Consider the following 57,232-nt stretch of genomic DNA (forward strand, 5'->3'; position numbering starts at 1 on the left):
GCAACCATGACAACGTGCTCGATGCCAGCGACGACCGCTGGAGCGAGTTCCGTGTCTGGCGCGATGCCAACCAGAATGGTGTCGTCGATGACGGTGAGCTGCAGACCATGTCGGAGGCTGGAATCAAGCTGGTCAACCTTCTGTCGACGACGGATGGCAGTCAGTCCTTCTCCGACGGGTCGGCAATCACCGGCACGAGCTCGTATCAGACGAGCGATGGCACGTCGCACTATCTGGTGGGAGACGCCACGCTCGCCTATCAGCCGGCGATCCCGAAGCAGAATGCAGCATAACCATTGCAAGTAGGAAGGCTGTTTTTTGTAGATCCGGCCTTCCTATTCATCATCGGGATCAGCTGTGTCCTCAGTCAGCGGCTTTACGCTATCGAGCGGCTGGTGGGGATGGCATGTAAAGCGCGACCGCAAAGCGGTTCGAAGGGGGCGTATGAAGAACAGGATTGTTTGCCTGATGGCCATCGCTTTGGCGGCATTGGTTAATGGAAGCGCGCGTGCTGATACTGACGTGTGCCAACCAGTCAAGGCCGCCATCGGAAAGTTGAACGCAGCGCAACAATTTCAACAACGAGGCATCGTCACTTATATCGACAGCGGCAAGTCCTATTCCCTGGACTACCTTGTGTCTGGCAACAAGGAATATTCGCGGAAGGAGGACGGAGCTTGGAAGATCGACACGCGACAGCCGGTTGCCCTCGTCGTCGGTAATGAAGCGGCAGTTTACGAGTGCCGTCGCATCGGGACTGATCGGCTCGGGAATGCGTCTGCGGTAATCTACACGTATAAGCGTCTTACACCCGATCATAGGGTTCGAAACGTCAAGGCCTGGATTGCTGAAGATACCGGGGAGCCCTTGCAGACGGAAATGACTATCGAGACAGAACCGGGCCGCAAAGCCAGTTTCATGTTCAACTATGATCAAAATGCATCGCTACCAATGGTTGGCGATCAATGATTTGGACCTGCCTTACATTGGCAAAGGGCAATAAAGTGCCCATTGAGGCTTCCTCTTCGGTGGGATCGTAGCCTGATGGACCAAGCGACCATCGCAAACGCGGAGCAGCCCCCGACTACATCATCGCCATCAGCAGATGATGTGATACGCCCCGACAGCGGCCTTGCTGCGATTGCAGCGATTGCCGGTTATTTCCGCATCGCCTCCAATCCGGATGTTCTGGCACGTGACCTGGCTCTGTCGAAGCCTGCGGGACGCAGTGACCTTTTGCGGGCTGCCAAGCTCGTGGGGCTGAAGGCAAAGCATCTGGAGATCCAGTCGGACGCGCGGCTTGCGACCTTGCCGACGCCGGCGATCGCCTGTTTGAGCGATGGCCGCTTTGCCGTCTTCGGCGGAGCAGCAGCGGACAATGCCTGGCGCATCATCGATCCGACGGATTTCTCCAGCCGCAATCTCGGGGCGCATGAGCTGCTCGCCGAGACGGCCGGACACTTCATCCTCTTGCAGCGGCGTCTGGCCGGTCCCGGAGCTTCGCGCGGCAATTTCGGCTTCCGCTGGTTCCTGCCGTCGATCTGGCGCTATCGCCATGCCTTCGGTCATGTCCTGCTTGCCTCGCTCATCGTCCAGATTTTTGCATTGGTGACGCCGCTGTTCTTCCAGGTCGTGGTCGACAAGGTGCTTGCCCATCGCAGCTATTCGACCCTAATCGTACTTGTTGTCGGTCTGGCGGCCGTCGGCCTGTTCGATGTGGTGCTGCAATATCTTCGAACCTATGCGCTGTCGCATACCACCAACCGCATCGATGTCGAGCTCGGGCGACGGCTGTTCCGGCATATGCTGAACCTGCCGCTTTCCTATTTCGAGACGCGGGCGACAGGCCAGACGATTGCCCGCGTGCGCGAGTTGGAGACCATCCGTAATTTCCTGACGGGGCAGGGGCTGTTCTCCGGTCTCGATCTCATCTTCACCATCGTCTTCATCTTCGTGCTGTTTTCCTATTCAGCAAAGCTCGCCTGGATCGTCGTCGCCTCCATCCCGTTTTATCTGGCGATCGGCTTTCTGGTGCGGCCATTCCTGAAGGAAAAGATCGACGAGAAGTTCGAGCGCGGCGCCTATAGCCAGCAGCTGCTCGTCGAGACCGTGGTCGGCGTCCAGACCCTGAAGGCCTCAGCCGTCGAACCGGTTGTATCAGCTCAATGGGAGGAGCGCCTGGCAGGTTACGTGCAATCCTCCTTTGCCACGACCATGCTGGCCGCCAAGGGCCAGAACGCCATCCAGTATGTCAACAAGATCACCTCGGCAGCCCTGCTTCTCTTCGGTGCCCAGGCGGTCATCAATGGCGAGCTGACGGTCGGCGCGCTCGTCGCCTTCAACATGATCGCCGGCCAGGTCTCGCAGCCGATCCTGCGCCTGTCGCAGCTCTGGCAGGATTTCCAGCAGGTGCAGGTGTCCGTCGCCCGTCTTGCCGACATCCTCAACGCCCCGCCCGAGCCAAGGCCGGAAGTCTCCGTCAGCCTGCCGAAGCCAAGGGGCGCCATCACCTTCAGGCAAGTCAACTTCCGCTACACGGCCGATGGCCCGGAAGTGCTGCGCGATATCTCGTTTTCGGTTCGACCCGGTGAGGTGATCGGCATTGTCGGACCATCCGGATCGGGCAAGTCGACGCTGACGAAGCTGGTGCAGCGTTTCTATATCCCGACGCGCGGCCAGGTCTTCGTCGACGGGCAGGATATCGCCCAGGTCGATCCAGCCTGGCTGCGGTCCAATATCGGTGTCGTCCTGCAGGAGAACATGCTGTTCAACCGGACGATCCATGACAATATCTGCCTGGTCAATCCGTCGATGTCGCGGGCAGCGGCCATGCAGATGGCGCGGCTGTCGGGCGCCGACGAGTTCATCGCCAAGCTGCCGAAGGGCTATGACACGCTGATCGAGGAACGCGGCGCCAACCTTTCCGGTGGCCAGAGGCAGCGTCTGGCGATCGCGCGGGCGCTGGCCACCAATCCGCCGATGCTAATCCTCGACGAGGCGACAAGCGCCCTCGACTACGAGAGCGAGCGCATCATCCTTGGCAACATGCGCGAGATCGTCAAAGGCCGAACCGTCATCATCATCGCCCATCGGCTGGCGACCGTCCGCCATTGCGACCGCATCATCGGCATGAAGGATGGGCGCATCGTCGAAGAGGGCACGCATGACAGCCTGCTTGCACGTCCAAACGGTCTTTATGCCCATCTCTGGCAGTTGCAGACGGGGCTGAACCAGCCATGAACCAGGTCGTCCAGCCCCCCAAACGGCCAGCCAAACCACAACGGCGCAGCAGAACCGAGAACGAATTCCTGCCGGCGGCGCTGGAGATCCTAGAAAGCCCAGCCTCGCCTGTTCGTACCGCCTTCATCTGGTTCATCGCCATCCTCGTGGCGGCCACACTCCTTTGGAGCTATCTCGGCACCTTCGACATCGTCTCGACCGCGCAAGGCAAGATCCAGCCGACCGGCCGCGTCAAGGTCATCCAGTCGATCGAGGTCGGCAAGGTGAGGTCTATTCCCGTCACCAACGGTTCGCATGTGAAGGCGGGCGACATCGTCGTCCAGCTCGACGATACAGAGCTCAAGTCCGATGAAGAGGCGATTACCGTCAATCTGCAGGCCTATCGGGCCGAGATGGTCCGGCGCAGGGCCGTGCTTGCAACCGTGGAGCAGTGGCAAGAGCAGGGTATCTGGACGAGCGAGAAACAGATCCCGGATGCCCCGCTCGATCTTGCGTCCGATACGCCCGCTAGCATCCGCGAGCGCGAACAATCGATCTTCAGGGCCGATCTGTCGCAGCTTGCGGCCAGTTTGACCAATATCGTCGCACAGCGCACGCAGCAGCAGGCGACTGTCGCCAGGCTTCAGCAAACGATGACGGCGCAACAGCGGCTGGTCGATACGCTCAACGAGCGGGTTACCATCCGCGCGACACTGGTGGATCAGGATGCCGGCTCCAAGGCAGGGGTGATCGACGCCAAGGAGACCAGCCAGAAGGAAGAAGCGACGCTCGCCGAGGAAACCGGCCAGCTCGAAGAGGCCAAGGCATCCCTTTCGGTTACAACAAGCGATGGGGAAAAGACGCTGCATAGCTTCATCGCCGACAACGTCGAGAAGGCTGGCGAGGCGTCGCGACAGGCCGATGAGCTTGACCGTCAGCTGGTCAAGGCGCGTGAGCGACGGGAATCCATGACCATCGCCACGCCGATCGATGGCACCATCCAGTCGTCGTCGATCAATACCACCGGCCAGGTGGTCACGACCGGCGTCGAACTCATGCGCATCGTGCCGGACAATTCGACGCTTGAGGTGGAGGCCTATCTCCCGAACAGCGATATCGGCTTTGTGTCCGTCGGGCAGCCGGCCGTGGTCAAAATCGAGGCCTTTCCATTCACACGCTACGGCGTGATCCGCGGCCACGTTACAGCCGTTGCAAGGGACGCGATCCCGGAGCCGGATGCAAACCAGGTCGAAGGCGATCCGACGAAGCAACTGCAGGCGACCGTGCCGACGACGAATGTGCAGCGCGTCCAGAACCTCGTCTTTCCTGTCACGCTCAAGCTCGACGCCAGCACCATGAGTGTCGATGGCAATATCGTGCCGTTATCATCAGGCATGGCCGCAACCGCCGAGATCAAGACCGGCAAGCGACGGATACTCGAATATCTGTTCTCGCCGATTGTAGAGGTGACGTCGCAGGCGATGCAGGAACGGTAGTGGAGGAGCTATGCAATTAACTGGAATCTCGCGATTTGCGACGCACTTGGACCGCCCACGGATGTATTTCCTGATCTTTCTTGCGTGGCTGGTCATAGGAGTAGCCAGCGCGAAGGCAGGGACAATCGGAGCTGACAACCGGAGGGCCATCAATGACTATGCTGCATCGCATGGCATAACCCCTGACACTGCTCGAAAGAAGTTTGGCGCAAGCGGCAGGATCATGTGTCCCTTCAATGAGGCCAGTGCCTTCCTGCTCTATAAGCCGAATATCGTGGTCACGGCGCGGCATGCGCTCTATCCCAAAAATCGCAAAACATATGCGGCGTCGATGTCGATCACGAGATGCGCGTTCGAAGTGAGCGATGGCAAAGGATCCACATGGCACAAGGTTGATGTCGCGTCTTTCGTTCATCCGAGCAAAGGTCTTAAATCCTGGGACGACCCCTATGACTGGGTCGTGATGCGGCTTTCCGAATCCGTGACGGAGTTCGAACCATATCGCCTGCCTTCAAAACCTGTTTCCGTCGGCGATAAGATCATAAGTGCCTCCATCCGTCAGGCGCACTTTCTTCCTGACGATTGGAACGAGCGTGTTCTTGGCGACTGCCGTATCCGATCGGTCGAAAATATTGAGAAGATCGCCGCAAGTGGTCTTCGTACAGACTGTTCCTCTGACATAGGTGCATCTGGGAGCCCGATACTGAGAGAGAGTCCCGAGGGCTTAGAGGCAGTCGGCATCACCACCTCCGGGACAGGCTCGTGTCCGAAGTTCGACCGAGCACGGTGTTACAACTTTGCGGTTGGGCTTGAACCCGAGCTGATCGACGCGGTACATAGGCTTGCCGGCGACGCAAACCAACGCTGAGCGTACTTTCAGCGTAAGCCGCTTGAACCCCGCAATAACAATGATGTCCAATTTCTCTCAGCCGCTCCTCAGCAACGGACAAAGGCACCATCCCCATCAGGGAAAATTTGCATATTATCATTTAACATCAAATGCTTAGTTTCACAATAGAATTGACGTAATTATATAACGTGTTCGAATCCTTATTCGACTTGTTCTACCAAGGTAGCAGTGCAACCCATATGGATTTAAGTGCGACCGAGCGTGCCGAAGAGGCTGATCTAGAGGAGGAAACCGATCTATTGGACTTGGGATTTGCGTCGGCCAATGAGATCGTGACGCAGATTGCCAACGTGGCAGAGGGTGGCGTTAGCAAGGAGAACTCAAGCAATCCGAACGCTCTCGCGGATGCCCTAATTGCACTGCAAGGGGCACTGACAAATTCCATGTCTGAACTCGAGGAAGAGAACCGGATCGTTGTTTCGAGTTAGTGGAGACGGATTCTGCGTTCACTTCGCAATTTTCTTGGCTATAGCACGAGTCCGGTGGTAAGCTTTCCTACCAGAAAGCTGAAGAGGGCAATCATGTCTAACGTCTCAAAGGTCAGCATTGCCGTAACACCGCAGCAGGCTGAGCTTTTGCGCGATGCAGTCGAAAGCGGTGCTTATGCCAGCAGCAGCGAGATTGTGCGCGAAGCCATGCGTGACTGGTTTGCGAAGTGGGCTAGTCGGAAGAATGATATTCAGCATCTGCGCGAATTGTGGGCACAGGGTAAAGCTAGCGGCGTCCCAAAGACTGTCGATTTCGACGCAACCCGCGAAAGAGCTCGTCAGAAACTGAACGCCGCTCGCAATCATGGCGATTAAGCTCGTTTGGTCGCCTCAAGCCGAAGACGACGTTATTGGTATTTATGTCGAGATCGGTCTTCATCAACCACAAGCCGCTGAACGCTATTATGAACAGTTTAGGCGAAAAGTCGGCCTTTTGGTCGATCAACCACGGCTTGGTCAACGGCACCCTGAAATCGCGCCGACGGCGCGGATGTTGGTGGAAGCGCCATACGTCATTCTCTACGAGACGATTCCAGACACCGATCGGGGCCCAGTCGATACGATACAGATTGTCCGTGTTGTCGATGGCCGGCGCGATTTGCGTAACCTTCTGAAAAGCTGAAGATGGCCGTGGGGAAGCCCATCCCCGCCTCAAGCCTGGCGGCGAATTAATGTGCGTCACAAGTCAATGACGCATGGCCTGCTCGGATAAGAGCAGTTCTTGCACCGCAAGATCTACGATGTCCTGGAGCCTTTGCCAGCCATAAAGATTACGCTCCGCGACGCGCTCCTGAACCGCGGCGAGCATCCAGCCAGCCGCCGCGACGTCATCATCGCTCTTGCAGATGTTGAAGCGCTCGAGACAGGCTTCTATTCGGGGCCGGGCCGAGCCGCCACCAAGATTGATATCCGAAACAAACAAGCGCGCATCGCGGTAGGCGCTCGCTATGCGCTGCTTGTCGTGAGCGCCACTCTCGATGATCATCCTGATGGTAAAGGCTAGGGTTTCCAGCAGATCGGCGGTCTCATCCGGCACCATTTTCACAAGCTTCCCGCAGCAGCAGGTACATCTCGGTTTGGTCGAGACAATGTTGGCGCCATCTCTTCGCTTCCCGTGAATGGAGGCAAACCTTCATCCCGCAACAACGCCGATGTCGCATATCGCATGCCGTCCTTGCCACCATGCTTGGCGGCATACATCAGGCGGTCGACACTGCGCATCAGCTCATCCATGTGAGTATTCCCGACATCAGGCAGAACAGCGAGTGCTCCCATGCTGCAGGTCACCTCATGACCCGTGGTCGCTAAGGCTGCGCTCAGGCGCCCATGCAGCTTCTCGGCTGCTTGTCTGCCTTCATCCAATGAGGACAACTTCATCAGCAGAACAAATTCATCGCCGCCCATTCGCCCGAAGCAATCTTCGCGTCGCAAAGCCATCCTTCCTTCAACGCCAAAGCGCTTCAGCACCTTGTCTCCGGCCTCGTGTCCATGGCGATCATTGATGCGTTTGAAGCCGTCGAGGTCGAGGTAGACCAGCAACATTGGCCAGCCCTGCCGGCAGGCTATCTTTAGCATGGCTTGTGCTTCCTGCTCGAATGCCTGACGATTCAATATGCCGGTGACGCCATCGTGGCGCGCGACAAAACGCTGTTCCTCATAGCGTTCTCGGAAACGCCAGATAGTTATGACGATGATCGCAAACGATGCGGCATAGATGATCAGATTGCCGGCTATACAGTGGCTTGGAAGGAAGGGCCACCACGATCCCACACTCAGTTCGCATGATCACGGCGAATTTCACCAAGGTACTCGCCAGCTTCTGGGATTAGGTTTGAAGCATACGGTGATGCCCGGTCGCTAGTGTGAAAGCTTGGCCAAAAGCTCCTGCTTCTTTTTGATGGCGTCAGGAATGCTGCCGTATTGGAGCGACGCATTGCAGTCATCAAGGGCCTTTTGATTATCGCCGAGTTCCATATAGGCATAACAGCGATTATTGTAGGCGACTGCGACATCATCGTTGTTGGTAAGCTTGTCGTCGTAGAGATAGGGATATTTGTTGAGCACGCCGAGAGCGGCCTGATTATCCTTCCTGCCGAAATAGATCATCGATAGCTCGATGGCCGCCCCAGCTCGATGGCCGTTCTGGGAGGACGCGACTTCGACCAAATCGGGGATGGCATTTTCGTCGTCATGCAGTTCCTTGTAGGAAAGGCCCCGCCAGTAATAGGCGTTCACTCCGTTCTGCGGATCGGAGAGAATTTTCGAGCACTCCTTTACGGCCTCGGCATATTGGGTCATCAGGTGGTAGCCGTAGCAAAGATAGAGACGGCTGCCCGCATCCTCGTCGAGCGAGAGAGCTGCTTTCGCAGCCGCGGCCATATCGGCCGGGCGCTTGTTCTTGGAGTACATCTGCGTGAGGGTTTGATAAATCTGTGCCAGCGCCAGATCTTTCTCCTCGGGAGACGGGAAGCTCGCGGCATTCAGATGAGACAGCGCTTCCTTGTACTTGGTGATAGCATTGTCATAAAAGCCCTTGTAGAGCCAGGACTTCGCGACCAGTTGATCGATGATGTAGTTGTTTTCGACGCCCTTGTCTTCGATCAGGCGCGGATCGCTATGGTAGCTATTCGCTGCCATTTGAAGAACCTGTCCCGCATAGGATGCCCCGCCGGCCTGCTCGATCATGGCGCCGATCAGATAGGAAACCGCCTGGTTCGTCTCATAGCTGTTGGATACTCCGAATTCATCAAGAGCGCGGGAAATCTCCATTTCCAATCCCGGCCGTAGGTTCCGGTTCATGGCGGCCGTGAAGCAGGCGGTATATTCGGCGCCAAGCTTATGCGCGCAATCGATGTTCGCCACATCCAGGAGATAGACGTAGAGACTGAGCGGCAGCAGCTTCAAGGGCGAGCCGACGGGAGCGTTCGAATCGTAGCGGTTTACGAAAGCATACATCTGATCGACGCTACCGCCCCACTTCGGCTGTAGGGACGAGAGCGCAATATTATAGATTGGCATATAGTTGGGATAGACAGCGGCCGCTTGTTCAAGCGCCTTTTCCATCTGCACCGTCGCGCCAAAGCCACGGAGAAGTTCGACTTGCAAGGAGAGCCCGTAAGCGGACTGAGGATCCAGCGTCAGAGCAAACCGGACATCGGTAAGCCCCTTGCGAAGGAGGCTGACAAACGCCTCCTGGGCGGCCTTATCTGTTTCGGAATCGAAGCGGTGACCCGTCGATACCAGGCAAGATCCAGATAGTATTGCGCGCGAACCAAACGAGGAACCGGGCTCAACGGTGCATGATCGACCCAAGCGGACAAGTGGCGATCGAAATTGGGAGCAGAAAGATCGGCGATGTTCTTGATGAATTCCTTGAACGGATAAAGTGTCCAGATCTTTGCGCGGCTTGCCGGGGCGACTGGCTCCACGCCATGCAGATGCACGGCTTGGAGAACCTGGAATCAGGATAAGTCGCATTTACTGGCGGTGCTTTGGCTTGTGGCGTTCTCTATTCTTCTTGGCTTCCGTCTCCCGGTTCACTTGGCTTTCGTTCAACAACTCCTGCTGGGTCTGGCGCTGCCTTTCGATCTCCGGCGATTGGTTGATATCGGCCGGTATCGGCTTTGACGGGTTCTGTTCGATGGAGCGCTCGGCCCGGACCGCAGACGCCGCCTCGGATTGTGTGCGATAGGCATGATCATCACCACCACCGTCAAACGGCCGCTCATGCGTGGCGGTGCTTCGGTCGGCCTGGCGGATTTCACGCTCCGCTTCGGCTTCGGTCCGCTCACGCACCACCTGAAGGTTGACGGCAATCTCGGCGTCGCTGCGCGCCATTGGATTCTCTGTCTGAGAGGCGGCCGCCTTCTCCGTAATACTCGCTTCCCAGACATTGCGCTGCACCGGCCGCCGCTCGACCCGCTCCTGACCGGTCGCCTTATCGATGACCCGCACGTCCTTTTCCACGGTTTCTCGGCCGGTCACCGCGAGGCTGATGCCATCACCTCGCTGAACGCCAGCCTTGTCGAGCGCATCCGGCAGGCCAACGCCCCAAACGCGCATTTGCCCGCCGTCCTCACGCTTAAGATCGACATGCGGCGTCACCTCGTTCTTCGGGTCGTTATCGTAATGGGAGGTACCATGTTCAAGATATACGCCCGAAATCGCCGAACGGGTCTGCGAGGTGACGCGGCTTGTCTGGCCGTTCTCAATCGGCTGAGCCAGCGATCCATCGGTAAAGCCGGAGACTTTCCGTTCGCGCTCGTCTTCCTTGCGCCGGCGTTCCTCCACCTTCTTCTGCGCGACTAGCAGCTGCTCCTGGAGCTCCGGATTGGTGATCTTGAACCCGTGCTCGGCGGCAAGCTCCACGGCGATGGTCTTGTCTCGCGCGGTACCATTGACACTGATGGAACCCCATTTTTCCGCTGCCGCCCGCATCGCCGCAAGGGTCGATGCGCGTTTGCGATCGGCGGGCCTGATCTTCTCACCATCCATGATCGGAGCGGGGGTGGCCGGCTCTGCTTGCGTCGTGGCGTGTCCCTCGGTGGTGACCGGCGCCGGAGTAACAACATCTCGCTGAGGAGTGCCGGCTAACTCGGTCGGTTTCTCTTTCTGGGGAGCACCCGGTGCGAGACCGGCACTGGCATTGCGTTGCTGAGCTGCTCGCTCATTTGCAGCCATGAGCTTTTCCTGAAGCTCGGGGTTGGTGATTTTGAACCCATGCTCGGCAGCAAGCTCGATCGCGAGGCTCTTGTAGCTTTCGATGCCACTAATCGTCAGGCTACCCCATTTTTGCGAGGCAACCTGCATGGCAGCAAGCACCGCTTCGCGATCCTTCCACGTGTTGATTTCGACCTTGTCGCCGTGATCGGTGAAGGCAACGGCTCCTTTGCCATTTTCCTTATGGGTAACATAGCGAATGACAGCACCGCGCTCTTCCGCCACGAACTGGCGGAACTCATACTTGACAGGGGCGACAAAACGGTCGCCCTCGACCGCACCGCGCTTCTTCTCGATGTCTTCCTGGATGGCCAGCATGCGCTGTTGAGACTCACGAAGCTTGCCATGCAGCTCCTCGATTTGCGGCTGGCGATCCGATGGCAGATGTTTCTTGATGATCTCCATCTGCTCGTTCATGTCGGCGAACGAGGTCTTCATCACGTTGAGATTTGCCATATTACCCGTCTCCTTCGTAAATTGATCGACCAATTCCATCAGGCGCTTCTCGGCGGAAGTCGCCAAGGTTTGCGATTCCAGGCCCCGCGGCGCGTCATTGCGCTGCCCGGTTCGTGAATCCTGGTCGTAGTCGCTGCCTGCGCCCGTCCGCTCCATCAACCGTACCGCCGTCGCACTGCGTCGGCGGAATTCGAGCACTTTCGCGGTTTCCGCCTCGGTTCTCGGCCAAGGACGCACCGTGTCGGCAAGCTCGCGTGAGACGACGAAACGGTTGATTTCATCAGCATTGGAACCGGCTATGGCACCAGATTGTGAACGCGCCGGCGTAATCCGGTGCATGTCGGCTGGCCGGACATCGACGTAGCCGAGCGACCTGCCATGGCGCCGTGCCAATTCAATGGCCTCGGCGCGATCGCGCGTAAAAATCGGGGCCGATGATGACGGCGCTCCCGGCCGCTCCGCCCGATAGAGCCGTAACACACCTGGCTCCACTAGTACCTCACGAACGGCTTGCGATGACGCGACAAAGCTTGCGCTTTGCGCTGACATCGCGGCAACCTCACCCCATCCTTTTGCGGCAGCAACTGCTCGACGCTTTCCCTCTTCCCGCACAGGTACATGAACCGCACCCACCCTGACGGCCTCGACGTGCTGGCGTACTCGATCGGATGCGATCCCCTTTTCCACCCGGCGAATATCCTTCAGCTTATAGCTCGGAGGATTGGCCCTCTCGAAACGGCTGGTCGCCTCCATCGCAATGCCGCGCTCACGCGCCTTTAAAGCCAGCGTCTCGCGCCAGCGCTTAAAATCCTGAATGCCGGGCCGTAAACGCTTGCCCATATCCGATGTCAGCCGGACCACCGCATGAACATGGACATGCTTGCTGTCCTCATGCAACGCAAAGGCAAAAGCGTGACCGGCAAACTCTGTCTCGAGCGTCGCACGAGCGGCCGAAACGAACGCGGACTTGTCCGTGCCGGGCATGGCGCTGAGCACGATATGAGCAACGTCTCGTTGCTCCTGAGACCGCATATCCCGTTTCCACGAACGCGCTGCGGCAAGATTGGCTTCGTGTCCGCGAAGCATTCTTCCATCGGACAGATGTGCTTCATCTCTCCCTCCGGACGTCAGCCGCGACAGATACCGCGCGGCCCCCTCCACGCCGTGGGCAAAGCCGCGCTCCTCCATGTCAACCGGTTGACCAAAAGCTTCGTTCAGCCGGCGCTCCAGTCCGCCCAAAGAGCCAGGAGTATCGAAGACACGATACGACCTGCCGCGTTTGCCGGCTCCCGAAACCTCGCGCCGGCTACTCGCCGCCGTCATCACGATGTCGATGCGCTGACGCCCGGCCGCATCCCGGGTGATCGTCCATGCATAGCGATGTCCCGAAAGCCTCTCTTTGAGTGCCGCATCCACGGCATCCGTCTCGACGAAAGATTCTGGCGTCAGCCTGAGCATGACGACGTCCTTCGACGGCGCACGATGCCTGGACGCGTCAGCCCATTCACTCGCCAACGCCTGAACGGCGTCGGCGCCGCTGACCTCGCTATAATCCTCCCGTTCCAGCGTTACCTGTCCCTGCCTGCTTTGATAGGACAGAAGTGCTTCCGTGCGCGAAGAGCCGCTGGCATAGCTGACGAGCTTGACCATTGCGCCCTGCGATCCCCGCGCTAATCCCTCGCGCATGTCGGCAGCTGATCGAGGCGGTGCAGGCGCTGGCGCCGAAGACGCCGGCGTTGATTGCTGTGAGTGCGCCAGTCTCGCAGACCGCGGCGGTCCCGCAGACCACGTTGGTCCAACAGACGTGCCCGGACTCCCACGACGACGCCTGCGCCGTCTCTCCTCGTCTTCCATTCCGAGCCCTGGTGTCATGCCTAAAGGACGTGATGAAGCAGATGCACCGCTATAGCTCGCAAGCGCATCCATGTCTGATTGCTGCAGCGCTCGCCGGCGTCGCTTCATCCGTTCCAGCAGATCGTCGAGCCCGAGCTCGTCAAGGAAACTGGCTTCGATCACGCATCAGTTCCTCTGACGACGTCAGCTCCACTGGCGATGCCACTAACGTCCGCATCATCCTCGATCGCCCGCACCATGTCTTCCCGAGCGCGACCGCAGAGCGTCCGGTAAAGTTCCTCCTGGATCGACAGCACCTGTGCCATCCGCGCAAGACCCTGCTTCAGCGCCGCATCCGACGGCAGTTTGCCGCGATGCAGGGCCTTGACGGCCTGGTTGAGGTTCACGCCGATTGCTCGCGTCTGGTAAGCGAGCTCGAGAATGGCATCACGGGTCTCGTGGTCATGGGTCGGCCCAAAACCGCAGGCGGCCCGCACCATACGTCGCGCTCCCTCGCTCAAGGTGACGCCACGGCCGGAACAGAAGGCCGAAAATCCCGCAAGCTCCGTCTCGGTGAGACGCACATGCAGCGTTCCAGTCCGTGAACTCCGTGCCTTTGCGACCCTTGTCATGACGGCAATCCCCAAGCTCAACACCAATCCATCACCCAATGCGGGAAGGAACAGCCTCATATATGCTCCGGTCTCGATCGAGAGACTGCCGGGGCAACCCAGCGCAAAGCGCAAGCTTTGTCGCCAGACGAACGCCGCTATTGTGGCGTGGCAGATTTGTATCACAAATCGTATATCCCTGCCATCCATTTAACTTCACTTTTTTCAATATTTCTATTTAAAATCAACACACTACGCGCACTGTACGAAGCTTGCAAACTGCGCGTAGTGCATGCGCTCCACACACCATTTGAACCCTGCGAACGACGCTCTCTCTGCGCACTCAGGCCACCACGCGAACCCCATGCACTTCGAACACTCCGGATGCTTCACGCACTTCGAGGAGCGCGCAAGCTGCATGGAGCGACGATGCTGCTGGTAGTCGCTGGAGCTCATGAAGTGCGGGAGCTTGTCAATTGATCACATATATAGCAAAATCACATGGAGGCATATGCAACGCTGTAATAGGAGCCCACCCCAGCATGACCATCCTGACATTCGCAAACTCCAAGGGCGGCGTTGGCAAGTCCACCCTTTGTGCACTCGTTGCTTCAGAACTCGCGTCGGCATCTTCCAACATCCATATCATCGATGCAGACAGGCAGCTTTCATGCTTCCAATGGGTGAACCGTTGCCGCCAGGCCGGCACTCTTCCCAAGAGCATCTCCGCCACCAGGGCCGCAACGCAACAGGAGCTCGTCGAAGCTATTTCGCGAACAGGGGAGGGCATAACATTGATCGATGTTCAAGGGTCGATGAACGAGCTCCTCACTGCCGCTGTCGTCGCGAGCGACATCACCATCGTCCCGGCCAAAGCGAACGTCATGGAAATGTTCGAGACCGTCAAACTGTTCGAGTGGGCGCGGAACCTCAAACGGGCTCCACTTCGGCTGGTCCTCAACCGCGTCGAGGGCATCGATCTCAATACGAAGGCATTTCAGGACGCCATTGAACTCATCCGCGCCCATAAGCTGGCGGCCCTACCGACCTTCATAAGGGCGCGCAAAGTCTACGAACAGTTCTGCCTCAACTCTGGCACGTTGGAGATCCTGTCGCAGGATCCATCAAAAGCCGACCAGGTAAAGAAAGCACGCGCAAACATCGTGCAGCTGCTGAACGACATCACAGAGGCAATAGAGGCCGATGAACTGCCGGCAGCCGAGTCCCAAAGGGTTCGCCGATGACCGACTTCAGAGAACTCGGCCGCCGCAAGCGCAGTGCCAAAGACCTTTCCGATCTTCTCGCCGATACGACAGATCAGACCAAGCTCTACGAAGAGATGTTCGCACCACCGAGAGACGAAGGGCCGAGCACACCGGCGCCGGGGCATCCCTTTAAGATGGCGGGCGACGCTGAGGGCCCGGGCGAGGACAGCAGCGCATTAATCAACCTCCCCGATCAGGATTGTGATCGAGCGGAAACCACGCGGTTTCAGGTGAACGTCGGCCGCGACGTCATCCGGGCGATCAAGGTGGCAGCCGCCGAGGACGGTTTGCGAGTGTCACGAGTGGTGGACAAGGCGCTCCGCGCCTATCTGGATCAGAGGCCGAAATCGTAACCGTCAAGGAAGCGCTCAAGGATGGATCCGCCCCTCGTCCGCACGCACGCGAGGGATGGGATCGGACGAAAGCGGCGGAGCCGAAAAGCTTGAAGTGCATGGCCGCAAGGTCGACGGTATCCTGCCAAGCTCGACTAAGCTCGGAACGAGGGTCACGGAGCAGGTTTCCCACTTGGCTCCGCAAAACCCTTCGGCGCTACCTTGCGGGCGCGGGTTTGCTCCGCCAGCTCCGTTCGCCCCGACAAATGTCGAAGCTCACTACGGCCGCGGACGCGCCGCCCGGCGGTGCTGCGGCTGGAAAACCTTCAGTCCACGTGAGTTTAAAAGGTTATTCGATATTGAGAGGTTGATACAGCCCGCAGTGCTCCATCGTCGCCTCCGGGAATCTAGCAGCTGTCATCTGTTTAAATGGCTCTCGCCCCGGGGATATCCGCGCGCATAGCATGGGATATACCGAACGCAGCTTGGCGCGATGCGGTTGAACTATCTCACTGCATCAACCCCGACAATCTCGCGTCGGAAGAGCAAATGCAACTCATCAACGGATAGGCAGAGCGCCGATCAGAAACGCCGAAGGGCGTTTGCTGTAGGCTTTCGCAAACCGCACAGCCCCCGCAACGACTTTTCGGTGGGGGGAGCGCACTCGTTAGCTGACTAACAATCAGATAAGCATATTTATGGAACTTCCGTATCGTACGATGCATCTGATAAATGACGTCAGTTTATCGATGGACCGCGAGGTCCCCAGTCAGGAACTGGGCAAGACCGAGACCAAAGGACCAGTCTTCGTCGGTATTCTCAACCATCGATATCATTACGTCCGAAGACTTGATATCGCACCGTTCGAAAAGGACCTGGCAAAGTCCCTCATAGAACTCGATCTTTTCGGTCTGTGACCGTGGCCGAGTGACAACCTCGACCATAGTGAACTTGTCCGTCCTCGGAATATCCAGCCCGGTGTCGAGAGCACGGAAGTGTGTCGGCTCGTACTCCGTCAGGATCTGATAGAGATCTCTCTCCGGCACCTTGAACGCCGTCACCATCGCTTGGTGTATGCTATCGAGAAGCTGCTCGATTTCTGCACTTGTACGTCCCTTGAGGACGTGAATTTTCATCAGGGGCATTTCTTGTCTCCCAGCGCGCCCTTTACGCGTCGCGCTTCATGATCCACTCGATCTCCGGAGCCGGAACAAACCGCCATTTTCTCAGCGGTCCCGCCATCACGTTGAGGTAATACATTTCGAACCCATAGGGAGCGCCGCACGGATGATGTCCCCGAGGGACGAGAACAACATCACCGTCGGCGACAGCCATCGTCTCATCGAGCTGACCGTCATCGGTGTAGACGCGCTGGATACCGAACCCCTCGGCGGGGTTCATACGATGGTAATAGGTCTCTTCCAGATAGGTAATTCGCGGGAAATCATCCTCGTCGTGCCGATGCGAGGGATAGCTCGACCAATGGCCAGCAGGAGTGAAAACCTCCGTCACGAGCAGCGAGTCGCAGTAGTCCTCGTTCTCCATGGCGATGTTATTCACGTATCGGATGTTGGTGCCTTTTCCGCGCTCCGAGAGTGATATCCCGTCGGGACCAATACGACGAGCAGCGTGCCTCCCGATCCCTGGCGCCGAGCAGACAGCCACCACGCAATCGGTCGCGGCTGTAGCTTCCCATGAACTCGCGTTCGGAACGTAGAGGCAATGCGGTGGCGTCTTTTCGAAGACGCTCAGGCGCTCGCCAAGTACACCCCATTCCTTGTCTGCGGCAACGAAAGATGCCTTGCCCTCGACCATGACCAGGATGACTTCACGATCGCCTGTCTCCTCAGATATCCGCTCTCCCGCGCGGAGGCAGTAGAGCGAGAACCCGACGTAGCGCCACCCGGCCGACTGCGGCGTGATCTCATGCACTTTTCCGTGCTGGCCAAACGGCTTCCTTTGAAGGTGCGACATTCGATATCCCTCAATTTACCAACGACTGCAGACGACGATTGCGGTCATACTCCGCCCTCGCATCGTTGAGCTTTTCGGAAGTCCCGACTTCTGGAACAGCCACGTCCCACCAGAAGCCGCCACCGCCCTCGCCCGGACCCGGCCTGGCATCGGTATCGATAACAATGACGGTGGGTCGGTTACGTCCCCTCGCCGCGATGATCTGTTCTTCGAGATCGGAAATTCCCTTTGCCTTGACGGCATGAACGCCCATCGCGGACGCGTGTGCGACGAAATCGATTTCGGGCTGCTCCTCGACGTTGCAGTCCTTATACATGTTGTTGAACTCCTCGCCGCCGCAAGCAATCTGGAGACGGTTGATGCAGCCGTAACCGCGGTTGTCGGTCAGCACGATCGTGAACGGAATGTGCCTCATCGCGGCCGTTGCCAGTTCCGAGTTCATCATCATGTAGCTTCCGTCGCCTACGAAGCACACCACTTCGCGGTCAGGAAGAGCAAGCTTTATTCCCATTGCGCCAGCGAGCTCGTAGCCCATGCAGGAGTAGCCGTATTCCATGTGATACCCACCCTGCGCTGGCTGCCAGAGGAGTTTCAAGGCGCCCGGCATGGTCCCTGCGGCACACATGGCGATCGTGCGCTCCGTCGAGACCCGCTGCACGGCGCCGATTACCTGCGCATCTGTAGGCAGCACATTGCCGCCATCGACTTCAGGTGCTGCGCAATGTGCATCCACGCGGGAGAGCCACTCAGTCCGGGAAGCTGGATCGAAGGCGCTCGATCGATATTCGCCGAGCCCGGAGGAAATTCGTTCGAGTGATGATCTCGCGTCCCCGACCAGACTGATCGCGCCATGCTTGTGCGCGTCGTAGGGCTGAATGTTGATGGAGATCAATTTCCTCGATGGATTGCGAAACAGTGCCCACGAACCCGTCGTGAAATCCTGGAATCGGGTGCCTACGCCCAACACCAGATCGGCCGCTTCGCATACTTGATTGGCGGCCGCCGAGCCATCAACGCCTGCGGCACCAAAGTTCATCGGGTGCGCTTGTGGCAGGGCTGACTTCCCTGCCTGTGTCTCGACGACAGGTATGCCGTGCTTCGTCGCGAAGTCCGCCAGAGCACTTTCCGCTTCAGAGTAGATCACGCCGCCGCCGCAGATGAGTACGGGGTTCTGCGCCTTCGTCATCATCTCAACCACGCGAGCTACTTCGCGCTGATCCGGTTCCGGACGACGGATGTACCAGGTCGCAGGCTCGAAGAAGTCCTCGGGATAGTCATAGGCTTCCGCCTGCACGTCCTGGCAGAAGGCAAGGGTGACAGGACCGCAGGATGCCGGATCGGTCAGTGTTCGCATCGCACGCGGCAACGCGGTCAGAAGCTGCTCCGGCCGAACGATTCTGTCGAAATACTTGCTCACCGGACGAAAGCAGTCGTTCACCGACATGCTTCCATCCTCGAAGTCCTCGATCTGCTGAAGGACCGGATCAGGCCGTCTGTTAGCGAAGACGTCGCCGGGAATGAGAAGGACTGGGAGGCGATTGACATGGGCAAGTGCCGCGGCGGTCACCAGGTTTGTCGCGCCTGGCCCGATTGACGAGGTGATCGCGTGGGCACGCCGCCGCTTCTTGGCCTTGGCATAGGCAATGGCCGTATGGGCCATGCTCTGCTCGTTCTGCCCTCGCCAGGTGGGCAGGGCATTACCGATCCCATGAAGAGCTTCACCGAGCCCGGCGACGTTACCATGACCGAATATTGCCCATACGCCCTCGATGAATCGCTCGCCATCTTCTGTCATCTGCACGGAGAGCCAGCGAACCATTGCCTGGGCGGCGGTCAAACGAATTGTAGACATCTTCACTTCTCCTTCGCGGCCCAGCGTGCTGTGTCCCAAATACTGCAGAGGCTCCTGAAACGGCCTGCCATTTCGGAAATCGCCTGACTGTCGTCGAGCTCGCCCTTCATCCATCTGCGCGCCACATCCCCAAAAATCGTCCGCCCGACTGCGAAGCCTCGAACCAGATCGAAGGCCGCCGCGACCTTGAACGATGCCGCAAGTTCCGCTTCCGGAGCGTCGAGCCCCAGCACGACGATGCCTCTCGTATTGGGATCGTTTTCCTCGATGGCGGCGATGGCATTCTGCCAGGCCGTGGCATTAGTCATCGGCTCCAGCTTCCACCAGTCCGGGTAGATGCCGATTTCGTAGAACTGTCTGATCAGGGTGGCGTTGGTGTCGTCGTCGACAGGGCCGACCTTGGAGGGGATGATCTCGAGGAGGAATTCCAGTCCGTTTCGGCGCGAAGCCTCGAACAGACGCTTTACCGTCTCCTCCTGCTTGCTCCGGACGTCCCTGCTGTCCGACGGATGGCAGAAGCAGAGAACCTTGACGACGTTCTCGCGAGCCCACTCTTCCAGGCCGCCGCAGTCCAGTCCCAGTTCCGGTTCGAGCGACAGCGGGCGGGACGCTGGCCACTCGCAGGGGCGGCCGATCCAAAGCCCAGAACCCGAAGCCTTGTGAAGCGCATTTCGTCCGATACGGTTGTCGCAGAGAATTCCGTAGCCGGGCTGGCCGTCCTGAACCTCGAGCGCAGCCTTGAGGCATAGTTCCTTGAAAGCACCGCCCTTCTGAAGCGTGAAGCCTTCCATCTGCTCCAGCTGAACGCGATGGTCGAACGCAAAAACCCTCATGCTGGACCAGTCACCGCTTCGGTTGGTCGCCCAATGGATTTGTTCCAACTCCTGGTCATTGCGAAGGTCGGGACGCTTCACACCTCTCGCGAGAAAGAACTGCAATTCTTCGAGGCTGGGATAGGCCGGGGTGCATCCATGGCGGCTCACGGCGAACGCACCGCACGCGTTGGCATATTCCAGAGCCTTCTGCCACGTCTCCCCGTCCAGCCAACCTTTCAGGAGCCCGGCAAAGAAACCGTCGCCGGCACCGAGAACATTGAAGACTTCAATCGGAAACCCGGGACCTTTCTCCGCATCGTCGAGGTTGTTGGGAACCCAGTCCTTGATCGCTACGGCACCCTTTGCACCACGCTTGCAAACGAGGACGGCGTCGGATGCGTTCCTCACTGCCCTCAAGGCTTCGATCGTGTCCGTGGATCCGCCTGCGATGTGGAACTCTTCCTCGGTGCCGACGATCAAGTCGAACAGGTTCAACGTCGACTGAAGCTTCTCGGTCACCGCGCGGCTCTCGACAAACCTGCTTTCACCATCACCGTGTCCGGCAACACCCCAGAGGTTGGGACGATAGTCGATGTCCAGAGCAGTCTTGACACCATGCTGGCGAGCAAGCTGCAACGCCTTCATGACCGCCGCTTCCGTGCGGGCATTGGACAGATGGGTTCCAGTAACGACCAGGGCCTTCGCGCTCCTGATGAAAGCCTCATCAATGTCGGCTTCAGAAAGCGCCATGTCGGCGCAGTTCTCCCGGTAGAAAATCAGCGGGAATTGATCCTCGTCCCTTATGCCCAGGATTACCAAGGCTGTCAGCCGCTCCGGATCAGTGGTCACGCCATCAGTGACAACTCCCTCGCGCTCCAATTGCTCGCGAATGAAGCGGCCCATGTGCTCGTCGCCGACGCGGGTGATTACCGCGCTCTTCAATCCCAGACGCGCCGCCCCGCAGGCGATGTTCGTCGGGCTGCCGCCGATATACTTGCGGAAAGATCCCATGTCCTCAAGACGACCGCCGATCTGTGCTCCGTAGAGATCGACGCTCGAACGGCCGATGGTAATCACATCCAATCTTTTACTCATTTGTTGTCCTTTCCTGAGGCGCACGTCATCACGTAGACACGGCGAGCCCGTCATCCGTTGCCGCGGGGAAACGGATCCGCATTAGAGTTCAGTTTGTAGATGGACCTGCCGCAAAACGGGTTCGGCCCAATGCTTCATCCGCCTCGGGCGCGGTTCCAAAATGCCCCGCGCGCGACAGCAAAGAAAATGACCGCGCATCCGAATGCCTGGATCATGGACATGGGCGTCCCTACGAAGAGAAACGCAAACGCCATCGCCCAAACGGGCTCGAAGATCATCATCATGCCCGCCTTTGCAGGTGTCGCGCGGCTCTGGCCGTAAAATTGCAGGACGAACCGAAGGCATGTTGAAAGCACGACACTTGCAAGAAACCATCCGACTACCGAAAGTGATGGAACAGCCATCGGAAGTTGCTCAAAAAGCGCGGCGACTATGGAGACGATGACCCCCGTACAGAAGAGCTGGACGACGGAAACGGCAACTGCACTGACCTCCGGCGTCTTCTCTCTCACGATCACCAGGCTGATTGCCCAAAGAACGGCCGATATCAGGAACATCGTGTCGGGGCCCGCAAAGCTGGTGTCGGCATCCAGAAAAAGCAGCGAGAGACCGAACCCCGCTACAGCAAGCGCTATGACCGAGTGCCCCGCGAGACGCCAACGGAACATCGCAAGGCCCACGATTGGCACCATCAGATTGCCTGTTGCGGTAATGAAGGCCGCCACACCGATGTGGCTTGTGTACTTCAACCCGACAATCCACAGCGTCATTGCCGCAGCCATGGATGCGGACGAAAGCACAAGCGCCCTCCAAACGCCGCGCGGCGCCTTGAGCGATGGCAATCCCATCACAAGATAGATCACGAAGCCCGCCAGCATGAAGCGACTGCCGATGAACAGCAGCGGCGGCAGGCCTTGCAGAGCATGGACCGAAAACAGCCAGCCGCTCCCAGCGAGTATCGAAGCCAGGAAAAGCTGCCATTCACCAGACCCGGCGATCCGTCCGAACGAGGAACCGCCAGCACCTCGCGCCGACATTGTTTCAGCCCGGTCACACATCAACCGTGCGCCCTTCCAGTGCCGAGACCCGTGCCGCATCGAGAATTGCCAAGGTTGCCGTGGCTTCCTCTACCGTAACTGGTGCAGGACCATGTCCTTGCACCGCACGCAGAAAGCTCTCGTAGTACGAATGGTAGCGCCCCTGCTCCGAAGGGATCCTTGTCTCTTTTCCACGCGTTCGCAGGGTGCCCCAGAGCTCGGGCTTTTCGTATCCCCACCCCTTGAGGTCTTCCGCGGGCCGAGATCCGGAAAAAATCGCCTGTGTCTGCACATCCGTCCCCGACGAGACATAACTGCCGTGCTCTCCGTAGGCACGGAATTCCCGCACCGTGAGCCTGTTGAGCTTGCTGGCCGACAGGTGAGAATGGACGCCTGACGCATGCTGTAGGTTCAGGACGAACCCGGCGTCTGTACGTCCTTCCGCGGTATCAGCCATTTCCCAGTAGGCAGACACGCTCCGGACCGGACCTAGAAGCCAGAGCATCTGGTCAACTAGATGGCTCCCAAGATCCCTCAGCAGGCCTCCGGTCGGTCCACCCTCGAGCGTTGCCGGGTCGTCGAACTCCATGCGGGAATGGACACGCCATAACTTGCCGAGCTCTCCGGAGTCGATGACCTTCTTCAAGGTGAGGACATCGGCGTCGAAACGCCTGTTGTGATAGACAGCAAGAACGACACCTGCGCGCCTTGCGGCCTCACCGAGTTCTCGGGCGACCGCCGCGCTCGGCGCAAAGGGCTTGTCTGCGACGACGTGCAGTCCGGCCGCGACAGCTTCGAGCACGAGCTCGCTCCGTGTCTGCGGCGGCGTTGTGATCGTCACAGCATCGACGCCGCCTGTTTTGATCAAGTCCGCCAGACTTGCATAGACAGGCATGCCCGGCATGTCCTCCTGGACACGAGCGACAGTCTGCGGCGCCCGTGCCACGACGCCGACCAGCTCGATCCCCTTAGCGGCAGCGATATACGGGGCGTGAAAGTGCCTGCCCCCGGTGCCATAACCAACAAGTCCCAACCGCATAGCCTGACCGCCTATTTCTTCCAGTACTTGTCGACATGCTTCTGGATCTCCGAGCGCATGAAGCGTCCGGATGCATCGGCTCGATCTTCCCAGCCGAAGACGCAAGCTGTCACGATGCCGTCGAAGCCGACCTCGGCGAGCGAGGAGAAGAAGACTTCCCAGTTGATCTCGCCCTGCCCCATGTCCATGTGCTGGTGGATCGTCACCTTCGCACCGGGCGGGTTGATGATATAGCGAAGACCCGACGACGCCCTGTGGTTATAGGTGTCGGCAACGTGGACATGGTTGATCAGCGGTCCTGCGTCCCGGATCATCTTCGCCATGTCGTCGCCGAAGTAGAAGGTGTGCGGTGCGCAGTAGAGGAACTTGACGTTCTTGGAGCCGATCGTCTTCAGCATGTCGATCGCCGGATGCAGCGTCTCGCACCAGTCTTCCGGATGCGGCTCCATGTTGAGGGTGACACCCTCCTTCTCGAAGACGGGCACCAACTCCTCGATGGAACGCCACCATGCAGCTTCGCTGTGCTCGTGGGTGAAATGGCCACCGCAGCAGTTCGACCGATGACCCCGGTCGGGGGATGGCCCGCGGCCGAATTCAGAGTTCATCGTGTCGACGCCGAGGTCGACCGCGAGTTGGATGGCTTCCTTCCAATAGCCGACCGCGGCTTTACGCTCGTCTTCATGCGGACTTGCCCAGCGATACATGGGCAACAAGGAGGCCACTTGGACGCCATGGTCCTTGAGCGCCTTCTTGAATTCCGCGACGCGTTCCTTGTGGGCACGCGGGCGAACCCACCAGGGAAGCAGGTCGTCGCGCGGCGAGACCTCGATGTATTCGTATCCGAGTTCTGCGGCCTTGCGGCAAAGCTCGTTCAGCGGCAGATGCCGATGCATATGCGGGTCGAGAGCGATCTTCATGGCTTCCTCCTCCTTGACCTCAGTTTACGCGGCCGGCTTCAATGCTGCGGGCGCATAGAACGACGGACGCTCCCCGATCTTGATTGGGACAATCGCGCCGGAGTGCTTCGCCTCGACGCATGCGTCTGCGGTGACGGAAGCGAAGTAGCCGTCCCACGCCGTCGGGCCGCGCACGACGCCAGCCTTGACGGATTCGATCCACTCCTGCAGCTCGACATCGTAGCTGTCGATGAAACGCAGCTTCCAATCCTGCAGGATCTCGTGGCTGAGCTTGGCGTCCTTGCGAAGCAGCACGCTCATTGGTTCCGGCAGATAGCCGATCCCGTCCTCGCCAACGACCTGGCACTGGATGTCGTAGCCATAGGGGCAGTTGACGAAGACTTCGACATCGATCCGGATGCCCTTCTTGGTCTCGAGCAGGATCATGTGGGGATCGTCGAGATCCTTGCGCGTATGCTTCGTCTTCCGCGGCATGATCACCTGAGCCGAGACATAGTCGTCGTCGAGCAGCCAGCGCAGCACGTCGATTTCGTGCGGGAAGGAGTCGGTGATCGCCATGTCGCCCGCATACACGTCAGGAACGCTCGGATTGCGATGAGCGCAATGAACCATAAGCGGCTCGCCGAGGTTGCCGTTGGTGATCTGCTCCTTGAGGAGACGGTAGCTCTTGTCGTAGCGCCGCATGAAACCGACTTGGACAAGGCGGCGCCCGCTGGCGATCTCGGCATTGACGATATTGAGGCACGCCTCTGCGGTGGTCGCGAGCGGCTTCTCGCAGAACACGGGCTTCCCAGCTGCGATCGATGCCAGCACGAATTCTTCATGCGTCGGTCCCCATGAGGTGACAACGATGGCATCGACGTTCGGATCGGCAACGAGATCGTGACCGTTCTCAAACACTTTGGCGGCGGGGGTCAGGCGTCTGGCCACTTCTTCCGCCTGGGCCTTGTTGATGTCGTTGACGGCGACAACAGTCGAGCCGACGAGTTTGTTGTGGAGCCGATGGATATGCTCCTGGCCGATAGCGCCAGTTCCGATAACACCGATCTTTAGGGTCATGTTCGTTTTCCTGATGGGGGCGTTCAGTCGAAGTCGCGCGGCAACGCGAGCTTTAACGTGGTCAGTGATTTCTTGACGCCGGTGAGCGGTTCCATCCCGGCATCCTCCATCTCAAGGCTGACGGGGCCGTCATAACCGACAAGCCGGGCGACCGCGAAGAACTCCTTCCACCACTGGACATCGTGACCATGCCCGAGCGCAACGTAGTTCCACGAGCGCTTTTCGATATCGTTGATCCAATAGGTGTCGATCAGCCCGTTGGCTTCCGCTAGCGTGCGCTCGAGGCGGACGTCCTTGGCATGCATGTAGTGGATCGCGTCGCCGAGCAGACGCACGGCCGCGATCGGGTCGCCGCCCATCCACATGTGATGGCTGGGGTCGAAGTTCATGCCGATAACGGGATCCACATGCTCGCGCAGCCGCAGCATGTTGGCCGGATTGTGGATCATAGTGGCGCCGAGGTTCTCGATCGCGACGCGAATGCCGCAATCTTTCGCAAGCTCCCCTGCCTTCTGGAAGTACGGGATCAGCACGTCGTTCCACTGATAGTCGAGCGCCTCGACCTGTTCCGGAAGAATGACGTGAGTGATCCAGTTCGGCAGCTCGTCCTTCGGTGTACCGCCGGGGCAACCGGACATCATGACGACAGTCTTGACCCCGAGCTTTTCAGCGAGGCGGAAGGTCTTTTCAACGACTGCGCGGTGTTCGGCGCCGCTCTCACCGGGGTGGAGCTGGTTGCCCGAGCAATTCAGCGCGGAGATTGTAAGGCCGCGGCGTTCAAGGGCTGCCAGAAAATCGGTGCGTGCCTGCTCGCTGGCGAGGAGTTCGTCGAGGCGCAGGTGCGGAGCTTTCGACCAGTTTCCGCAACCGAGTTCGACGGATTCGAACCCGAGCTTCGACACCGTGTCGAGCATCTCTTCGAAGGGAAGGTATCCGAGGATGTCGGTTACCAGGCTTAAGCGCATCATCTCATGAGCTCCAAGATATTCATTGGCATTGGGTGCGCGTGCCGAGGCCGCAGCCCCGACACGCACTCGGGAGGAATTACTTCTTCATGTACTGATCGACATTGTCCTTGGTGATAGACTCGAACGGCACGAGCTTCTCGGTCGGAGGCGTCTCACCCTTCTTGATGCCTTCTACGACTTCGAATGCGGCTCGAGCCTGGCCACCAGCGTTCTGGAAGATTGTCTGCGACATCTCACCAGCCTTGATCGCGTTCAGAGCGTCCGGCACGCCATCGACGCCGGAGATCATCACACCCTTCAGGCGGTCGGCGCCCTTGAGGGCTTCACGCGCACCAAGTGCCATCTGGTCATTGGCGGCGATGATGGCGTCGAACTTCGGAAAGCTCTGGATCCAGTCTTCGGTGACCTTCATGCCTTCCGCGCGGTCGTAATTGCCGGACAGCGTCGCAAGGATCTTCACGTCAGGGCGACCGAGATTGTCCTGGAAACCCTTCAATCGTTCCTGCGAGTGATAGAGACCCGGCGTGCCCTGCAGGTAGAGGATCTGCGCGTCCTTCGGTAGGTTGGCCTTCATGTATTCGGCCTGCATCTTGCCGGCGTCGATGTTCTTCGAGCCGACGAAGGTGTATTTGCCGCCCGCCGACTGGATGCCGAGAGCGACGACCGGAATGCCGGCTTCGTTGGCCTTTTCGACGCCGGGAACGATACCTTCATAGTCGACCGGAACGACGACGATGACGTTAACCTTCTGGGCAATCAGGTTGTCGATCTGGTCGAGCTGCTTGCTGGCGTCGTTGTTGGCGTCGGTGAACTTGATCTCGACATCAGGATCGGACTTCGAGGCCTCGATGAAGGCGTTCTTGCGCGCCATGACGAAGACATCGGTATCGGCCATGTTGGCATAGCCAACGACAAACTTGTCGGCAGCAAAGGCGCTAGAGGCGGAAAGGGCAGCTGCGGATACGGCGCAGGCGAGTGCAAGCTTGGCAATCAGTTTCATTTGGGGTCTCCTCCCGTTGATATTCAAAGGTTGTTTGGATCCGACGCACAGGCGTCGACACACACAGTTCGTCCTTCGCTCGAGCGCATTGGCTTCGTGCCGGAACTTTTCGATCAGGCCTTCTTCTTGGTGCGGGCCGATTTCGTCCAAACATCAAGGATGACGGCGACTGCGATGATCAGTCCCTTGATGATCTGCTGCCAGTACGAGCTGACGTTCATCAGATTGAGGATATTGTTGATGACACCGATGATCATCGCGCCGATGACCGTGCCCGTGATTGTTCCGGTTCCACCCATCAGGCTGGTGCCACCGACGACGACAGCCGTGATCGCGTCGAATTCGTAGCCGACGCCGCCTGCCGGCTGCCCGGAGTTGATGCGAGACATCAGGACGATACCAGCGACGGCACAGAGGATGCCGTTGAAGATGAACGCCTTGACGATGATGCTGTCAGGATTGATGCCGGAAGCGCGCGCAGCCCGCTCATTGCCGCCGACGGCGTAGACATAGCGGCCGAACTTGGTCTTGTTGAGCAGGATCCATGACACAACGACCAGCACGGCGAGAATGAGAACCGAAATCGGCACAGGTCCGAGCGAGCCCTGCCCGATGATCTTAAAGTCGCCGAGGCCAGTCACCGGGGATCCGCCCGTGTAGAGAAGTACGGCGCCACGGGCCACCGTCGTCATCGCAAGCGTCATGATGAAGGACGGAATGCGAAAGAAAGTGATAATGAAGCCGTTGATGATGCCAGTGATACTCCCGACAGCTACCCCCGCGACGACTGCCAGAATAACGCTTCCCGTCATCGCCATCACGCTGGCGGAAATCACACCGCAAAGCGCGAGCACCGACCCAAGCGACACGTCAATGTGTCCGAGGATGATGATGAAGGTTACGCCACAGGCCAGAAGGCTGACGACCACGACCTGACGCAGAACGTTCGTAAGATTGGCTTCCGTCAGGAACGTCGGGCTCAGAAGCGACGCCAGTATGCAGATGCCGACGAAGATAAGGATCGTGCCGTACTTGCGATAGATCGCGGCAAAATCCAGACCGCTCGATTTCGTTGTAACCTTGGCGGGAGCGCCCGCTGCCATGGGTTCGGTGTTCATTAGTGTCCTCCCGTTGCAAGGCGCATGATGCTCTCCTGATTGGCCTCGCTTCTTGTCAGTTCGCCAGCGACCTTGCCTTCAGCCATGACGACGACGCGGTCGCTCATGCCAAGAACTTCGGGAAGCTCCGACGAGATCATGATGATCGCCAGGCCCTGGCGGGCGAAGTCGGTCATCAGGCGGTGAATTTCGGATTTCGAGCCGACGTCAATCCCACGGGTCGGCTCATCAAGGATCAGAAGCTTCAGATCCCCGAGCAACCACTTGGCGATTACGATCTTCTGCTGGTTGCCGCCGCTCAGGTTCTCGACGATCATGTCCGTGTTAGGAGTCTTGATTTGCAGCATCTTGATCATGCGTTGCGCAGCAGACTCTTCCTGCCGCTCGCTGACAAAGAGACCCGCGGCGAACTTCTTTAGATTTGCCAGCGAAATGTTCTCGCCAACCGACCGGCAAAGAACGAGGCCCTCTGCCTTCCGATCCTCGGAAACCATTGCAATCCCGTGCGAGATAGCATCCTTCGGTGACTTCAGCTTCAGCACCTGTCCGTTAAGGGTGACAGATCCGCGTGTGGCCGCGTCGAGCCCGAAGATCACCCGCGCAACTTCCGTGCGCCCGGCGCCGATCAGGCCGGACAGGCCGACAATCTCGCCAGCACGGACGTTGAAGCTGACGTTCTCGAAGGAGCCGTCGCGCGAGAGGTTCTCGACCGCCAGCACGACATCGCCGATCGGCACCTCTTCCTTCGGGAAAATGCTGGAAATAGTGCGGCCGACCATCTGGGAGATCAGCTTGCCTTCGTCATATTCGCTTGCAGGTGCTGTCGCGATGAACTGACCGTCGCGCATGACGGTGATGTCGTCGGCGATCTGGAAGATTTCATCCATCTTGTGGGTGATGTAGATAATCGCCACGCCAGCGGACTTGAGATCGGCGATCTGCCGGAAAAGCATAGCGACTTCAGTGTCACTGATCGCCGACGTCGGCTCGTCCATGATGACCAGCGACGCCTCGCGCGAGATAGCCTTGACAATCTCGATCAGCTGCATGGCTGCGATCGAGAGATCCCGCATCCTGGTCTCGGGCGTATACTTGAGGCCGAGCCGATCGAGAAGCGCCTTGGTATCGGCGTTCATCTTCGCGAAGTCGACGAAGCGCGACATGAAGCCCTTCTCTGCCACCGCTGGCTCACGACCGAGGAAGATGTTCTCAGCAATGGTCATGTCGAGAACGGGGCTGAGCTCCTGGTGGATCATCGAGATCCCACGATCCAGAGCTGCTGCAGTGTCCTGCGCGCTCAGAGTTTCGCCCTTGAAGATGATTTCGCCGCCGTCAATCGTGTGGGTGCCGCTGAGGATCTTCATCAGCGTCGATTTTCCAGCTCCATTCTCGCCGACAAGCACGTGGACGGAACCCGGCCGCACTTTCAGGTTCATGCCGTCGAGTGCGAGAACTCCGGGAAATGCCTTGGTGATGTTGCGCATTTCGAGAACCAGTGACGATGATCCGGACTGATGTTCTTCACTGCGCTCGACAAGGCGCACCGATCCGTTGGCCGCGGGCATAGCCCCTCCTCCCAAAGTCACGCCATTGTCAGGCGTCGTTCTAAAGTACTGAATGCTCCTCCAGCGGCACGGAGATCACCATGGAATTGGGCTTTCTGTCAATTTGACGCTGGACTTTTCTCTCAAATTCTCTCAGATTGGCCTTCATTTCGTGGGAGAATTTGGATGACTAGACCAACGATCGCAGACCTCGCGAAGGCTGCAAACGTAGGCGTTTCAACGGTAGATCGAGTTCTGAACGGCCGCGACCCCGTCAGACCGCAAACCGCCGAGAGAGTTTTGTCAGCAGCAGAGAAGATTGGCTTCCATGGCGTCACAGCCATCAAGAAGCGACTCGAAAACGACAAGCCTGTCATCAAGTTCGGCTTCCTTTTGAAACAGTCCCACCGAAAGCTCTACCAGATGTGGGCGGAGGTCCTGACGAAAGCCGTGGAAGCCTATCCGGAGGCTCACGGACGCCCCATCATCCGGTTTGTGGACGAGCTTGCTCCCGAGAATACAGCTGACGCGCTTCTGGCAATGAGCCGCGACGCGGATAGCATTGGCGTCATCACCTCAGATCATCCGCAGATAAACCACGCGGTCGACGGACTCGAAAACGAGGGGATTCCGGTTTTCACTATGATCTCTGACCTCACGGCACGAGGCCGCGCGGGGTATGTCGGCAATGACTGCGTCAAGAAAGGACGCACAGCGGCTTGGTTCATAGACAACGTGAACCCCAATCCTGGGAAGGTTGCTGTCTTCGTCGGAAGCCACCGCTATCTCTCGCAAGAGCTTTGCGAAATGGGTTTCCGGTCGTATTTCCGCGAGAGCGAGAGAGAGTTCCAGATGATGGAAACGTTCGGCACGCGGGAAGAGCCAGAAGTTGCGTACGAGATGACCCGAAAACTCCTTGCTTCCGAAGAAAACTGGGTAGGGCTCTATGTAGCCGGCGGCGGCATCACCGGGGTCATGAGAGCGCTCCGCGAGCACAGCGGGCCCGCCGCGAAGCGCCTTGTCGTGGTGGCCCACGAGTTGACGAACGAGACACGCGCTGGCCTCGCAGAAGGCATCATTCGCGTTGTACTGTCGCATCCGGCACGTCTGTTGGCAGATACACTCGTTCGTTCAATGGCAGAAGCTCTCGATACTCACCGGACGCCTACCGTTTCGCAGCAATTCCTGCCTTTCGAGATTTACACCGCTGCCAACATCTGAAAAGCGCCTCCCCAGGACACGCAGTGATCGAATTGGCGACCACTAAACATAACGCTTCAGTTCGGCCTCATAGCGCGCAATTGCCCGCTGATTGAGGACGTGCACCGCTTCAGAAATCTCCGAACGGACCTCAAACCTTACGGACCCCTCGTTATTGAGGGCACGATGGATGGTCGCCCGCCCGTATCCTGTAAGACAGGCTATCTCCGAGATCGTGCAGAATCTTGTCCTTGGAATTCTGGGGCTTTCCAATCGAGCACCTGTCCAAACAACTTGTGACATCCCTTTGCGGCGTAGGAACCTATTACTTCCACAGCTCGCTGAGTGTGCAGTCGGCCGGGACATCGACCACGGCGCTGGAAGAGCGAGCGCAGTTCAAAGATCCACCTTTACAGGCAAACCGCTTTCGCGCGATCGGTGGGCAGCATCGGCCAGACGCAAAGCTTTTACGCCATCACTTCCACCAGGAGTCGGTCTCGTTCCGTTAGTCAGATGCTGCAGAAACACCTCGAGCTCGAGCTTATAGGCGGCAGCGTAGCGTTCCAGAAAAAAATTGAGAACTGGCGCGCGGACAAATCCCGAGTCAGTCGCAATCTCCACTTCATTTTCATGAAGATTTCCGGTCCTCAGAAGTCCTTTGGAGCCAAGGACCTCCACGCGCTGATCGTGACCGTACGTTGCGCGTCGCGACAGTGAAATCTGACAGATCGCTCCCGATGATGTTTTCAGGATTACTGCAGCCGTGTCGACGTCGCTCGCATCTCCGATTTCTGGATCTACCATGCAGGACCCGACAGCGAATACTTCTGTGGGTTCCTCGCCAAGGAGAAAGCGAGCCTCGTCGAAATCATGGATCATCGAATCTCGGTACAGCCCTCCCGACCGCCTTACGTAGCTTACTGGAGGCGGAGAGGGATCGCGCGAGGTGATGGTGATTATTTCAATCTGGCCAATCGCCCCCTCCCGCAGGCGCCGCTCGAGCGTACCGAGGTGCGGGTCGAAACGGCGCTGGAATGCGAGCATCAGCGGGACGCCCGCCTCCTCTGCGACGCGGACAGCATCCTGGGCGCGTTCAACAGAGAGGTCGATCGGTTTCTCGCAGAAAATCGCCTTTCCTGCGCGCGCACAGCGTTCGATCAGATCAGCGTGAGTGTCGGTGGGCGAGCAGACAAGGACGGCATCGATATCGCTCGCCGCTACGATGTCTTCTGCGCTGCGCCGCTCCGCCCCGGTTCGGCTGGCAAGCCGATCGGCAGCCGTGCCATCCGGGTCTGAAAGCGCAACCAGTGATGCGCTGGAACTTCCGACGACATTCATGCCATGAATAATCCCGATGCGGCCGGCGCCGATCAGTCCTAAACGATTCATTGCAATCCAACTCCAATCCGAAAGGTACGTGATCAGGCGCTCAGCACAGCGCGGCTCTTCGTGCCCAGATGAGCACCGTCGATCCGCGCCTCGAGGTCCGCCATGGTTTCACCACCCGCCATCAAATCGGTTATTTGCTCACGGGTCCGTTCGCCCTTTTTGAAGTCATCTGCGACAGATCCCCGAATAAGGACGGCGAAATGATCGCCTACGGCCATCGCGTGCATGACCTGGTGTGTGATGAAAACTACCGCCAAACCTCTCCGTTTTGCTTCGTTCACGATCCTGAGAACGTGCGTTGCCTGCTTGACGCCCAACGCTGCCGTTGGCTCATCAAGGATTAGGACCTTCGCACCAAAATGAACGGCGCGCGCGATTGCCAGAGACTGACGCTCACCGCCTGAAAGGCCGCCGACCAGACGGTCACCATCGTCGATTCTGGTGATGCCGAAGTCTCTGATCGCGTTGATGGCGATCTCGTTCGCCTTCTTGCGATCGAAGACCTTGAATGGTCCCCAACCCTTGGTGGGCTCGACACCAACAAAAAAGCTTCGGCCGATGGACATCAGCGGAAAAGTCCCACCGAACTGATGGACGGTCGCAATGCCCTGCCCGGCCGCTGCACGGGGTGTGTCGAACTTAACCGGAGAGCCGTCCAGCAGGATCGTTCCGGAGGTCGGCTGATGCACGCCAGATAGGATTCGGATCAGCGTCGATTTGCCAGCACCGTTATCACCGAGGAGACACAGGACTTCCCCCGCCTTGATGTCGATGCTGATGTCGTTGAGCACCTCGATGGGACCGAAGCTTTTGTTGACGTTCTTCAGAGAGAGGACAGGAGTACTCATTGCTGCGGTCCCTTCTTCTTGCCGCTGTAGTTCAGTGCCATCCGGCGGAACGTGTTGTTCATCAGTACCGCGATCAGAAGCATGATCCCGATGATCAGGCTCGACAGATTGCGGTCGAAGGTAGTGTAGAATATGCCCTGGTTGACGATCGCAAACGTAACAGTGCCGAACAGGATGCCGATGACAGATCCAAAGCCCCCGGTAAGCAAGACGCCGCCGACCACCACGGATATGATTGTGTTGAAGATGAACGACTGCCCAGTCGACACCTGCGCCGAGCCATACATGATCGTTTGCGACATTCCGACAAAGGATGCGGACACCGAGGAGAGCACGAAAAGGAACACTGTAAGCTTCTGGGTCGGGATGCCCGCATTGCGTGCCGATACCCGGTCGCCGCCCATCGCTAGAAGCCAATTGCCCCACGGAGAGAGGTGAAGGAAGAAGAAATAGATCGCACTCAATCCAAGCCACCACAGCACCATGACCTGGAAGCCGTTGCCGATATAGCTCCCGAAAAGAGCCTTGGCCCAAGGCGGAGAAGGCATGGAGAGCGAAGTCGTCTTGGTGAGCATGATCGACAGGAATAGCACCAGGCCTGCAACGGCGAATAGCGTGCCCATGGTAATGATCAGGGACGGCACTGCTGTGCGGATCGCCATCATTCCGTTGATGAAGCCCACCAACACGCCGAACGCAAGCGTAACAGCAATCCCCACAGCGATCGGAAGTCCGTAGTAGCCAGACAGTATCGCAATGCACATCGATGACGCGGGCACCATCGCACCGATGGAGATATCCAGCTCTCCCGCGATCATCAGGAACCCGATCGGCACGGCGATGATTCCCAGATTAGCCGCCACATTGAGCCAGCTCGCAATTCCTTGCGGTGATAAGAACAGCTTGCCGCCGAAGACAGTGAAGAAGATAGCGACGAAGGCCATACCAAGAAACGCCCCCATCTCAGGCCGCCTCAAGAGATTAACGATCGATAGGCTTCCCATTCTGGACCTCCCAATTTGCTATGAGACGGCCCGCACGCATCGGCGGGCCGAATGTCTTCGTCGGAGTATTAGCGAGCGCCCTTCGAGACGCCGTTCAGCGCTGCGTCAATGTTCGACGAGTCGACGATTGCAGGACCAGTCAGGACCGGGTCAGTCGCAAGATCAATGCCGAAGTCGATATTTGCCGCCAGCATCGTCGTCGCGAGGAACGACTGCGCGTAGGGCTGCTGATCGATGGCCATTGCCTGGCTCCCGTCCTTGATGCGGCCGAGTACGGCAGCGCTCATATCGAAGGTTCCAAGCTTGACCTTGTCGGCAACACCAGCCTGTTGGATTGCCATCGCCGCAGCGTCAGCTACAGGCGCGCCGAGCGTGATAACCGAGCTGAGGTCCGGATCCCGCAGCAGCTCGGCTTTGATCGCTTCGGCAGTGCCAGCCGTGTTCGCGTCCAGGCTTGCTGGCAGAGGCAGGCGAACGACTTCGGCACCGTTGGCCTTCGCTCCCTCTTCGACGCCATTGCAGCGGGTTTCCAAATTGACGGCACCGGGCACGTGAATGACGCAAAGGATCTTCTTCGACCCATGCTTTGCCATGTATTCTCCTCCGGCAACACCAGCGGTCTTCTCGTCGGATCCGAAGTAGTTGATGCCGCTGACCTTCTCCTTGCTGTCAGCGCCCGAGTTGTACATCATGATCTTGATGCCCTTCTTGGCAGCTTCCTGCAAGGCTGGAACCTGTGCGTCCGGGACCCAGATCGGAATCGCGATGCCCTGAACGTTCTGACTGACAGCCGTATTGATCAAGCTCACAAGGTCAGGGCCGAAGTTATCGTAGCTGGGCACTGTCATGTATGACACCTTGCCCCCGTTCGCTTGAACAACGAGAGACGCGTCATCAACACCCTTCTTGACGATATTGAAAAACGCGTCCTGGGCTGAGCCAGCGATCACGGCGATATCGGCCGCACTAGCCGCCGTAGCACCCAGTCCGACCGCAAAGGACGCAACCAGGACCTTGGACATTTTCTTGCAGTTCATATTCTCGCTCCCTTTGTAGTCCGTCACGCGACAGACGCTCCTCAACAGCGCTTCAGCGCCCCTCCCAGCCAACCGCGTCAAAGCAGGTCGATTGGTATTCGTGTTTTGGGGAATGAGTTCAGCTGTCCTCAGATTGGCAGCTTCCCGCTGTTCGAGACAACTTCGCTCTCAGCCTCCTCCCAAAAGCCTTCCGAGCGCTAGAATTATGGGAGCGCTCCAAGTCTGTCAACTAAGTTTCTCATTTGGCGACAGACCTTTTCTGGTAACGTCCAGGCGAAACGCAAGCGGATATCCCGGATCCATGAAGAGGAAAGGATACGAGAATCAACGCGCCATCAGGGATTTACCGGAAGAACAATCTGCCAGAGGCCTAAAAGCGACGATCCTAGCGGACCCTTCTCCACGTTCGCTCCGGTCAAGATGACCAACTTCATTTACCGTAGGGCTGAGATTTCGGATTGACGGACTTGGAGCGCTCTCATATTTGTTCATGGGAAATTTGTTGCCGCACTCGGAGGAGTGCGCAGGGAGGATCAGTATGGAATATGGAATCGGCATCGTTGGCGCCGGAATGATCGGCGCTGCTCACGCTTTTGGCTATCGAACCCACCTGCCGCAGTTTGCGGCCAGGCTTCCGGGCATATCCCTCGATATTGTCGCAGATCCAAATGAGGCCATGGCCGCCAGACTGGCTCAAAGCTTCGGGTTTGCCCGGACGGTTGGAGACTGGAAAGACGTGATCGCCGACCCCAAGATTGGCATTGTCAGTGTCGCGTTGCCGAATTTTCTTCACGTGGAGGCAGTAGAGGCGGCACTGGCCGCCGGAAAGCATGTGCTTTGCGAGAAGCCGTTAGCGCTTTCCGCCAGAGATGCGAAGCGTCTTTACGACCAAGCCAAATCTAGCTCGGTCTGCGCAGCCACGGTTTTCAATTATCGCCGTATTCCGGCAGTAAGCGAGATTCGAAACCTCATTGCCTCTGGCGAGCTGGGAGATGTCGTCAATATCCTAGTTCAGTTCCAATGCGAGTACGCGGCGGACCCGCAACTTCCTCATTCGTGGCGCTACGAGCGCGAGCGAGCAGGACCGGGCGCTCTCTTGGATATCGGCACCCACGCCATCGACACAGCTCGCTACCTGTGTGGCGAAGTGGCAGAGGTTGCAGGGTCGATCTCGACGATCTCAATCAAAGAACGTTTTCTTCCTGCTTCTGCAACAGTGGGTCACAATCGCGTTGAGCTGAGTTCCGAAACGCGCACCGTCGACAACGACGATGTGATGTCCGCCCTCCTCCGCTTCGAAAGCGGTGCCCAGGGTGTATTCTCTTCGAGCCGCGTTGCGATTGGCATGGGCAACACGCTGTCGTTCGAGGTGTTTGGAACGAAGGCATCTGCCCACTTCTCGACACAGGCAATCAATCAGTACCAGATCGCGCGTTTCGACGGATCCGGCCAAACTCCGTTCGCGACCGTGTTTAATCGCCCCTCTTCGCCGAATGTAGGCGCGATGCTGCCTGTTCCCTTCGATGGAGTAGCCACAGGTTACGCCGAAGTGTTCGGCTTCATGATGAACGACTTTCTTGCGGCAATCTCCGAAGGGCGTGAAATTTCCAACGGGACGTTGCTGGACGGCCTCCGCGCTGCAGAGATCCTCGATGCCATCCAGGAATCGGCCGACCGTCACAGCGCAGTGAAGGTTGAGCGTTCACCAGCCTGATAATGATCGAGGAAGACTGTCATGAAAATCGGATTGAATACGGACGGCTTTGGCGCCTTCGGCTTGGACGACTGCCTCGAAAAGGCGGCAGATCTCGGAATGGACTGCGTGGAGTTTGGCATGGGCGGGTGGTCAAGCGCGCCGCATGTAAACATCGACGAGCTCTTGGCCAACGCTACCGCAAGAGAGCATCTTCTCGGCAAACTGAACGACCGGGGCCTTTCGATCTCTGCGCTCAATTGTTCGGGAAATCCCGTCCACCCCGGCGATATCGGACCTAACGACTCCAAGCTTGCATTCAAGACTGTGGAACTGGCCAAGCTACTCGGTGTGGGCCGCATCGTCATGATGTCCGGGTTACCCGGCGGCCCCGGCGACAGCAATCCAAACTGGATCACCTCCTCCTGGCCGCTGGAAGCCATGGAGATCCTGGAGTGGCAGTGGAACGAGCGCGTCATTCCTTGGTGGAAGTCATTTGCACCGAAGGCCGAAGCCGCTGGGATCCGGCTTTGCGTCGAGCAGCATGGCCGCCAGGTCGTGTACAACTCCGAGAGCTTCTTCCGTCTGCGGGAGTCAATCGGCCCTGTCGTTGGAGTGAACTTCGATCCCTCGCACTTGATCTGGATGGGAGGCGATCCCGTTTCGGCCATCCAGACGCTCGGCGAGTGCATCTACCATGTTCACGGCAAGGACTCCCGAATCGAGGCTGCTGCCCGAGTCAACGGACTCCTTGATACCAAGCATGTTGTGCCAGTCGGCCCGCGCTTCTGGAATTTCGTCTCTCTTGGCCACGGCAGTTCGGTGCGTGCGTGGTTGGACATCGTTCGAGCCCTTCGCGGCGTGGGCTACGACGACGTGATTTCCATCGAGAATGAGGACTATTCGCTCGGCGCTGAGGACGCTGTAGCGACGTCCGCAGCCACACTCCGCTTCTGCATCAACCAGTCCGTCACTGATGCCCAATGACCGAACTCACTGCCTCTCGGGAACTTCGAGAGTTCCGAGAGGCGTCGCCTTTCAAGGGCATCCAGCAAACTTGATTGCGTTGGGACATGCGGATAACCAGCGCTGACCCGTGTGCATTTGATGCCGATTCTTGTAAACTTCAGTATCAATCGACAAGTCGGCCTCGTGCCGCAGCTGAGGAATGATGGAAAAAGAAGCGTCTAAGCTAACCTTGGAGGACATCGCGGAACGCGCCGGGGTCTCACGCTCGGCTGCATCCTTGGCGCTAAGGGGCGAACCTGGTGTGCAGCCAGAAAAGAGAGCCCGCATTCTCAAGATTGCGGAGGAGCTCAACTACACGCCAGATTTGTCCGCACGAAGGCTCGCGAGCAGTGGCACGCGGACGATCGGCATCCTTCTTTCGGACATCCTAAACCCCTTCACGGCGACGGTTGCGAAAAGCGTCGATGCCATCGCTCGGGAAAAAGGATTTGACGTGCTGCTTTCCATCGAGGGCTATTCGGACGCAAAGGCGGAAAAGCCGATTCAGTCACTGGTCGCCCAGCGTGTGGCGGGGCTGGTTCTTATAGGTTCTCCGGAGTCCACGGCCTATGTTGAAAAGGTAGCCCGTCACATCCCAGTGGTCTACTTTGGCCGCCATTTATCGACCGAGCGTGTCGACAGCGTCAGTAATGACGACCGATTGGGCACGTCGCTCATCGTGAAACATCTTATAGAAAATGGGCACCACAAGATTGTGCACATCGACGGTGGGCCAAGTGCAGGTTCGCAGCGCCGCCGGGAGGCATATTGCGCCGCTATGCAAGCGGAAGGACTTACGCCCAAGGTCTATCCGGGGCGCCATACGCTCGATGGTGGAGTGGCATCGACCGAGGCTATCCTCGGTGAACGGGATCGACCGACGGCTATTTTTGCTTCAAATGACCTAGAAGCCGCCGGCGTCCTCAGCCGTCTGCTGAAGGAAGGCATCCAAGTTCCCGATGACATTGCGCTCGTGGGGTACGACGACATTCCTTTCGCTGAATCGGAAACGATGTCCCTCACTACGATCAGGCAGCCAATTGACTACATGGCGACGCAAAGCCTGAACATTCTAATCTCGAGAATGGAAAAGCCGAACCAGCCCGCCCTCCATCTTTTGATCGCCCCATCGCTTGTCGTCCGTCGCACCTCGGATCAGCGTCGCTTAGCTTCCGAATAGCATTCCTTAGAATGAGGCCCGACTGTGTGAAGGGCCTCTATGATTTCCATCAGACCGCAATGCGTTTGCCCTGCTTGATTGATTCAACGCAGGCATTGGCCAGCTTCAGCGCCAGCACCCCGTCCCGTCCATTGGTTGCGGGTTCACGGCTCTCTTTAAGGCAGGCGATGAATTCGGCCATTTCGCCAGCATACGACGCGGTATATCGTGTCATGAAGAAGTTCTGCAGCGGAGCGCTGACGTAACCTTTTTCACTGGCGATGACGACGGTGTTTTCCAACTGGTTCTCTGCCTTGGCAAAACCACGCGAGCCATGAACCTCAACCCGCTGATCATAGCCGTAGGTCGCCCGACGCGAGTTGTTGATAACCGCTTGACGGCCGGATGCGGTTTCCAGAATAACCGTGGCGCTGTCGAAGTCGCCGATGTCCTTCAGTTCCGGCTTCACCAGAACAGACGCGTGTGCAGATACGAGGACTGGTTCCTCGCCGAGCATGAATCGGGCCATGTCCAGGTCATGAATTGTCATGTCGCGGAAAATGCCGCCTGAACAAGCTGCGTAGGACATATCTGGTGCGCCGGGATCTCGAGACGTGATCGTCATCATCTCCACGTCGCCAATTTGGCCTGCGTCGATTGCGGCGCGGACGCCTGCGAAATTCGGATCATAGCGGCGATTGAAGCCGAGCATAAGCTTTACGCCAGCGGTCTTTGCGATTGCCACAACTTCCTTGGCCCTAGTGAGCTCGAGATCCACTGGCTTCTCGCAGAAGACGTGCTTCCCGGACTTGGCGAATTTCTCGATCAGGTCGGCGTGAGTGTCAGTTGGGGTGCAGATAAGGACACCATCGATATCCTTGTCGGTCGCGATCGCGTCAGGATCCTTGGCGATACAGCCGAAAGCCTTCGCGAGAGCCTCCGCTGCCTTCGCGATTGGGTCGGTGACGGCAACCAGCTGCGCGTCTACGCTGGCGGCGATTGCCTTGGCGTGAACATTGGCGATACGGCCTGCGCCGATCAGTGCGAGTTTGATAGCCACTCTAGTTTCCCTTCACGTCGATCCAAGCGCCAGACTTGGCCGATTCAAAAACAGCATCCGCGACCGCGGCGTTGGCACGAGCGTCTGCAAGATCAAAATAAGGAACGTCCTCGCCGCGGATGACTTTGGAGAAGTTCGTGACCTCCTCCTCGTACTGATCGAGAGGCGGGAATTCGAGCGTGTGAATATTCGAGTTGGCATGGTCGGCCGAAGTGTCGACGGCGATCACGTTCGGGTTGGCCCTCGAAGGCACATAAGCCTGAGGCAACTGTATGAAAGCTCGCTCGCAGACGATCTGAATTGATTGCGATGACGCTTGTGCCAGAGACACCATGAAGGTCGCATGGCGGCCGGCGCCAAAATCCATGATCACCGACGTGAACATGTCGATCCCGCCCGAGTTCTTCTCCATCGCCGCGAAAATGCGTTTCGGCTCGGCGTCGAAGACGTACCGCGCCGTCATCGCAGCGTAGCAGCCGAGGTCGTAGTAAGCCCCGCCTCCGAACTCGGGCTTCTGCCGAAAGTCCGCCTCGTTCGTCATCATGAACGACAGCAATGAGGAGAAGGTCAGCGGACGCCCAAACTCTTCGCTCTTCAGGATCTCTCTCAGCTTTATCCAACGCGGCTGTTGCCGCACCATGAATGCTTCGGAAATCTTCAGACTTGGATTGATACCTTCAAGCCTGTCGAACTCGTCCGATCTCATCGCTGCGGGTTTTTCGCAGAGTACATGCTTCCCTGCATTGGCCGCTTTCCAGGTCCACTCAATGTGCAGGTGGTTCGGTAGCGCAATATAGACCGCCTCCACCTCCGGATCCGCAAGAACGTCCTCGTAGGTACCATAGGCACGATAAATCCCGTGCTTTGCAGCTATCTCTTCAGCACGCTCAAGGCTGCGGGCGCCTATCGCCACGGGCTCGCAATAGGGGCTCTTTGTCATACCCGGCACGATTGCGCCATCGGCGATCCTTGCGGCGCCTAAGATTCCCCAGCGGACTGGGCCAGAAATTTTGCTCATCATGTCTCCTCCCGGAATGATCGCGGCAAGTACGACGCGTCATTCGCAGCAAGAAAAATGACTGGAAGGGTCAAGGCCTACAATGACTTTTCTGATTGATTTCAATCAGCCATATTAGGATCAGAACGGCAGTTGATCCGGGATGTTTTCCGGCCCGTAGAGCACTATTGGGACTTGCCCCTCCGGCTTGAGGACCGTCAGGCTCGCTTCGACCAGTTCAAAGTGCTTGAGGATCAGGTTGATTGCCACACGCACCTGAATTTCCGGACTTTGGTCGATGGTGAGAGACATCACTCCCTCGCGGAGCAGCGTAGCCGTATTGTGTGTCAGTTCGTGGCCGACAAAAACTGGGCGGTGCGAAAGAAGATCGGCGCGGATTGCGCTAGCCACCGCTATATTTGCCGCACCAACATTGTAAACGGCCGTAATATCCGGCTTGCTCCTGAAGGCCGCCCGCAAGGCGAGCTCGGACTTATCCCTATCGTCCTGCCCCTCAAGGATTTCTGAGACATGCCAACCGAACGGGAGCTGTTGAAGATATTCCGAGAATCCGCGGATACGTTCTGCATGCGATTGGAATGAGAGCTGATTGCATAAAATCGCGATCGGCCCCCGCCTGCGGGCCATTTGAGTCACGAAGTAGGCGGCTGACCGCCCCGCTTGATAGTGGTCCGTGCCCGCATAGCCGATACGCTCGGATCCAGGCACGTCGGAAACGACAGTTACGACAGGTGTTCCCCTCGTACGCAGTTTTTGCACGGCTAAGTGCACCAAGGCGTGATCCGGCATGTAAGACACTACGGCGTCTGCGGTGGTCTTCACCAGCGCTCGTGCCAACGTTTCCGGACGCTCGTCCTCCAGCATTGTGCGGTGGATGGAGATGAACCGATCCAAGGACGATGCGAGCCGACGGAATTCGAAACAAAGCCGTCCAATAAGCGGCAATTCCGGGCGCGCTAGGATGACATCGATCCTTACAAGGCGACGATGAAGTTCCGGCAGCTTCCGATTTAGACCTAGCTTGCGGGCAGCCGCCAGCACACGGCGGCTGACCTCATCACTGACATTTCCACGATCGTTGACAACCCGATCAACAGTTGCCGTTGCAACCCCCGCCAGCCTTGCAACATCCGCCAGAGTGACTTGCTTTGCCAATCGTTCCACCGCAGCTAGGCATCAAGTTGCCGCCTATGTGAATGTCAAAAATCTACTCATAAGCGATGACAGTTACCCAATCACAATGATGTAAATCAATCAACGGATCAAATCAAACGCGACCAGCGCCTCTGTGCCACCGTCGCACGAGCAGCAGGCTCCTGCGAGCGGTTCAGTCGAACCGCCACAGAGATGAACCAGCGTCGCGCGGCACCACAAAGGGCCTTGCTTGAAATCTGCAAAGCCGAGCTTTACCCCCTTGGAGATAAGCCGACGGGCCTCTGAAATTTTCTTGCCGATCACACTATCATGATCTAGTGCTGTTGCCCCAACCAGCTTACCGCGAGCGTCGAGATGATAAAGAATTCTGGCGTCGTTCCCGATAGAGTGAGTAATAAATTCACTACCGAAGTGCGAAATCCCGACAATCTGCATCGAGCGGTCATATTGATCGGACCAGAAAAAGGGCACATCGTCACAGACGGCGGTTTGGCCAAGCAATTGACTAGCGACGACGCGCGCGTGGTTCTCTGCGTTATGCCAGCTTCCACACGCACGTAGCGTTCGAACAACGGATGCCAGAACGACACAGCATCGCCGCATGCGAATATGCTCTCCGCGGAGGTGCGCAATGAGGCGTCCGTGCGGATGCCGACTTGGACATCCAAACCCGCGGCTCTCGCAAGCTCAGTGTCCGCAGTCGCACCAACACCGATGATCGCGAGGTCGCACGGCACCGTCTCACCATTTGAAAGTACAGCACCCTTCAATTTGTTTGCCCGGGTTGCCACAAATTCTTCGACCATGGATCCGACACGAAAAGAGACCCCGGCATCCATATGACGCTGCGCGAGCATTGAAGCGATCTCTTCTGGTACAATTCGGGACAACAGCCGCTTCGTTGCCTCCACTACCACAGTCTCCAACCCCCTCGAACGGGCGGCTGCTGCGATTTCCAGACCTACGAACCCGCCCCCTACCACCAGCAATCGTCGCCCCTTCTGAAACTCTTTCGCGATTTTTGCGGCGTCGTCGAACGTTCGAAGCGTAAATACTCCACTCGCATTCGCACCGGGAACGGAAAGGCTGCGCACCCGTGATCCCGTCGCCAGCACGAGCTTGTCGTAGGGCACGACAAGTTCGCCTAGCCTGACGGTCTTGGACTTGACGTCTAAAGATTCTGCCCGCCGACTGTGATGAAATCGGGTTCTCCCTTCACGCGATCGTCAACAGGCCAGATTGAGCAGTCGGCCAAACCGGATTTCCCGAGAAGAACACCCTTTGAAAGTGGTGGGCGGTTATAGGGCGGATGCGGTTCGGAACCGATCAGACTAATATCTGTTTCTCGGCAGCTAGGCGATCACCCGACGGCTTTGTGGCGCTTGCTCTATAGGGCCGAAACTTTACAGTAGCGAACCGGACTACAGCGACACGTCGACGAAGCGCTGTGTGACCAAATGATAGAGCTTCCCTTCGAACTGATGAAACAACTCCGCGCTCTTTTCGCGAACGGCGCCCCGCTGTGGCGAGGCTAGAGCGGCTTCCAGCGCTTCCAGAGACGGAAAATCCATCTCTACAACAAGCATGATACTCGGCGCATTTTCATCAGCGGAGAGGCCGCGTATAACGCGCAGCGCAAGTAGGTTAGGAAGTTGCCGCCACAGCGGAACCAACTCCCTCTGTATAGCGGTGTGAAGAGCTTCCAGATTGCCAGCGTAGCTGCCCTCGAGAATACCGAAACGAGTTACTATTAGTTGATTTTCCATTCTTACCCCTATTGGTGTTGGAGGCGCGCGACCGATTGCCGCTCGCCTCGTCCTCAGCCGGGTACCTTCATGCCGCGGTGGTTTTGACAGTCTTCAGCGCACTCTCGATGACATCGATGATCTTGTCGGCCTCACTCCGTGAGAGGCAAAGCGGCGGTGCCAAGCCAATAATGTCGAGACCGTTCATACCTCGGGCGATGACACCATCTTGAAGCATAGCCGCGGCAAGCTGGCCCCCAACTCGTAGCGATGGGTCAAATGCGCGCCTGCTTGGTTTATCCTCGACGAGTTCCAATGCGGCGACCATTCCTTCCCCACGTATATCGCCGATGAACGGATGCGTAGACAGTCGGTCTCTCAGCGCTGCACGGAAATAAGCTCCGACCGACTGGACGTTGGAAAGGATGTCCATGCTGTCGATAAGTTTGAGGTTTGCGACGCCTGCCGCGACTGAAACGGGGTGCGCCGAATAGGTCCAACCGTGCTTCATCGGTCCCAGGCGGTCGTTACCTTCTGCCAGCACCTTCCATACACGGTCATGAACGATCGATGCAGAGAGCGGCGCGTAACCCGAGGTCAGCCCCTTCGCAACGGACATCAGGTCAGGATCAATCCCGTAGAATTCAGCACCAAACATGGTTCCGAGGCGTCCAAATCCAGTGACGACTTCGTCAAGAATCAAGAGGATGTCATATTTTCTCAGGACCTTCTGGATCTTATCCCAGTACCCCTTTGTCGGAGGAATGATTCCACCTGATCCCTGCAACGGCTCGGCGATGAACGCGGCGATCGTGTCTACGCCTTCCGACACGATCATCTGATCAAGCTCGTCGGCGAGGAAGTCAGAGTACTCCTCCTCGGTCAGCTCGATGTGGCGTGAATCTCTGCGATAGTAATACGGAGAGCTTGCCGTCAACGCCTGGTGAAGCGGCACGTTGAAGGCCTCGTGGTACATCGCAATTCCCGTTACACCTGCGGTCAGCGAGGTTAGGCCGTGGAAGCCATTCTTGCGGGAGATGATTTTCTTTTTTTCGGGGTTGCCCCGAACGTTGTGGTAGTACCACGCGAACTTGATGTTCGTGTCGTTGGCGTCAGATCCGCTCATCCCGAAGTACACGTGGCTCAAGCCATCGGGCGTCCGCTCGGCAATCATGCGCGAAAGCGTGATTGCAGCTTCCGTTCCGTTCCCAAAGTACGCGTTGAAATACGCTAGACGATGAGCTTGATCGGATATTGCCTCTGCAATTTCCTTGCGGCCGTAGCCGACGTTGACGCACCATAGGCCAGCAAAAGCGTCCAAATACTTCCGGCCGTCTCTGTCTACTACGAAGACGCCCTCACCTGTCTCGAATATCTTGGCGGGCGTCTCGCCCCTCTCATGCCCACCGTAGGCCGTTACTGGGTGGATGAAGTGATCGCGGTCCCATTGATTCAAGCGGTCGTTGATATTTAACATTTTCAGGTCTCCTCTGGGTTGTTCAGTGCAAGCAGGCAAAAGCTCGCCCCGTCGGGTCGCCAATGGGCGGCCCGGTGATTGTTTTCGGATTGTTGCAGTCAGTCGTTTTAAGGTGGCGTGTTGCTCGCCCCCATGCCGTCCCTAAGCGACACCGTGCAGCATCTGGCTCAGGAACTGCTTAGTCCGCTCTTCCCTAGGATCGGTGAAAAACCGCTCACTCGGAGAGTCTTCAATCACGCGCCCTTTCTCCATTAGCACCACTCGGTCGGCAACGCGGCGCGCAAATCCCATCTCATGGGTGACACAGATGAGAGTCATGCCGGTTTCAGCAAGGTTGGTCATCACGTCCAAAACCTCGCGAACCATTTCAGGATCCAAGGCAGAAGTCGGCTCATCCATCAGCATTACATTTGGCTTGAGACAGAGCGCACGAGCGATTGCGGCGCGCTGTTGCTGCCCTCCCGAAAGCTGGTTTGGATATTTGCGGGCTTGTTCCGGGATGCGGACTTTTGCGAGGTATTCCATCGCAACCTGTTCCGCGTCCTTGCGCGACATACCCCTGACCCAACGGAGCGGGAACAAGCAGTTCTCCAGAACCGTCATGTGGCTGAAAAGATTAAACTGCTGGAACACCATCCCTACTTCGCGGCGCACTTGTCTGATACGTGCAGGCGTGTCGTTCAGCTCAACTCCGCCAATGATGATCCTCCCGCTTTGAAATGCCTCAAGGCGATTTACGCAACGGATCATTGTGGACTTCCCAGAGCCTGAGGGCCCAGCGACGACTATTTTTTCCCCCTTCTCGACCACCAATGAGACGTCGAATAGGACTTGGTGATGACCATAGAACTTGTTCAGACCCATCAGTTGGATTGCTGGCTTTTCGCCGATGTCGGATGCCGGTGACCTACTTGTCATTGAGACCTTCCTGCCGCAATCGCGGTCGTTGGCATATGTCTGCTGTATCTTTTCTCGATCACAGCAAGAAAGTTGCGAGTGATTTCGATGATCGTCACGTAGACGACCGCAGAGATTAGGTAGATTCGGAAGTCGAAGGTTTGTGCGAATGCGATCCTTGTGGCCCCCATCAGTTCCTCCACCGTCACGACACTCGCGATCGCGGAGCCCTTCAGCATCAGGATCACCTCGTTAGATAGCGGCTTCAAAGCAAGCTGGAGCGCCTGAGGGACGATAATGGACAACCAGATCCGGAATGATCCGACACCCAGAGCCTTCGCGGCTTCGATCTGACCAGGATTGATGGCGCCAATAGCGCCTCTGAGAACTTCTGCCTGGTATGCAGCGGTATTCAGCGTAAAAGTTATGAGAACGCAGAAGTAAGCGTCTCGGAAAAGCCACCACAATCCAACGCTCTGAAGCTGGGGGCGGAAATCTCCCATTCCGAAATAAAAGAGATAGGTTTGCGCGAGCAGAGGCGTGCCGCGCATTAGGTATACGTAGAAGTGAATAGGACGACTGATCCACGGCTTTCCGCTGACCATGCCCAAGGCCAGCGGCCAAGCGAGCAATCCGCCTAGGACGATAGCTGAGAACATTAGTTTCAACGTGACGACCAGTCCGGCGCCAAGCCGCGGACCATACTGATATACAAGATCCCACATCAGATGCTCCGCATGTATCCACGGTTGAGCCGTTTTTCGGCGGTTCTGAAGAGGACGCCCGAGAACGAAGAGAGCGTCAGATACAGGGCACAGGCTATCAGGAAGAATGTACTGTAATGCTTCGTGCTACTGGCCGCGATACTGCTGGCACGCATCAGATCCTGGAGGGCGATGACGGACACAAGCGCGGTGTCTTTAATGATTATCAACCATAGGTTTCCAAGCGCGGGGAGCGACAGCCGCAAGACATGGGGCAACACAATTCCAAACTGGAGAGGTAGCGACGTAAGTCCCAAAGCTTGCGCTGCCTCAACTTCACCCGGCGGAACATTTCGAAGTCCCGAGACAAAGACTTGGCTTGAGAATGCAGCTAGCACTAAAGACAAAGCGGTGACCCCGGCCCAGAAAGGGCTTATTTGGATGGTATCGGACACGTATCTCTGCAGAAGCATCTGCACCCCGTAGTAGACCATAAGGATCGTCAGCAGTTCCGGGACGGACCGAACAACAATCATCAGCAGGCTACAGAGCCTTGAAACGGGACCGGCGCTCCTTGCGGTCAGAAACGCCACCGCCAGTCCGGCGCAAAGGCCGATCGGGAGTGTGACCGCAGCAAGTTCAACGGTTACGACCACGCCACGCGCGATCAACTGCGCCCACGGATTGTCGGCACCAAAGATATCTTCAATCATTTTGCCCAACATTCGTTTTCCAGCGATCGGGGCGCATAAACATGCGCTCCCCGCCCTCATGGTGAGGTCAGTAGACTGAGACTTGGAAATACTTGTCGTTGATCTTTTTGAAGGTGCCATCGCTGATCATAGAAGCAAGCGCGGCATTGAGCTTCGTCCGAAGGGCGTCGTCATCCTTGCGCAGGACAACGGCCTTGCCGGAGCCAAGATACTGCTCGTCGGTAATTGCATTTCCCGCCAGTTTGCAGCAACCGCCGGCGTCAGATTTCAGCCAGTTCATATCGCTAATGAGGTCGGAGAATGCATAATCAATGCGGCCGGCGGCGAGATCTGCGAAGGCGTCGTCAGCGCTGGAATAGAGCTTTACGTCGGAGCCCTTGTACTTACCTTCGAGGTAGTTCGCGAGGGTCGTAGATCCCTGAGTGCCGACGATTTTCCCTTTGAGGGCATCGGGAGAAACATCGTCGCCTGCATCCTTCGATGTGACGAACTGGACGATCGGCGTCTGATACTTGTCGGTGAAAGCGACCATCTTGCGGCGCTCTTCCGTTATGGACATCGATGCGACGATCGCGTCGTATTTCTTCGCAAGAAGCCCAGGGATCATCCCGGTCCATTCCTGAGTGACCCACTCGCACTTAGCGTCGATCCGCTTGCACAGCTCGTCGCCGATGTCGATGTCGAATCCTACGAGTTTGTTGTTGGCCATGTAGTTAAATGGCGGATACACGCCCTCGGTTGCCAGCTTGAGTGTCATCTGTTGCGCTTCGACTGCGTGAGCGGAGGAGGCCAACAGCATGACTAAAAACAGGCTTTTGATTTTTCTCATTTTCGATCCCCTTTTTCGTGATCGCCATCTTCGTGACGATGGATATACCAGTATATTGGTACATCGGAGCTCGCAAGCACTTTTTTTCACGCTATACAGTGCACTGCATGTAAAGGACTTTACTTCATTAATTTCAAGCAGATATCATATTTCTTGATCCATCTCCTCTCACCGAAAGCTCAATCTATGGACTAAATCCAATCGACATGAGCCGGTTGAGTATACCAGAATGTGGGTATATTGGTTCGCCACTGCAATTTGGGAGATAGTATTGGCTGTGGAGATTTTTTGGGGCGAGACCGACGCTAGGTTGCCTAAAGCGACGCAGGTGTATGAACTCGTGAGGGCGGCCATTATCTCGATCGCGCTTCCGCCGGACGCACCCATCCCGGAAAAGAGCATTTGCGAACACCTGAGCATTTCTCGCACGCCAGTCCGCGAGGCTATACTGCAACTCGCAGCGGAGAATCTTGTGGTGGTGCGGCCGAGCGGTGGGACCTTTGTGAGCCAGATCGCAATGCGACAGGTCGTCGAAGGTTATTTGACCCGTGACACCTTGGAGAAGCGACTTGTCAAACTTGCAGCACGCTGTTGGGATGGAAAACAGATCGATGCGTTTGAGCTCTCGCTCTTCAGGCAAAAGCAGTCCGCCAGAGCCAAGAACATCGACGACTTCTTCAAACTGGACAACGAGTTCCACAGACTGGTTGTAGAAGCGTCTGGATACCCGAACCTGTGGCGGGTTATCCATCTCGCCACAGGCCAGTTGGACCGGGTGCGTCGGCTTGCATTCAAGTTTGAATCTAATTTCGAGCTTGGCCTTAAACAGCATCAGAATATTTTTGATGCGATTGCAGCGCGTGACGAGAAAGCCGCCGGCGACCATTTCTCTGAGCACATCGAAATGATTTTTGAAGATGTGGAGCGGATGATCCCAATTCATCCAGAGCTGATCGCTACCTCCTCGCTGGACCGCGGCCAACTTGGAGAAGTTCGGGAGTGAAGTCCTAGCGGTTAGCTCGTCCTCGTTCGGCGCCGGCAAAACGCACCTACAGGGACCGTGACGTATTTGGGCCGCCCAAAATCGGACCGGGCGGCCAATGTTCAACGCGTCTACGAAATTGGCTCTTAAGCCTTCCAAGCCGAGACATTCCCAGCAAGCGCTACGCTACGCGTATCGAGTCCTTCCGGAAGCGGGTAGTCGTCTGCATTTAGAACGAACCCTGGCTTCAGCGAGAAATCGGCGCGTGGCGGTGCAAACGCGTCGACGAGGATGGCACCGTCCGCGCTGGCATTGCGCGTCGTATGAACGAGGGGTGGCGGAATGACCGTGACCGAGGGACTGCCGATCTCAGTGTGCTCGTCAGGATACCAGTCGCTCAGGTCGGCCGTCCACGGATAGCGTATGTGGTGCACGAACTGCCCCTTCAGGCAGATTGAGGCTTGCTCGAAATCATCGTGGTAATGAGGTCCGAGCTTCGAAGTCTCCCGCAGAGCATGCCAAGGCGCGAAGACGTTGACCATTAGGTTTGTTGACCGGAAGATCCGGGGTTGGATCAAAGGTCCAGACTCGTCGTGGTACTTCGACAAGTCATAAGATCGAATGCGGAAGCCGCCGGCCGGATCCGGCCAGTTTACCAGAGGAGCATAGCCTTCAAGCACCGTGGAGTAGGATTGGGCGTTCGCGGCAATCCCGGCCAGGTCAGTAGCTCGGCTTGAAAAAATCCTCAGTACTTTGCCTTCGCTGCCAACGATTACCCGACTTTGGCCCGGTGGGACAATGGACAGAGTGTCGTCACCGACCGACCTTGTCTCTCCCTGTGCAGCAATCTCTGCACTGGCGCCTCCCTGAAGGATAAGCATGTACTCGTCGGGATTGTCTTCGCGCTCTAGAACAGTCCCGGCCTTTGCCTCAGTGATGGAGATCACGAGATTTGCGCCGCGTGTGATCCAGGTCTTGGAGCCATCAGACGCGACGACTTGAGGCGGATCGTCATAGTGCCTGGCGTAGGTGGTTTTCTTGTATTCGTGAAGCGTCATCTCAGATCCTCAAGCCAGCGTGTACGCGGTCTTAACGACGGTGAAGAACTCTGCAGCGTACTTCCCCTGCTCGCGCGAGCCATAAGAAGAACCCTTGCGGCCACCGAATGGCACGTGGAAATCGACCCCCGCCGTCGGCAAGTTGACCATCACCATCCCCGCTTCGGCGTTCCGTTTGAAGTGCGTCGCGTATTTCAGGCTGGTCGTCGCGATGCCGGAGGACAGGCCGAACGGCGTATCGTTGGCGGTCGCCAACGCCTCTTCGTAGTCCTTGACGCGGATGACCGAGACGACGGGTCCGAAGATCTCCTCGCGGGAGATACGCATCTGGTTGGTGGCTTCGGTAAACAGCGTCGGTTGCAGGTAGAAGCCGGGCGTGTCGCGCTTCAGAAGCTCGCCGCCGAAAGCCAGCTTCGCACCCTCTTTTTTTCCAATCTCGATGTAGTCGGTGTTAGTCTTTAACTGGCGACCATCCACTACGGGTCCAATGTGCGTTCCGGGCTTCATGGCGTCATCGACTACCAAGGTCTCCAGCTTCGCTGTCAGTGCCGCCACAAACTTGTCGTGGATACCTTCGGAGACGATCAAGCGCGAGGACGCCGTGCAGCGCTGGCCGGTCGAGAAGAAGCCGGAATTGGCGGCGGCTTCGACGGCGACGGTGAGGTCGGCGTCATCGAGAACGATCATCGGGTTCTTACCGCCCATCTCGAGCTGATACCTCCTGTTGTGCTCGATGGATGAGGATGCGACACGCTTTCCGGTCGCTGTGGAACCCGTAAAAGTAATGCCCGCGATATCGGGACTGTCGAGGATTGCCTGGCCGACGACCGAGCCCTTGCCCATGACAAGGTTCAGCACGCCCTTGGGTAGGCCTGCACGGTGGAGGATATCGACGATCGCCCAAGCGCAGCCTGGTACGAGATCGGCCGGCTTGAAGACGATGGTGTTGCCATAGCAGAGCGCCGGCGCGATCTTCCAGGCCGGAATGGCGATCGGGAAGTTCCAGGGCGTGATGATGCCGATGACACCGAGCGGGTCGCGGGTGATCTCGACACCAATGTTGGGGCGTACCGACGGAATGGTCTCGCCGGCAAGACGCAGCACTTCGCCCGCGAAGAATTCGAAGATCTGGCTGGCACGGACGGTCTCGCCGATGGCCTCTGGAAGGGTCTTGCCCTCCTCGCGGGCCAGCAGCGCGCCGAGCTCATCCTTCCGAGTCATGATCTCGTCGCCGGCCTTCTTCAGGATGACGTGGCGCTCCCAGATTCCCGAGCGGGACCATGCAGGAAACGCGGCCTTGGCAGCGGCAATCGCCTGGTTCACGTCGCTAGTGTCGGCGCTCGCGTACTGGCCGACAATTTCGTTTGTATTCGACGGATTGATGTTGTCGGCAGATTTTGTACCCGTCCAATCGCCGCCGATCAGGTTCTGGTGGATGGTCATCGTGTTATCTCCACTGTACGCGACGGAAGGGCAGCACCTGGATGTCTTTCCAGACGCCCTCGGTGAAATAGATCTCGCTATTGATGTAAGCGTCGAGCGCTGCGCGGTCCGGATACTCGCAAAGAACGACGGATCCGATCATTTTGCCGTCTGCGTCGATCAAAGCGCCGCCATCGAAAATGGTACCTTCCGCCTTCATTGCATGGATGCGCTCCATGTGCTTTTCGCGTGCTGCCAGACGTCGATCTAGCGTTCCCGCGGCGGTATCGTCGCGGGCTATGATGGTGAACTGCATGTCGGTACTCCTAGGTTCTCGGTGCCAGCGACGGGGGCTGGAGTGCGTAGCCCCTGCCTTCGTAGTCGAATTCGTGGAGCTTGTTTATCGGCTCGGCTTTGTTGACGGGCGATGCGTAATAGGCCCGGATCTCGCGAATACGAGTGACATCATCGTTGAAGATGTACCACTCGTCCCCGCGCAGGACCTCGTCGATCGCTGTCTTCCAATGGGTCCACTCAATCACCGCCTCGCGACCGTCCGCACCGGCGAGGATCTTCTCGATCGTCCAGCGTGAACCCATGGTCTTAACGCACCAGACCCACCCATCCGCGATAGCCGCCGCACCGCGCCATGGCGCGCCCGGCAAGCCGGGCGGAAAGTAGTGCACGGCGTCGGCAGTGAAGCAGTCGATCAGACCTTGGCGATCGGCGTCATTGCACATCTGGAAATAGTGACGGATCAGAGCCGCGGCCTTCTGTGCAGGAATTTGATCTGCCATGGGTTCACTCCGCCCCCTGCTTGGCACGCCACTCTGCGTATTCCTTCAAAGTCTCCTCGTTCGGAGGATAGGTGCCCCACAGCGACGCGCCGGCGTCGATCTTCGTATAGAGGAACTTCTCGCGCAGCTCCTGCTCATAGGCATCCGCCGCGATCTCGTTCGCATAGGCCCGCGGGATGACGACGACGCCGTCCGAGTCACCGACGACGATGTCGCCGGGATAGACCGCGACACCAGCGCATCCGATCGGAAGCTGCATGTCGGCGGCGCGGTGGTAGGCCGGGCGCGTGGATGCCGTGTTCGCGGCGCAGTATGCCGCGAAGCCCATCTTCGAAATCTCAGTGCCGTCGCGGAACGCACCATCCGTGATCGCGGCGGCGACGCCCTTGCGCTTCATGCGAAGCATCAGCATGTTGCCTGCCGAAGCGGCGCGCGGATCGTTCCGGCTGTCGATGACGAGGACTTGGCCGGCCTCGATCGCTTCGACCGCTTCCCACTGGACGTTGTCTTCGCCGCGCTTCTTCAGATCGCCCAGATCCCAGTCCTTGTCTTCACGGGAAGGAATGAAGCGGAGTGTGAAGGCTTCGCCGGCAAAGGGTTCGGCATCGGCGTTGAGCGCCTTTACGCCGACGAGAAACTGCTGGCGGAAGTTGCGCTTGAACAACTGCGTCGTGAGGGTGGCGGTGCTGCAGCCCTTGAGCTTTTCGAGCGTGTCCGCGTTGAGCTGTGCTTTATCGGTCATGGGAATCCTCGATTAAGTTTTCAGAATGGTTTGGGAAGTTCTATGATCCCGCCCGCCAAGGGGGCGAGTTCAAGGACGTTCGGTGAGAGTCCGATACGCTCGGAACCGACCATCATCGCCGACCTGTGCTCGTCGTAGACCATGGCGCACGGGGTCGGGAACGGAAGGGGAGCAGTGAGCTTGAGAGAGCCATCGCCCGCGTGGCAGGTGACCCTCCAACGGTTCGCATGGCTGACCCATAGGTCTCCGCCGCCATCAAGACCGATGCCGTTGACATCGCCTCGAGCGACCGGAAGCACGCCCCCACGTACAGGTTCGATCTTTTCCTTACGGAGGTCGATCGTCAGGATCGAGTTGGTGCCTGCGCAGATCGCGACCACGATGTTCCCATCCGGAGAGACCGCCACACCGGCGCGAATCAGAACGTCGGGAACGGTCGCGAGCACGGTGCCCCTGTCGTCGGAGACCTCGATGGAGCCTTCATCCTCCGATACCTTGGTAAGGACGGCGAAGCGTCCGGCCGGAGACTGGTGGATGGATGCGGCATTCGCGAACAGGTCGGCTTCCATCACCTTGGACGGCTGGGCGTCGATGCCATCGGCCGGAACCCGCCAGAGTGCACGTTCCGATACGACGAGAAGCGTATCGCCGGAGGGATCCATGGCCAGACCCTGGACTGGGCTGTCGAACCACACGACGATCTCGCGACCGTCCTCCGCGAGCCGGTAGACAGCTCCGCCTGGCCCGTCCGTCCACAACAGCGTCTTCCGCCTCCTGTCATAGGTCATGGCATTCGCCCTGAATGCCTGGACGTCGTGGAGCCTGACAGGAAGACCATGGAACTGGCCGGCCTCGATAGGAACGCCTCTGGAGACGACGGCAGCGAGGCCCTGCGAAATCGCACGCGAAGCAGCCTGGAGAACCGAAGCCAGTTCCGAGATCCTCTCGTCCGACATACGGAATGCCGGGCCCGTGATGCTGATGGATGCGATCGCGGAACCGCTTGTATCGTAGATCGGAACAGACACGCAGCGGACGCCGTCGATGATCTCGTTGTCGTCGATGGCGAAGCCCCTCGCCCGGATCATCTGGATGTCCGAACGCAGAGCTTCGGGGGTCATGATCGTCTTGTCGGTGTATCTCGTGAATACGATCTGCGAGATCAGCCTCTCTCGATCGCTCTCCGATTGAAATGCCAGAAGCGACTTTCCAAGACCGGTGCAATATAAAGGCTTGCGCTCGCCGATTCCGGAGGCGAATCGGCGTGCACCGCTTCCTTCCCATCGCGCGATCGCCTGCTGGATGTCACCGTTCATCACGCCGAGGTTGACGTTGTCGCCGTAGACGTCGGCGATCCGTTTCAGGATGACCGAACTGATCGCAATGAGTTCGGAGCTTCGGCTCACGCTTCCGGCGAGCGAAGTGAATTTCGAACCCAGAATGTAGGACTGGTCGCGCCGGTCCATGGTGATGAACCCGCGCGAAGAGAGTGCCGCGAGTATCCGGTAGAGCGTGCTCTTCGAGAAGCCCGTCTTGGCCGACAGATCCTTCACCTTGAGCCTCTGGTCGGTCTCGCCGATGAACTGGAGGATGTCAAGCGACTTGTTCAGGAGGCCGGTACCCGGCACTCCGCCAGCGGAATCGCTGCTCATGTCGTCCTGCTCCGGTCTCGTGGTGTTGCTCATCGGGATGCTCCATGTTCGGGATGCAGGTGGCGGGATAAGAACTCGACACCTTTGATCGCGCCGTCGGCAGATATACGATGAGTGCCGACAGGGTCGAGCACGAGTTCGAAATTGCCGTCCAGTCCCGCCCGCAGGAGATCGGACTGAAGACGGACGCTGTCTCCGAACGGCACCACCTCGTCGCGCATACCGTGCCATGTCAGCAAAGGAGTTCTCGCAATCGAACCCAGTGTGCTGTCGGAAACGCCGTAGCCGGAGAGCCTGGAGAGCGCCTCCGTGTGCGCCCGATAGGTGTCGGCATCATAACGTCCACCGGGCGGGAAGATCGTCCGGGAGGCGTCTTCGTAGTAGCCAGAACCCATGTAGTTCACCGCAGCGGCGATCCAGTCGTAACGAGAGAGCGCGCCCAAAGTGACGAAGCCCCCCATGGACGCTCCGGACACACCGATCTTCGCGGGGTCTGCAAGGCCTCGGTTCACGTAGTGGTTTCGGTAGATTTCCAGTTCGTCGATGTTCTGCTTCAGGAGGCTCCAGAACTGGGTCAGCCGGAAGGTGTCGTTCCCATCGAAACGGGCGCCGTGAAGGTTCGCTTCCGGCAGTATCGTTCGCATCCCCTTCATCGCCAGCATGTAGGCCATGAAGGAACTGGTCTCCTTGGAGTTCCTGTATCCATGGAAGAAGAAGACGGTCGGCAGGCAGGCGTCCACCGCGTCTCGCGGCGCGGCGTGGATCGCTGGTATGCCCCCGATGTCGTCCTCGAACATGACGATCATAGCTGCACCCGATACTGCTCGAGCACGTCGAGATCGGGAGAAAAGCCGATCCCAGGCTGATCAGGGACAGCAATCCGACCAGCTTCCGGACGCGGAGTATCGACACCGATCCATGCTTCGGGTTCGACGTAGAGATATTCGAACAGTCCGGCGTTCTTGACTGCCGCTGCAAGCTGCACGGTCGCATGATAGCCCGGCCCGAAATACGGAGAGTGCGGCATCACGGTGATCTGGCGAGTTTCGGCCGACCTGCAGACCTTGAGGAACTCGGTGACGCCGCCGACCTTGGTCACGCTCGGCTGGGGATAGTCGACGGCCTGCATGAGCCGTTCGAACTCGAAGGCGGTGCAGGCGTTCTCGCCCGCAGAGAGGCCGACCCCATGGGATCGGAGCTTCGCCATCGTCTCGAAATCCTCTGGAGGGAAGACGGGCTCCTCGAGCCAGAGCGTGTCTAGAGCCTTCAGTTCGGGGAGGTATTCGTTGGCAAGGTCGGCTGACCATGTGCAGTTGACGTCGACGGTCAGGCGCATGCGAGGGTCGATGACCTTCCTGGCAGCCCGGATCTCCGGCATGCTGATCTCGTGAAGCTTCAGGGTGCCATATCCCTCGCGGCATGCCTGCTCGGAAAACTTCGACACGAGGTCGGCATTGCCATACCGGACGAGGCTGGCATAGGCCTCGATATTGCTCCGTGATCCTTCGGACACGAGCGAGGCGAGCGAGACGCCTGCAGCCTTCGCCTTGAGGTCCCACAATGCGATGTCGACGCCCGACAGGGCGAAGATAGTGATACCGTAGCGGCCGAATAGCGCGAGCTTCTTCTGGACCTCGAGGTTGAGGTCGGCGGCGTCCTCGACGTTCCGGCCGATCAGGATCGGTGCGATCATGTCGCGGACCGCCAAGGCGACGGGACGGTAACAGAAGTAGCTGAATGCCTCGCCCCAGCCGACAAGACCCGTGTCCGTCTCGACCTTGACCAGTACGATGTCCAGCGTGTTCCAGCTCTGCGGGGTGATGCCTATCCCGGTGCCGCCGTCGCTGAAGGGGATGCGGGCGACGATGGGTTCGATTGAAGTGATTTTCATCGTCG

General features: G+C 58.1%; 53 protein-coding genes and 1 pseudogene. 15 read left to right on the forward strand and 39 right to left on the reverse strand.

The window, feature by feature from the left end:
* The 8 genes from AC13Q5_RS34015 to AC13Q5_RS34050 form a co-directional block, all read left to right on the forward strand.
* A partial coding sequence (locus tag AC13Q5_RS34015; protein WP_488504790.1) for a hypothetical protein occupies positions 1-293 on the forward strand: 293 nt, incomplete at its 5' end.
* A 151-nt stretch (positions 294-444) separates the two neighbouring features.
* A complete protein-coding gene (locus tag AC13Q5_RS34020; RefSeq protein ID WP_488504791.1) occupies positions 445-969 on the forward strand; it encodes a hypothetical protein in 525 nt (174 codons plus the stop codon).
* Between the two features lie 75 nt (positions 970-1,044).
* Entirely contained in the window at positions 1,045-3,240 is a 2,196-nt protein-coding gene (locus tag AC13Q5_RS34025) for a type I secretion system permease/ATPase (RefSeq protein ID WP_488504792.1), read from the forward strand.
* Positions 3,237-4,715, forward strand: a complete 1,479-nt coding sequence (locus AC13Q5_RS34030; RefSeq protein ID WP_488504793.1) for an HlyD family type I secretion periplasmic adaptor subunit — start codon at positions 3,237-3,239, stop codon at positions 4,713-4,715. The genes AC13Q5_RS34025 and AC13Q5_RS34030 overlap by 4 nt, the downstream gene beginning before the upstream one ends.
* A gap of 61 nt (positions 4,716-4,776) precedes the next feature.
* Positions 4,777-5,583: a trypsin-like serine peptidase gene (locus AC13Q5_RS34035; protein WP_488504794.1), complete on the forward strand. Its 807-nt coding sequence runs from the start codon at positions 4,777-4,779 to the stop codon at positions 5,581-5,583.
* A 221-nt stretch (positions 5,584-5,804) separates the two neighbouring features.
* A complete protein-coding gene (locus AC13Q5_RS34040; RefSeq protein WP_488504795.1) occupies positions 5,805-6,053 on the forward strand; it encodes a hypothetical protein in 249 nt (82 codons plus the stop codon).
* Between the two features lie 93 nt (positions 6,054-6,146).
* Complete coding sequence (locus tag AC13Q5_RS34045) at positions 6,147-6,428, forward strand: ribbon-helix-helix domain-containing protein (protein WP_488504796.1); 282 nt, start codon at positions 6,147-6,149, stop codon at positions 6,426-6,428.
* Positions 6,418-6,735, forward strand: a complete 318-nt coding sequence (locus tag AC13Q5_RS34050; RefSeq protein WP_488504797.1) for a type II toxin-antitoxin system RelE/ParE family toxin — start codon at positions 6,418-6,420, stop codon at positions 6,733-6,735. The genes AC13Q5_RS34045 and AC13Q5_RS34050 overlap by 11 nt, the downstream gene beginning before the upstream one ends.
* Positions 6,736-6,798: 63 nt before the next feature.
* Here AC13Q5_RS34050 and AC13Q5_RS34055 read toward each other — a convergent pair whose 3' ends face one another.
* The 5 genes from AC13Q5_RS34055 to AC13Q5_RS34075 all read right to left on the reverse strand — a co-directional run bounded on the left by AC13Q5_RS34055 (position 6,799) and on the right by AC13Q5_RS34075 (position 13,753).
* The gene (locus AC13Q5_RS34055; RefSeq protein WP_488504798.1) at positions 6,799-7,152 is read right to left on the reverse strand and encodes a hypothetical protein; all 354 of its coding nucleotides are present in this window, start codon (positions 7,150-7,152) and stop codon (positions 6,799-6,801) included.
* Positions 7,153-7,154: 2 nt separating this feature from the next.
* Complete coding sequence (locus AC13Q5_RS34060; RefSeq protein ID WP_488504799.1) at positions 7,155-7,883, reverse strand: GGDEF domain-containing protein; 729 nt, start codon at positions 7,881-7,883, stop codon at positions 7,155-7,157.
* 87 nt (positions 7,884-7,970) lie between these two features.
* Complete coding sequence (locus AC13Q5_RS34065; protein ID WP_488504800.1) at positions 7,971-9,218, reverse strand: tetratricopeptide repeat protein; 1,248 nt, start codon at positions 9,216-9,218, stop codon at positions 7,971-7,973.
* A 372-nt stretch (positions 9,219-9,590) separates the two neighbouring features.
* The gene (locus AC13Q5_RS34070; protein WP_488504802.1) at positions 9,591-12,938 is read right to left on the reverse strand and encodes an LPD7 domain-containing protein; all 3,348 of its coding nucleotides are present in this window, start codon (positions 12,936-12,938) and stop codon (positions 9,591-9,593) included.
* Positions 12,939-13,300: 362 nt separating this feature from the next.
* Positions 13,301-13,753 (reverse strand): hypothetical protein, encoded by a 453-nt coding sequence (locus AC13Q5_RS34075; RefSeq protein ID WP_488504803.1) that lies wholly within the window; start codon positions 13,751-13,753, stop codon positions 13,301-13,303.
* 521 nt (positions 13,754-14,274) lie between these two features.
* On the opposite strand from AC13Q5_RS34075, the gene AC13Q5_RS34080 reads away from it, so the two are divergent.
* Positions 14,275-14,976, forward strand: a complete 702-nt coding sequence (locus tag AC13Q5_RS34080) for a nucleotide-binding protein (RefSeq protein WP_488504805.1) — start codon at positions 14,275-14,277, stop codon at positions 14,974-14,976.
* Positions 14,973-15,350 (forward strand): hypothetical protein, encoded by a 378-nt coding sequence (locus AC13Q5_RS34085; protein ID WP_488504807.1) that lies wholly within the window; start codon positions 14,973-14,975, stop codon positions 15,348-15,350. Before AC13Q5_RS34080 ends, AC13Q5_RS34085 begins: the two co-directional genes overlap by 4 nt.
* Before the next feature lie 722 nt (positions 15,351-16,072).
* Here the strand turns inward: AC13Q5_RS34085 and AC13Q5_RS34090 are convergent.
* The 12 genes from AC13Q5_RS34090 to AC13Q5_RS34145 all read right to left on the reverse strand — a co-directional run bounded on the left by AC13Q5_RS34090 (position 16,073) and on the right by AC13Q5_RS34145 (position 29,768).
* A complete protein-coding gene (locus AC13Q5_RS34090) occupies positions 16,073-16,474 on the reverse strand; it encodes a tautomerase family protein (protein WP_488504808.1) in 402 nt (133 codons plus the stop codon).
* 22 nt (positions 16,475-16,496) lie between these two features.
* Positions 16,497-17,303, reverse strand: a complete 807-nt coding sequence (gene iolB / locus AC13Q5_RS34095) for a 5-deoxy-glucuronate isomerase (protein ID WP_488504810.1) — start codon at positions 17,301-17,303, stop codon at positions 16,497-16,499.
* A gap of 10 nt (positions 17,304-17,313) precedes the next feature.
* Positions 17,314-19,155, reverse strand: a complete 1,842-nt coding sequence (iolD, locus tag AC13Q5_RS34100) for a 3D-(3,5/4)-trihydroxycyclohexane-1,2-dione acylhydrolase (decyclizing) (RefSeq protein WP_488504867.1) — start codon at positions 19,153-19,155, stop codon at positions 17,314-17,316.
* 2 nt (positions 19,156-19,157) lie between these two features.
* Positions 19,158-21,065: a bifunctional 5-dehydro-2-deoxygluconokinase/5-dehydro-2-deoxyphosphogluconate aldolase gene (locus AC13Q5_RS34105; RefSeq protein WP_488504868.1), complete on the reverse strand. Its 1,908-nt coding sequence runs from the start codon at positions 21,063-21,065 to the stop codon at positions 19,158-19,160.
* 134 nt (positions 21,066-21,199) lie between these two features.
* Complete coding sequence (locus tag AC13Q5_RS34110; protein WP_488504812.1) at positions 21,200-22,162, reverse strand: DMT family transporter; 963 nt, start codon at positions 22,160-22,162, stop codon at positions 21,200-21,202.
* Positions 22,116-23,141, reverse strand: a complete 1,026-nt coding sequence (locus tag AC13Q5_RS34115; RefSeq protein WP_488504813.1) for a Gfo/Idh/MocA family protein — start codon at positions 23,139-23,141, stop codon at positions 22,116-22,118. Before AC13Q5_RS34115 ends, AC13Q5_RS34110 begins: the two co-directional genes overlap by 47 nt.
* Before the next feature lie 11 nt (positions 23,142-23,152).
* A complete protein-coding gene (locus AC13Q5_RS34120) occupies positions 23,153-24,058 on the reverse strand; it encodes a sugar phosphate isomerase/epimerase family protein (RefSeq protein ID WP_488504815.1) in 906 nt (301 codons plus the stop codon).
* A 24-nt stretch (positions 24,059-24,082) separates the two neighbouring features.
* Positions 24,083-25,117, reverse strand: a complete 1,035-nt coding sequence (gene iolG, locus AC13Q5_RS34125; protein WP_488504816.1) for a bifunctional inositol 2-dehydrogenase/D-chiro-inositol 1-dehydrogenase — start codon at positions 25,115-25,117, stop codon at positions 24,083-24,085.
* Between the two features lie 23 nt (positions 25,118-25,140).
* Positions 25,141-26,085: a sugar phosphate isomerase/epimerase family protein gene (locus AC13Q5_RS34130; protein WP_488504817.1), complete on the reverse strand. Its 945-nt coding sequence runs from the start codon at positions 26,083-26,085 to the stop codon at positions 25,141-25,143.
* Between the two features lie 76 nt (positions 26,086-26,161).
* Entirely contained in the window at positions 26,162-27,085 is a 924-nt protein-coding gene (locus tag AC13Q5_RS34135; RefSeq protein WP_488504818.1) for a sugar ABC transporter substrate-binding protein, read from the reverse strand.
* Positions 27,086-27,198: 113 nt separating this feature from the next.
* Entirely contained in the window at positions 27,199-28,188 is a 990-nt protein-coding gene (locus AC13Q5_RS34140; protein ID WP_488504869.1) for an ABC transporter permease, read from the reverse strand.
* 14 nt (positions 28,189-28,202) lie between these two features.
* Entirely contained in the window at positions 28,203-29,768 is a 1,566-nt protein-coding gene (locus AC13Q5_RS34145) for a sugar ABC transporter ATP-binding protein (protein ID WP_488504819.1), read from the reverse strand.
* 165 nt (positions 29,769-29,933) lie between these two features.
* On the opposite strand from AC13Q5_RS34145, the gene AC13Q5_RS34150 reads away from it, so the two are divergent.
* Positions 29,934-30,968, forward strand: coding sequence for a LacI family DNA-binding transcriptional regulator (locus AC13Q5_RS34150; RefSeq protein ID WP_488504821.1), 1,035 nt, complete (start codon positions 29,934-29,936; stop codon positions 30,966-30,968).
* A gap of 375 nt (positions 30,969-31,343) precedes the next feature.
* Here the strand turns inward: AC13Q5_RS34150 and iolG (AC13Q5_RS34155) are convergent, their stop codons facing one another.
* The 4 genes from iolG (AC13Q5_RS34155) to AC13Q5_RS34170 form a co-directional block, all read right to left on the reverse strand.
* On the reverse strand, positions 31,344-32,336 hold the full coding sequence (iolG, locus tag AC13Q5_RS34155) for an inositol 2-dehydrogenase (protein WP_488504822.1): 993 nt from the start codon (positions 32,334-32,336) through the stop codon (positions 31,344-31,346).
* Between the two features lie 32 nt (positions 32,337-32,368).
* The gene (locus AC13Q5_RS34160; protein ID WP_488504823.1) at positions 32,369-33,184 is read right to left on the reverse strand and encodes an ATP-binding cassette domain-containing protein; all 816 of its coding nucleotides are present in this window, start codon (positions 33,182-33,184) and stop codon (positions 32,369-32,371) included.
* Complete coding sequence (locus tag AC13Q5_RS34165) at positions 33,181-34,188, reverse strand: ABC transporter permease (protein ID WP_488504824.1); 1,008 nt, start codon at positions 34,186-34,188, stop codon at positions 33,181-33,183. The genes AC13Q5_RS34160 and AC13Q5_RS34165 overlap by 4 nt, the downstream gene beginning before the upstream one ends.
* Before the next feature lie 68 nt (positions 34,189-34,256).
* Positions 34,257-35,225 (reverse strand): substrate-binding domain-containing protein, encoded by a 969-nt coding sequence (locus AC13Q5_RS34170; RefSeq protein WP_488504825.1) that lies wholly within the window; start codon positions 35,223-35,225, stop codon positions 34,257-34,259.
* Between the two features lie 538 nt (positions 35,226-35,763).
* On the opposite strand from AC13Q5_RS34170, the gene AC13Q5_RS34175 reads away from it, so the two are divergent.
* From AC13Q5_RS34175 to AC13Q5_RS34185, 3 genes are all read left to right on the forward strand, one after another.
* Entirely contained in the window at positions 35,764-36,939 is a 1,176-nt protein-coding gene (locus tag AC13Q5_RS34175; RefSeq protein WP_488504827.1) for a Gfo/Idh/MocA family protein, read from the forward strand.
* 21 nt (positions 36,940-36,960) lie between these two features.
* A complete protein-coding gene (locus AC13Q5_RS34180) occupies positions 36,961-37,905 on the forward strand; it encodes a sugar phosphate isomerase/epimerase family protein (RefSeq protein WP_488504828.1) in 945 nt (314 codons plus the stop codon).
* Between the two features lie 181 nt (positions 37,906-38,086).
* A complete protein-coding gene (locus tag AC13Q5_RS34185) occupies positions 38,087-39,106 on the forward strand; it encodes a LacI family DNA-binding transcriptional regulator (protein ID WP_488504829.1) in 1,020 nt (339 codons plus the stop codon).
* A gap of 49 nt (positions 39,107-39,155) precedes the next feature.
* Here the strand turns inward: AC13Q5_RS34185 and iolG (AC13Q5_RS34190) are convergent, their stop codons facing one another.
* The 10 genes and pseudogenes from iolG (AC13Q5_RS34190) to AC13Q5_RS34235 all read right to left on the reverse strand — a co-directional run bounded on the left by iolG (AC13Q5_RS34190) (position 39,156) and on the right by AC13Q5_RS34235 (position 48,683).
* On the reverse strand, positions 39,156-40,145 hold the full coding sequence (iolG, locus tag AC13Q5_RS34190; protein ID WP_488504831.1) for an inositol 2-dehydrogenase: 990 nt from the start codon (positions 40,143-40,145) through the stop codon (positions 39,156-39,158).
* Between the two features lies 1 nt (position 40,146).
* Positions 40,147-41,166 (reverse strand): Gfo/Idh/MocA family protein, encoded by a 1,020-nt coding sequence (locus tag AC13Q5_RS34195; protein ID WP_488504832.1) that lies wholly within the window; start codon positions 41,164-41,166, stop codon positions 40,147-40,149.
* 117 nt (positions 41,167-41,283) lie between these two features.
* Positions 41,284-42,318, reverse strand: a complete 1,035-nt coding sequence (locus AC13Q5_RS34200) for a LacI family DNA-binding transcriptional regulator (RefSeq protein WP_488504833.1) — start codon at positions 42,316-42,318, stop codon at positions 41,284-41,286.
* A 99-nt stretch (positions 42,319-42,417) separates the two neighbouring features.
* Positions 42,418-43,657: pseudogene (locus AC13Q5_RS34205) on the reverse strand (NAD(P)/FAD-dependent oxidoreductase); the annotation flags it as partial.
* Positions 43,658-43,739: 82 nt separating this feature from the next.
* The gene (locus AC13Q5_RS34210) at positions 43,740-44,084 is read right to left on the reverse strand and encodes an EthD domain-containing protein (protein ID WP_488504834.1); all 345 of its coding nucleotides are present in this window, start codon (positions 44,082-44,084) and stop codon (positions 43,740-43,742) included.
* A 67-nt stretch (positions 44,085-44,151) separates the two neighbouring features.
* Positions 44,152-45,540, reverse strand: coding sequence for an aminotransferase class III-fold pyridoxal phosphate-dependent enzyme (locus AC13Q5_RS34215; protein ID WP_488504835.1), 1,389 nt, complete (start codon positions 45,538-45,540; stop codon positions 44,152-44,154).
* A gap of 141 nt (positions 45,541-45,681) precedes the next feature.
* Positions 45,682-46,458: an amino acid ABC transporter ATP-binding protein gene (locus AC13Q5_RS34220; protein ID WP_488504836.1), complete on the reverse strand. Its 777-nt coding sequence runs from the start codon at positions 46,456-46,458 to the stop codon at positions 45,682-45,684.
* Positions 46,455-47,162 (reverse strand): ABC transporter permease, encoded by a 708-nt coding sequence (locus tag AC13Q5_RS34225; protein WP_488504837.1) that lies wholly within the window; start codon positions 47,160-47,162, stop codon positions 46,455-46,457. The genes AC13Q5_RS34220 and AC13Q5_RS34225 overlap by 4 nt, the downstream gene beginning before the upstream one ends.
* The gene (locus AC13Q5_RS34230; protein ID WP_488504838.1) at positions 47,162-47,866 is read right to left on the reverse strand and encodes an ABC transporter permease; all 705 of its coding nucleotides are present in this window, start codon (positions 47,864-47,866) and stop codon (positions 47,162-47,164) included. The genes AC13Q5_RS34225 and AC13Q5_RS34230 overlap by 1 nt, the downstream gene beginning before the upstream one ends.
* A gap of 55 nt (positions 47,867-47,921) precedes the next feature.
* Entirely contained in the window at positions 47,922-48,683 is a 762-nt protein-coding gene (locus AC13Q5_RS34235) for a transporter substrate-binding domain-containing protein (RefSeq protein ID WP_488504840.1), read from the reverse strand.
* 277 nt (positions 48,684-48,960) lie between these two features.
* On the opposite strand from AC13Q5_RS34235, the gene AC13Q5_RS34240 reads away from it, so the two are divergent.
* Positions 48,961-49,686, forward strand: coding sequence for a GntR family transcriptional regulator (locus tag AC13Q5_RS34240; protein ID WP_488504870.1), 726 nt, complete (start codon positions 48,961-48,963; stop codon positions 49,684-49,686).
* A 125-nt stretch (positions 49,687-49,811) separates the two neighbouring features.
* Here the strand turns inward: AC13Q5_RS34240 and AC13Q5_RS34245 are convergent, their stop codons facing one another.
* The 8 genes from AC13Q5_RS34245 to AC13Q5_RS34280 are packed head-to-tail and all read right to left on the reverse strand — an operon-like array spanning position 49,812 to position 57,227.
* Positions 49,812-50,723, reverse strand: a complete 912-nt coding sequence (locus AC13Q5_RS34245) for a cupin domain-containing protein (RefSeq protein WP_488504842.1) — start codon at positions 50,721-50,723, stop codon at positions 49,812-49,814.
* Between the two features lie 9 nt (positions 50,724-50,732).
* Positions 50,733-52,166, reverse strand: a complete 1,434-nt coding sequence (locus AC13Q5_RS34250) for an aldehyde dehydrogenase family protein (RefSeq protein ID WP_488504843.1) — start codon at positions 52,164-52,166, stop codon at positions 50,733-50,735.
* Between the two features lie 4 nt (positions 52,167-52,170).
* Positions 52,171-52,461, reverse strand: a complete 291-nt coding sequence (locus AC13Q5_RS34255; protein ID WP_488504844.1) for a YciI family protein — start codon at positions 52,459-52,461, stop codon at positions 52,171-52,173.
* Between the two features lie 10 nt (positions 52,462-52,471).
* Positions 52,472-52,942, reverse strand: coding sequence for a nuclear transport factor 2 family protein (locus AC13Q5_RS34260; RefSeq protein ID WP_488504845.1), 471 nt, complete (start codon positions 52,940-52,942; stop codon positions 52,472-52,474).
* 4 nt (positions 52,943-52,946) lie between these two features.
* On the reverse strand, positions 52,947-53,684 hold the full coding sequence (locus AC13Q5_RS34265) for an RraA family protein (RefSeq protein ID WP_488504846.1): 738 nt from the start codon (positions 53,682-53,684) through the stop codon (positions 52,947-52,949).
* 20 nt (positions 53,685-53,704) lie between these two features.
* Positions 53,705-55,369, reverse strand: coding sequence for an IclR family transcriptional regulator domain-containing protein (locus AC13Q5_RS34270; RefSeq protein ID WP_488504847.1), 1,665 nt, complete (start codon positions 55,367-55,369; stop codon positions 53,705-53,707).
* Positions 55,366-56,142 (reverse strand): esterase, encoded by a 777-nt coding sequence (gene yjfP / locus AC13Q5_RS34275; protein WP_488504848.1) that lies wholly within the window; start codon positions 56,140-56,142, stop codon positions 55,366-55,368. Before yjfP ends, AC13Q5_RS34270 begins: the two co-directional genes overlap by 4 nt.
* Positions 56,139-57,227 (reverse strand): mandelate racemase/muconate lactonizing enzyme family protein, encoded by a 1,089-nt coding sequence (locus AC13Q5_RS34280; protein WP_488504849.1) that lies wholly within the window; start codon positions 57,225-57,227, stop codon positions 56,139-56,141. Before AC13Q5_RS34280 ends, yjfP begins: the two co-directional genes overlap by 4 nt.
* Positions 57,228-57,232: the final 5 nt, after the last annotated feature.

Source organism: Martinezella sp. CNPSo 3964 (assembly GCF_057784375.1).

What these genes read in the sequence shown, in the direction of transcription:
- AC13Q5_RS34070 (WP_488504802.1), bottom strand. Translation starts at nt 12,938, where the DNA reads ATGGTCAAGCTCGTCAGCTATGCCAGCGGCTCTTCGCGCACGGAAGCA.
- AC13Q5_RS34135 (WP_488504818.1), bottom strand. Translation starts at nt 27,085, where the DNA reads ATGAAACTGATTGCCAAGCTTGCACTCGCCTGCGCCGTATCCGCAGCT.
- AC13Q5_RS34080 (WP_488504805.1), top strand. Translation starts at nt 14,275, where the DNA reads ATGACCATCCTGACATTCGCAAACTCCAAGGGCGGCGTTGGCAAGTCC.
- AC13Q5_RS34210 (WP_488504834.1), bottom strand. Translation starts at nt 44,084, where the DNA reads ATGGAAAATCAACTAATAGTAACTCGTTTCGGTATTCTCGAGGGCAGC.
- AC13Q5_RS34040 (WP_488504795.1), top strand. Translation starts at nt 5,805, where the DNA reads ATGGATTTAAGTGCGACCGAGCGTGCCGAAGAGGCTGATCTAGAGGAG.
- AC13Q5_RS34075 (WP_488504803.1), bottom strand. Translation starts at nt 13,753, where the DNA reads ATGACAAGGGTCGCAAAGGCACGGAGTTCACGGACTGGAACGCTGCAT.
- AC13Q5_RS34220 (WP_488504836.1), bottom strand. Translation starts at nt 46,458, where the DNA reads ATGACAAGTAGGTCACCGGCATCCGACATCGGCGAAAAGCCAGCAATC.
- AC13Q5_RS34260 (WP_488504845.1), bottom strand. Translation starts at nt 52,942, where the DNA reads ATGGCAGATCAAATTCCTGCACAGAAGGCCGCGGCTCTGATCCGTCAC.
- AC13Q5_RS34165 (WP_488504824.1), bottom strand. Translation starts at nt 34,188, where the DNA reads ATGGGAAGCCTATCGATCGTTAATCTCTTGAGGCGGCCTGAGATGGGG.
- AC13Q5_RS34025 (WP_488504792.1), top strand. Translation starts at nt 1,045, where the DNA reads ATGGACCAAGCGACCATCGCAAACGCGGAGCAGCCCCCGACTACATCA.
- AC13Q5_RS34145 (WP_488504819.1), bottom strand. Translation starts at nt 29,768, where the DNA reads ATGCCCGCGGCCAACGGATCGGTGCGCCTTGTCGAGCGCAGTGAAGAA.
- AC13Q5_RS34280 (WP_488504849.1), bottom strand. Translation starts at nt 57,227, where the DNA reads ATGAAAATCACTTCAATCGAACCCATCGTCGCCCGCATCCCCTTCAGC.
- AC13Q5_RS34265 (WP_488504846.1), bottom strand. Translation starts at nt 53,684, where the DNA reads ATGACCGATAAAGCACAGCTCAACGCGGACACGCTCGAAAAGCTCAAG.
- AC13Q5_RS34110 (WP_488504812.1), bottom strand. Translation starts at nt 22,162, where the DNA reads ATGCGGCACGGGTCTCGGCACTGGAAGGGCGCACGGTTGATGTGTGAC.
- AC13Q5_RS34150 (WP_488504821.1), top strand. Translation starts at nt 29,934, where the DNA reads ATGACTAGACCAACGATCGCAGACCTCGCGAAGGCTGCAAACGTAGGC.
- iolG (WP_488504822.1), bottom strand. Translation starts at nt 32,336, where the DNA reads ATGAATCGTTTAGGACTGATCGGCGCCGGCCGCATCGGGATTATTCAT.
- AC13Q5_RS34270 (WP_488504847.1), bottom strand. Translation starts at nt 55,369, where the DNA reads ATGAGCAACACCACGAGACCGGAGCAGGACGACATGAGCAGCGATTCC.
- AC13Q5_RS34235 (WP_488504840.1), bottom strand. Translation starts at nt 48,683, where the DNA reads ATGAGAAAAATCAAAAGCCTGTTTTTAGTCATGCTGTTGGCCTCCTCC.
- yjfP (WP_488504848.1), bottom strand. Translation starts at nt 56,142, where the DNA reads ATGATCGTCATGTTCGAGGACGACATCGGGGGCATACCAGCGATCCAC.
- AC13Q5_RS34115 (WP_488504813.1), bottom strand. Translation starts at nt 23,141, where the DNA reads ATGCGGTTGGGACTTGTTGGTTATGGCACCGGGGGCAGGCACTTTCAC.
- AC13Q5_RS34140 (WP_488504869.1), bottom strand. Translation starts at nt 28,188, where the DNA reads ATGGCAGCGGGCGCTCCCGCCAAGGTTACAACGAAATCGAGCGGTCTG.
- AC13Q5_RS34160 (WP_488504823.1), bottom strand. Translation starts at nt 33,184, where the DNA reads ATGAGTACTCCTGTCCTCTCTCTGAAGAACGTCAACAAAAGCTTCGGT.
- AC13Q5_RS34055 (WP_488504798.1), bottom strand. Translation starts at nt 7,152, where the DNA reads ATGGTGCCGGATGAGACCGCCGATCTGCTGGAAACCCTAGCCTTTACC.
- AC13Q5_RS34090 (WP_488504808.1), bottom strand. Translation starts at nt 16,474, where the DNA reads ATGCCCCTGATGAAAATTCACGTCCTCAAGGGACGTACAAGTGCAGAA.
- AC13Q5_RS34130 (WP_488504817.1), bottom strand. Translation starts at nt 26,085, where the DNA reads ATGATGCGCTTAAGCCTGGTAACCGACATCCTCGGATACCTTCCCTTC.
- AC13Q5_RS34030 (WP_488504793.1), top strand. Translation starts at nt 3,237, where the DNA reads ATGAACCAGGTCGTCCAGCCCCCCAAACGGCCAGCCAAACCACAACGG.
- iolG (WP_488504816.1), bottom strand. Translation starts at nt 25,117, where the DNA reads ATGACCCTAAAGATCGGTGTTATCGGAACTGGCGCTATCGGCCAGGAG.
- AC13Q5_RS34085 (WP_488504807.1), top strand. Translation starts at nt 14,973, where the DNA reads ATGACCGACTTCAGAGAACTCGGCCGCCGCAAGCGCAGTGCCAAAGAC.
- AC13Q5_RS34255 (WP_488504844.1), bottom strand. Translation starts at nt 52,461, where the DNA reads ATGCAGTTCACCATCATAGCCCGCGACGATACCGCCGCGGGAACGCTA.
- AC13Q5_RS34245 (WP_488504842.1), bottom strand. Translation starts at nt 50,723, where the DNA reads ATGACGCTTCACGAATACAAGAAAACCACCTACGCCAGGCACTATGAC.
- AC13Q5_RS34035 (WP_488504794.1), top strand. Translation starts at nt 4,777, where the DNA reads ATGTATTTCCTGATCTTTCTTGCGTGGCTGGTCATAGGAGTAGCCAGC.
- AC13Q5_RS34105 (WP_488504868.1), bottom strand. Translation starts at nt 21,065, where the DNA reads ATGAGTAAAAGATTGGATGTGATTACCATCGGCCGTTCGAGCGTCGAT.
- AC13Q5_RS34185 (WP_488504829.1), top strand. Translation starts at nt 38,087, where the DNA reads ATGATGGAAAAAGAAGCGTCTAAGCTAACCTTGGAGGACATCGCGGAA.
- AC13Q5_RS34230 (WP_488504838.1), bottom strand. Translation starts at nt 47,866, where the DNA reads ATGTTGGGCAAAATGATTGAAGATATCTTTGGTGCCGACAATCCGTGG.
- AC13Q5_RS34170 (WP_488504825.1), bottom strand. Translation starts at nt 35,225, where the DNA reads ATGAACTGCAAGAAAATGTCCAAGGTCCTGGTTGCGTCCTTTGCGGTC.
- AC13Q5_RS34020 (WP_488504791.1), top strand. Translation starts at nt 445, where the DNA reads ATGAAGAACAGGATTGTTTGCCTGATGGCCATCGCTTTGGCGGCATTG.
- iolD (WP_488504867.1), bottom strand. Translation starts at nt 19,155, where the DNA reads ATGTCTACAATTCGTTTGACCGCCGCCCAGGCAATGGTTCGCTGGCTC.
- iolB (WP_488504810.1), bottom strand. Translation starts at nt 17,303, where the DNA reads ATGTCGCACCTTCAAAGGAAGCCGTTTGGCCAGCACGGAAAAGTGCAT.
- AC13Q5_RS34045 (WP_488504796.1), top strand. Translation starts at nt 6,147, where the DNA reads ATGTCTAACGTCTCAAAGGTCAGCATTGCCGTAACACCGCAGCAGGCT.
- AC13Q5_RS34225 (WP_488504837.1), bottom strand. Translation starts at nt 47,162, where the DNA reads ATGTGGGATCTTGTATATCAGTATGGTCCGCGGCTTGGCGCCGGACTG.
- AC13Q5_RS34215 (WP_488504835.1), bottom strand. Translation starts at nt 45,540, where the DNA reads ATGTTAAATATCAACGACCGCTTGAATCAATGGGACCGCGATCACTTC.
- AC13Q5_RS34180 (WP_488504828.1), top strand. Translation starts at nt 36,961, where the DNA reads ATGAAAATCGGATTGAATACGGACGGCTTTGGCGCCTTCGGCTTGGAC.
- AC13Q5_RS34195 (WP_488504832.1), bottom strand. Translation starts at nt 41,166, where the DNA reads ATGATGAGCAAAATTTCTGGCCCAGTCCGCTGGGGAATCTTAGGCGCC.
- AC13Q5_RS34250 (WP_488504843.1), bottom strand. Translation starts at nt 52,166, where the DNA reads ATGACCATCCACCAGAACCTGATCGGCGGCGATTGGACGGGTACAAAA.
- AC13Q5_RS34050 (WP_488504797.1), top strand. Translation starts at nt 6,418, where the DNA reads ATGGCGATTAAGCTCGTTTGGTCGCCTCAAGCCGAAGACGACGTTATT.
- AC13Q5_RS34120 (WP_488504815.1), bottom strand. Translation starts at nt 24,058, where the DNA reads ATGAAGATCGCTCTCGACCCGCATATGCATCGGCATCTGCCGCTGAAC.
- AC13Q5_RS34175 (WP_488504827.1), top strand. Translation starts at nt 35,764, where the DNA reads ATGGAATATGGAATCGGCATCGTTGGCGCCGGAATGATCGGCGCTGCT.